The sequence below is a fragment of the Solibacillus ferritrahens genome (genome assembly GCF_037027585.1).
Lineage (GTDB): Bacteria > Bacillota > Bacilli > Bacillales_A > Planococcaceae > Solibacillus > Solibacillus ferritrahens.
The window spans coordinates 1-57,671 of the sequence record NZ_JAXCLE010000014.1 but is presented as its reverse complement, the minus strand read 5'-3'; the positions used below and the strand labels follow the sequence as shown (position 1 = coordinate 57,671).

General features: G+C 35.7%; 53 protein-coding genes and 2 pseudogenes. 47 read left to right on the top strand and 8 right to left on the bottom strand.

What is annotated here, in order from left to right; genetic code table 11:
- Nucleotides 1-11: 11 nt before the first annotated feature.
- A complete protein-coding gene (locus SNE38_RS13785; protein WP_191703677.1) occupies nt 12-500 on the top strand; it encodes a GNAT family N-acetyltransferase in 489 nt (162 codons plus the stop codon).
- A 466-nt stretch (nt 501-966) separates the two neighbouring features.
- Here SNE38_RS13785 and SNE38_RS13780 read toward each other — a convergent pair whose 3' ends face one another.
- The 4 genes from SNE38_RS13780 to SNE38_RS13765 form a co-directional block, all read right to left on the bottom strand.
- Nucleotides 967-2,199: an MFS transporter gene (locus SNE38_RS13780; RefSeq protein ID WP_191703676.1), complete on the bottom strand. Its 1,233-nt coding sequence runs from the start codon at nt 2,197-2,199 to the stop codon at nt 967-969.
- A 71-nt stretch (nt 2,200-2,270) separates the two neighbouring features.
- Entirely contained in the window at nt 2,271-2,834 is a 564-nt protein-coding gene (locus SNE38_RS13775; protein ID WP_191703675.1) for a TetR/AcrR family transcriptional regulator, read from the bottom strand.
- A gap of 578 nt (nt 2,835-3,412) precedes the next feature.
- Nucleotides 3,413-3,949 (bottom strand): PadR family transcriptional regulator, encoded by a 537-nt coding sequence (locus SNE38_RS13770; RefSeq protein WP_191703674.1) that lies wholly within the window; start codon nt 3,947-3,949, stop codon nt 3,413-3,415.
- A complete protein-coding gene (locus tag SNE38_RS13765; RefSeq protein ID WP_191703673.1) occupies nt 3,946-4,788 on the bottom strand; it encodes a sialate O-acetylesterase in 843 nt (280 codons plus the stop codon). Before SNE38_RS13765 ends, SNE38_RS13770 begins: the two co-directional genes overlap by 4 nt.
- A 487-nt stretch (nt 4,789-5,275) precedes the next feature.
- Here SNE38_RS13765 and SNE38_RS13760 point away from each other — a divergent pair, with 487 nt between their 5' ends.
- The 15 genes from SNE38_RS13760 (at nt 5,276) to SNE38_RS13690 (ending at nt 18,622) form a co-directional block, all read left to right on the top strand.
- The gene (locus SNE38_RS13760) at nt 5,276-5,845 is read left to right on the top strand and encodes a TetR/AcrR family transcriptional regulator (RefSeq protein WP_191703672.1); all 570 of its coding nucleotides are present in this window, start codon (nt 5,276-5,278) and stop codon (nt 5,843-5,845) included.
- 75 nt (nt 5,846-5,920) lie between these two features.
- A complete protein-coding gene (locus SNE38_RS13755; RefSeq protein ID WP_191703689.1) occupies nt 5,921-6,895 on the top strand; it encodes a quinone oxidoreductase family protein in 975 nt (324 codons plus the stop codon).
- 79 nt (nt 6,896-6,974) lie between these two features.
- Nucleotides 6,975-7,745 (top strand): SDR family oxidoreductase, encoded by a 771-nt coding sequence (locus tag SNE38_RS13750; RefSeq protein WP_191703671.1) that lies wholly within the window; start codon nt 6,975-6,977, stop codon nt 7,743-7,745.
- Nucleotides 7,742-9,361 carry a long-chain-fatty-acid--CoA ligase gene (locus SNE38_RS13745; protein ID WP_191703670.1) on the top strand — a complete coding sequence of 540 codons (1,620 nt, stop codon included), beginning with the start codon at nt 7,742-7,744 and terminating at the stop codon, nt 9,359-9,361. Before SNE38_RS13750 ends, SNE38_RS13745 begins: the two co-directional genes overlap by 4 nt.
- 32 nt (nt 9,362-9,393) lie before the next feature.
- Nucleotides 9,394-10,569: an acyl-CoA dehydrogenase family protein gene (locus SNE38_RS13740; RefSeq protein ID WP_191703669.1), complete on the top strand. Its 1,176-nt coding sequence runs from the start codon at nt 9,394-9,396 to the stop codon at nt 10,567-10,569.
- A 54-nt stretch (nt 10,570-10,623) separates the two neighbouring features.
- The gene (locus SNE38_RS13735; protein WP_191703668.1) at nt 10,624-11,388 is read left to right on the top strand and encodes an SDR family NAD(P)-dependent oxidoreductase; all 765 of its coding nucleotides are present in this window, start codon (nt 10,624-10,626) and stop codon (nt 11,386-11,388) included.
- Nucleotides 11,389-11,404: 16 nt separating this feature from the next.
- A complete protein-coding gene (locus tag SNE38_RS13730; RefSeq protein ID WP_191703667.1) occupies nt 11,405-11,854 on the top strand; it encodes a MaoC family dehydratase N-terminal domain-containing protein in 450 nt (149 codons plus the stop codon).
- Entirely contained in the window at nt 11,851-12,297 is a 447-nt protein-coding gene (locus tag SNE38_RS13725) for a MaoC/PaaZ C-terminal domain-containing protein (protein WP_191703666.1), read from the top strand. Before SNE38_RS13730 ends, SNE38_RS13725 begins: the two co-directional genes overlap by 4 nt.
- Nucleotides 12,294-13,463 carry a thiolase family protein gene (locus SNE38_RS13720; RefSeq protein ID WP_191703665.1) on the top strand — a complete coding sequence of 390 codons (1,170 nt, stop codon included), beginning with the start codon at nt 12,294-12,296 and terminating at the stop codon, nt 13,461-13,463. Before SNE38_RS13725 ends, SNE38_RS13720 begins: the two co-directional genes overlap by 4 nt.
- A gap of 48 nt (nt 13,464-13,511) precedes the next feature.
- The gene (locus tag SNE38_RS13715; RefSeq protein ID WP_191703664.1) at nt 13,512-13,928 is read left to right on the top strand and encodes an acyl-CoA thioesterase; all 417 of its coding nucleotides are present in this window, start codon (nt 13,512-13,514) and stop codon (nt 13,926-13,928) included.
- Nucleotides 13,929-13,969: 41 nt separating this feature from the next.
- Entirely contained in the window at nt 13,970-14,833 is an 864-nt protein-coding gene (locus SNE38_RS13710; RefSeq protein WP_191701523.1) for a branched-chain amino acid ABC transporter permease, read from the top strand.
- Entirely contained in the window at nt 14,833-15,852 is a 1,020-nt protein-coding gene (locus SNE38_RS13705; protein ID WP_336046699.1) for a branched-chain amino acid ABC transporter permease, read from the top strand. The genes SNE38_RS13710 and SNE38_RS13705 overlap by 1 nt, the downstream gene beginning before the upstream one ends.
- A 2-nt stretch (nt 15,853-15,854) precedes the next feature.
- Nucleotides 15,855-16,631: an ABC transporter ATP-binding protein gene (locus SNE38_RS13700; protein WP_336046698.1), complete on the top strand. Its 777-nt coding sequence runs from the start codon at nt 15,855-15,857 to the stop codon at nt 16,629-16,631.
- Nucleotides 16,615-17,322, top strand: coding sequence for an ABC transporter ATP-binding protein (locus tag SNE38_RS13695; RefSeq protein ID WP_336046731.1), 708 nt, complete (start codon nt 16,615-16,617; stop codon nt 17,320-17,322). Before SNE38_RS13700 ends, SNE38_RS13695 begins: the two co-directional genes overlap by 17 nt.
- 82 nt (nt 17,323-17,404) lie before the next feature.
- Complete coding sequence (locus SNE38_RS13690; RefSeq protein ID WP_191703661.1) at nt 17,405-18,622, top strand: ABC transporter substrate-binding protein; 1,218 nt, start codon at nt 17,405-17,407, stop codon at nt 18,620-18,622.
- A gap of 528 nt (nt 18,623-19,150) precedes the next feature.
- Here SNE38_RS13690 and SNE38_RS13685 read toward each other — a convergent pair.
- Complete coding sequence (locus SNE38_RS13685; protein ID WP_191703660.1) at nt 19,151-19,909, bottom strand: TerC family protein; 759 nt, start codon at nt 19,907-19,909, stop codon at nt 19,151-19,153.
- 179 nt (nt 19,910-20,088) lie between these two features.
- Here SNE38_RS13685 and SNE38_RS13680 point away from each other — a divergent pair, with 179 nt between their 5' ends.
- The 7 genes from SNE38_RS13680 (at nt 20,089) to SNE38_RS13650 (ending at nt 26,468) form a co-directional block, all read left to right on the top strand.
- On the top strand, nt 20,089-20,676 hold the full coding sequence (locus tag SNE38_RS13680) for a YitT family protein (protein WP_191703659.1): 588 nt from the start codon (nt 20,089-20,091) through the stop codon (nt 20,674-20,676).
- A gap of 1,030 nt (nt 20,677-21,706) precedes the next feature.
- Nucleotides 21,707-22,852 carry an MFS transporter gene (locus tag SNE38_RS13675; RefSeq protein WP_225223743.1) on the top strand — a complete coding sequence of 382 codons (1,146 nt, stop codon included), beginning with the start codon at nt 21,707-21,709 and terminating at the stop codon, nt 22,850-22,852.
- 203 nt (nt 22,853-23,055) lie between these two features.
- Nucleotides 23,056-23,301, top strand: a complete 246-nt coding sequence (locus tag SNE38_RS13670; RefSeq protein ID WP_191703657.1) for a cold-shock protein — start codon at nt 23,056-23,058, stop codon at nt 23,299-23,301.
- 158 nt (nt 23,302-23,459) lie between these two features.
- Nucleotides 23,460-24,254 (top strand): alpha/beta fold hydrolase, encoded by a 795-nt coding sequence (locus SNE38_RS13665; protein ID WP_191703656.1) that lies wholly within the window; start codon nt 23,460-23,462, stop codon nt 24,252-24,254.
- A 63-nt stretch (nt 24,255-24,317) separates the two neighbouring features.
- A complete protein-coding gene (locus SNE38_RS13660; protein ID WP_318247687.1) occupies nt 24,318-24,791 on the top strand; it encodes a GNAT family N-acetyltransferase in 474 nt (157 codons plus the stop codon).
- A 47-nt stretch (nt 24,792-24,838) separates the two neighbouring features.
- Complete coding sequence (locus tag SNE38_RS13655; protein ID WP_191703655.1) at nt 24,839-25,273, top strand: NUDIX hydrolase; 435 nt, start codon at nt 24,839-24,841, stop codon at nt 25,271-25,273.
- Between the two features lie 256 nt (nt 25,274-25,529).
- Entirely contained in the window at nt 25,530-26,468 is a 939-nt protein-coding gene (locus tag SNE38_RS13650; RefSeq protein WP_191703654.1) for a DNA/RNA non-specific endonuclease, read from the top strand.
- Nucleotides 26,469-27,205: 737 nt separating this feature from the next.
- Here SNE38_RS13650 and SNE38_RS13645 read toward each other — a convergent pair.
- Entirely contained in the window at nt 27,206-31,732 is a 4,527-nt protein-coding gene (locus SNE38_RS13645) for a S8 family serine peptidase (RefSeq protein WP_336046730.1), read from the bottom strand.
- 812 nt (nt 31,733-32,544) lie between these two features.
- Here SNE38_RS13645 and SNE38_RS13640 point away from each other — a divergent pair.
- Complete coding sequence (locus tag SNE38_RS13640; protein WP_191703653.1) at nt 32,545-33,258, top strand: hypothetical protein; 714 nt, start codon at nt 32,545-32,547, stop codon at nt 33,256-33,258.
- A 92-nt stretch (nt 33,259-33,350) separates the two neighbouring features.
- Here the strand turns inward: SNE38_RS13640 and SNE38_RS19305 are convergent, their stop codons facing one another.
- Complete coding sequence (locus SNE38_RS19305) at nt 33,351-33,629, bottom strand: DUF5658 family protein (protein WP_408022384.1); 279 nt, start codon at nt 33,627-33,629, stop codon at nt 33,351-33,353.
- Nucleotides 33,630-34,048: 419 nt separating this feature from the next.
- On the opposite strand from SNE38_RS19305, the gene SNE38_RS13635 reads away from it, so the two are divergent.
- The 18 genes and pseudogenes from SNE38_RS13635 (at nt 34,049) to SNE38_RS13550 (ending at nt 52,115) form a co-directional block, all read left to right on the top strand.
- The gene (locus SNE38_RS13635) at nt 34,049-35,599 is read left to right on the top strand and encodes a class I adenylate-forming enzyme family protein (protein WP_191703651.1); all 1,551 of its coding nucleotides are present in this window, start codon (nt 34,049-34,051) and stop codon (nt 35,597-35,599) included.
- Between the two features lie 59 nt (nt 35,600-35,658).
- A complete protein-coding gene (locus SNE38_RS13630) occupies nt 35,659-36,858 on the top strand; it encodes a CaiB/BaiF CoA transferase family protein (RefSeq protein WP_336046697.1) in 1,200 nt (399 codons plus the stop codon).
- A gap of 60 nt (nt 36,859-36,918) precedes the next feature.
- Nucleotides 36,919-37,701 carry an enoyl-CoA hydratase/isomerase family protein gene (locus SNE38_RS13625; RefSeq protein WP_336046696.1) on the top strand — a complete coding sequence of 261 codons (783 nt, stop codon included), beginning with the start codon at nt 36,919-36,921 and terminating at the stop codon, nt 37,699-37,701.
- Nucleotides 37,702-37,753: 52 nt separating this feature from the next.
- Nucleotides 37,754-38,722: an NAD(P)H-dependent flavin oxidoreductase gene (locus SNE38_RS13620; RefSeq protein ID WP_191703649.1), complete on the top strand. Its 969-nt coding sequence runs from the start codon at nt 37,754-37,756 to the stop codon at nt 38,720-38,722.
- A gap of 254 nt (nt 38,723-38,976) precedes the next feature.
- Nucleotides 38,977-40,908: a sigma-70 family RNA polymerase sigma factor gene (locus tag SNE38_RS13615; protein WP_336046695.1), complete on the top strand. Its 1,932-nt coding sequence runs from the start codon at nt 38,977-38,979 to the stop codon at nt 40,906-40,908.
- A 491-nt stretch (nt 40,909-41,399) separates the two neighbouring features.
- Nucleotides 41,400-42,194 carry an alpha/beta fold hydrolase gene (locus tag SNE38_RS13610; protein ID WP_336046694.1) on the top strand — a complete coding sequence of 265 codons (795 nt, stop codon included), beginning with the start codon at nt 41,400-41,402 and terminating at the stop codon, nt 42,192-42,194.
- Nucleotides 42,195-42,621: 427 nt separating this feature from the next.
- On the top strand, nt 42,622-44,148 hold the full coding sequence (locus SNE38_RS13605) for an SMI1/KNR4 family protein (protein WP_336046693.1): 1,527 nt from the start codon (nt 42,622-42,624) through the stop codon (nt 44,146-44,148).
- Between the two features lie 108 nt (nt 44,149-44,256).
- Nucleotides 44,257-44,837: pseudogene (locus SNE38_RS13600) on the top strand (SMI1/KNR4 family protein).
- Between the two features lie 83 nt (nt 44,838-44,920).
- A pseudogene (locus SNE38_RS13595) lies at nt 44,921-45,061 on the top strand (SMI1/KNR4 family protein); the annotation flags it as partial.
- 87 nt (nt 45,062-45,148) lie between these two features.
- On the top strand, nt 45,149-45,886 hold the full coding sequence (locus SNE38_RS13590) for a YwqG family protein (RefSeq protein WP_336046692.1): 738 nt from the start codon (nt 45,149-45,151) through the stop codon (nt 45,884-45,886).
- A gap of 72 nt (nt 45,887-45,958) precedes the next feature.
- Nucleotides 45,959-46,633 (top strand): hypothetical protein, encoded by a 675-nt coding sequence (locus tag SNE38_RS13585; protein WP_336046691.1) that lies wholly within the window; start codon nt 45,959-45,961, stop codon nt 46,631-46,633.
- A gap of 42 nt (nt 46,634-46,675) precedes the next feature.
- Nucleotides 46,676-47,947, top strand: a complete 1,272-nt coding sequence (locus tag SNE38_RS13580; protein ID WP_336046690.1) for a DUF1963 domain-containing protein — start codon at nt 46,676-46,678, stop codon at nt 47,945-47,947.
- A gap of 71 nt (nt 47,948-48,018) precedes the next feature.
- Nucleotides 48,019-48,702: a DUF4274 domain-containing protein gene (locus tag SNE38_RS13575; protein ID WP_336046729.1), complete on the top strand. Its 684-nt coding sequence runs from the start codon at nt 48,019-48,021 to the stop codon at nt 48,700-48,702.
- Nucleotides 48,703-49,076: 374 nt separating this feature from the next.
- Complete coding sequence (locus SNE38_RS13570; protein WP_336046689.1) at nt 49,077-49,508, top strand: hypothetical protein; 432 nt, start codon at nt 49,077-49,079, stop codon at nt 49,506-49,508.
- A gap of 304 nt (nt 49,509-49,812) precedes the next feature.
- Nucleotides 49,813-50,199 (top strand): molecular chaperone, encoded by a 387-nt coding sequence (locus SNE38_RS13565; protein ID WP_336046688.1) that lies wholly within the window; start codon nt 49,813-49,815, stop codon nt 50,197-50,199.
- Nucleotides 50,200-50,270: 71 nt separating this feature from the next.
- Complete coding sequence (locus SNE38_RS13560; protein ID WP_336046687.1) at nt 50,271-50,444, top strand: hypothetical protein; 174 nt, start codon at nt 50,271-50,273, stop codon at nt 50,442-50,444.
- Between the two features lie 351 nt (nt 50,445-50,795).
- Nucleotides 50,796-51,284 carry a GNAT family N-acetyltransferase gene (locus SNE38_RS13555; RefSeq protein ID WP_191703638.1) on the top strand — a complete coding sequence of 163 codons (489 nt, stop codon included), beginning with the start codon at nt 50,796-50,798 and terminating at the stop codon, nt 51,282-51,284.
- A 177-nt stretch (nt 51,285-51,461) separates the two neighbouring features.
- Nucleotides 51,462-52,115: an MBL fold metallo-hydrolase gene (locus SNE38_RS13550; RefSeq protein WP_336046686.1), complete on the top strand. Its 654-nt coding sequence runs from the start codon at nt 51,462-51,464 to the stop codon at nt 52,113-52,115.
- A 399-nt stretch (nt 52,116-52,514) separates the two neighbouring features.
- On the opposite strand, the gene SNE38_RS13545 is transcribed toward SNE38_RS13550, so the two are convergent.
- Nucleotides 52,515-53,063, bottom strand: coding sequence for a helix-turn-helix domain-containing protein (locus tag SNE38_RS13545; protein WP_318247686.1), 549 nt, complete (start codon nt 53,061-53,063; stop codon nt 52,515-52,517).
- A 185-nt stretch (nt 53,064-53,248) separates the two neighbouring features.
- On the opposite strand from SNE38_RS13545, the gene SNE38_RS13540 reads away from it, so the two are divergent.
- From SNE38_RS13540 to SNE38_RS13520, 5 genes are read left to right on the top strand one after another with little or no spacing between them, the layout of a single operon-like run.
- Nucleotides 53,249-53,500: a PLD nuclease N-terminal domain-containing protein gene (locus SNE38_RS13540; protein WP_191703636.1), complete on the top strand. Its 252-nt coding sequence runs from the start codon at nt 53,249-53,251 to the stop codon at nt 53,498-53,500.
- Nucleotides 53,484-54,392, top strand: coding sequence for an ABC transporter ATP-binding protein (locus SNE38_RS13535; RefSeq protein ID WP_191703635.1), 909 nt, complete (start codon nt 53,484-53,486; stop codon nt 54,390-54,392). Before SNE38_RS13540 ends, SNE38_RS13535 begins: the two co-directional genes overlap by 17 nt.
- Nucleotides 54,389-55,177, top strand: coding sequence for an ABC transporter permease (locus SNE38_RS13530; protein WP_191703634.1), 789 nt, complete (start codon nt 54,389-54,391; stop codon nt 55,175-55,177). Before SNE38_RS13535 ends, SNE38_RS13530 begins: the two co-directional genes overlap by 4 nt.
- 23 nt (nt 55,178-55,200) lie before the next feature.
- Entirely contained in the window at nt 55,201-55,896 is a 696-nt protein-coding gene (locus SNE38_RS13525) for an ABC transporter ATP-binding protein (protein ID WP_336046685.1), read from the top strand.
- A complete protein-coding gene (locus SNE38_RS13520) occupies nt 55,889-57,496 on the top strand; it encodes a hypothetical protein (RefSeq protein ID WP_336046684.1) in 1,608 nt (535 codons plus the stop codon). The genes SNE38_RS13525 and SNE38_RS13520 overlap by 8 nt, the downstream gene beginning before the upstream one ends.
- The last annotated feature ends 175 nt before the right edge of the window (nt 57,497-57,671 follow it).

Here is a 57,671-nt window from a genome sequence, read left to right as displayed (position 1 = left end):
GGGTAACTATTATGAGCGTAAAAGAAATAAATGAAGAAAATAGAGAAAAGGTTGTTTCTTTTTTTAGGGAGCATTGGGGAAGTTCTGAAATGGTCATTTCCTCTGGTGTTTATCAGTGCGACAAATTGGCTGGTTTCATTTTTGAAGAAAATAACCAGATTATTGGTTTAGTTACATATGTTATTAAAAATTATGAAAATGAAATAGAAATTATATCACTCGATAGCCTTTCAGAAGGGAAGGGTATTGGTTCTGCATTAATCCAAAAAGTTGAAAGCATAGCAAAACAAAAACGAATAGAGATTGTAAGTTTAGTAACTACAAATGATAATTTAAATGCCTTGAAATTTTACCAAAAAAGAGGTTACAGAATTATTTCAATTATCTCTGATGCTGTAAACAATGCACGAAAAATAAAACCTTCTATTCCTTTAATCGGTAATGAGGGCATCCCATTAAAGGATGAATTAATACTAAAGAAAATAGTTTCAGAAAATTAGCTATTAAATGAGCTCATAACGAACAGAAGGTATTAATGGTAGTGGTTCAATTCTACCGAGAGTAACACTAGAACGTTTAGAAGGAAATCTAGAACTTCTGAATGAAACCGTACAAAACGAAGATGTGTTATTTACACGTGCCATGAATCGATTTGCGATTTAGATGAGATGACGACATTTTGGAGAGAGTTAAGAGTAGCGAGTGACGCGGTTAAATCAACTTTAATAGAAAATGCAATAGAGTCCTTCAAGCTAGAAAATAACAGAAATACCAATGATGGTGAGATATTTTTCATAAAAGCATTTGTAAATAACCATATATTACAATCACAATAACAATCTATTACTACCAAAAGTCACTTCATTGAATGAGGTGACTTTGGTTATTTTTATTATAAATGGTTTCAACAAAATGTTTTAGTAGCCAATGTAATAACCTTGTTTAACTTTTAGGGGTTACGTTACTTCATTCATTGTTGGCATTTGCATTAAATGTAGCTCTAGATTTGTCATTTAAAGGGGGAAGAATGGTTATGCAGACAAGTCCAACAATTAATAAATATGCCGATATAATAAAGCCTAAGGATAACGCACCTACCATGTCTATTAGATAACCGAATAATAAATAACCTGGAATACCTCCCCCAACACAAATGATATTATATACGCTAAATACTCTAGCGAGGTGTGTACTTTCCACATGTGTTTGTAAATAGCTAACTACAAAAATATTTAAAATCCCCTGTGAAACTCCGCCTATAACTAAAAGACATTGTAGTAATGGGAGGGGCAAATGCAAAGCAAAACATAAAATTGCAAAGCTGAAGGCAAATAGAGACAATAGAACACCGTATTTTCTATTTATTTTTTTGTACAAGATGGGGCTTATTAGTGAGCCGATGATAATACCAACGAATGTCGGTGTTGTAAATAGGAATAGGCTTTCAGCACCTTTATTTAGCACTAATTTCAAATAATTGATTAAATATAGATCAATTGATGAGCCGACCAGCCAGCCTAAGAAAAATACAATAAACAGTCTATAAATAACTTTATCATTTTTAATATAGGATAGACCTTCTTTAATCGAATCAATTAATAAGGGATTTTTAATAGATGGATGTATATTACGAAAAGATGGTCGAATAAACATAATTGCAAAAAAAGAAGCACAATAAAAACTAATGACAATTACTACGCTTGTATTTGTACCTAGATTCAAATTAAAGAGTAGAGCAGCAAACGAATACGATAGTAGTTTTGCTGTCATAGTGATAATTCGGAAGAAACTATTAGCTGTCGGTATATGTGATTGTTCGACAATATGAGGCATTAAAGTATTACTAGCAGTTGTAAAAAAGATGTTACTAATTGTTACTAAAAATATTAGTAGAAAAACGGTGAGTAAAGACTCGCTATAAAGAAAATTGAATAAAGAGAAAAGAAGCAATAATAGAATCTTGATAATATCAGAAAAAACCATCACTTTTTGTAATGATTTATTTTCTACAAATGCACCTATATGTAAACCGAATAATAATACAGGAAGAGCAGAAAATATGAAATATAATGAAGTACTTACTCCATTCCCGCCCAGTGATTGCAATATGCTTAATAGAATGACAAATAAGGTTGCATCTCCAAAGGCACTAAAAAAAGTAGCTGAAAACAATAAAAGAAATTTTCTGTTTTTAAACATTATTCACCTCATAGTGTATTTATAAAAACCCATTTAATTAACCAGTGGTCAATTCTTCTTTAAAAAAAACTCTAGATAACTAGAGCTTTTAAAAGAAAGTCAGCATGTGCATTCGCTGCTATTTTTGCGTCATCATAGCGTTCAATTCTACCTTTGTAATAAAGAACAAAGCCATGTAAAGAAATAAATGTAGAGTGAATATTATCTTCCTTTAATCTATTTTGATGAAGCTCCTGAATAGTATCGATAAATTTTTTGAGACTTTTTCTTGGAGCAGGCTGCTGAAGAGGATCTTCTAATCCGTGGTGTTGTACAAACATAAAATCGTATTGACTTTGATTATTTAAACCAAATTGCATATAGTTGATAAATATTTGTTTTGTACCTTCAATAGCATCAAGATTTAAACTGTTTTCAAGCATTTGATTAAGCATAGTAAAATATTTTTCGATTACGGCATTAAAAAGTTCTTCTTTATTTTGGAAGTGGTAATAGATGGAACCATGAGTACAACCTAAAGCACTCGCAATAGAGCGCATAGATACTTTATTGAAATCTAATTCTAAAAACTGACGATCTGCTTCTTCTACAATCAATTCTTTTGATAATGTATCTTTGATTTGCTTCCGTCCCATAAAAGACCTCCTATTAAATTGACCGGTGGTTAATTTAATATTAAAGGAGGATTTTAATTAATGCAAGATAAATTTCGTAAGAACTAAAAAAACCTCAGTCTTAGTATTGCCTGCTGTTTTTGAATGATGGGATAAAGGGGAAAGGGAACATCATCATTTGGAAAGATGAGAATGACATCATTCAAAATGATGCTTATTATATTGGGTCTCTATTTTAATAAACATGGGCAAAGGATATTCAACCCCCTGGAAGATACTTGCGAAAGAGGAACTCTATAAAGAGAGGGGGCATCTGAGAAATGTGAAGTATCGCCAATTTATTATAGGTTTGGTGGTATATTGAAAAAAGACATGTTAAGCGACCAAAATAGACGGAGAAATTACCCTTATTTTAAAAATGAAGTAAAAATTCACTAAAATAAGGGTAGTAATTCCCTCTATTGATTAAAAATCCATAAAAATTAACGATTTAAACGTAAATAAGGGGAAATTCTTCCCTTATTTTCATCGAAATGAGCAAAGTTCTGCAAATAACGGTAAATCCTCCGCTTATTGCTTGGTCTGGAGTATATTTTTAATCATCCAGTACCTTCTTCTAAATCTGCCTTCAAATCTTTAAACCATTTTAAGTTCACTAAATGGTGAGAACGGGAATTTTCGTTCATGCGGCGAAAATAATCAATATTACCTGGTGATTCTTTAATAGCTAAGTATTCATCAAGAAGAGCAATTCTGGCCTCAGTTTGATCAATTTGTGATTGGATTAATTCTAATAATTTATTTTTATCGAATTCATTTGCAAAGAGTAGTGCCCCATAGAATTGTAAGTTTACATACTCAGATTTAGTCCCATATTTGACCATTAATTTATCGAATTCTTCTTTGCCTAAAGATGTGATTTTAAAGCTGTGAACTTCACGACCATTGTTTGGACGTATTTGATGTGTTTGTTCAATTAATCCTTTTTCTTCAAGCTGTTGCAAATTGTAATAGAAGGATCCTTTAGTAAAGTTCACGATATATTTATAATGTCGTTTTTCCATTAGACTTAAAAGTTCGTATCCATGAGCGCCAGGCTTTTGAATAAGTAAGCCAAGGATAAGTAAGGGGATCAAGGTTGCATCACCTTCGCCATTTGTACTTCATATTCAGCGTATGTGATTTTACCAAGAGCTAAATTCATACTATGAATATATATTTGTTCAGTTTTAGAATGGTGAGTATTTACTTTTATTGATTGATTTTCATCCGAAAGAGGCTCTAGGATATGACACTTTTCCGAAAATGCTTTGAAGTACCGATAACCAAATTTCCGTTGGGAAACGGCATTTAAATGAATACCATCCGGATTGGCAGTTAGACCTTCTGCCGTTACAAAATAACAATTTTGCTGCTCATGAGTGAATCGGCGTAATTGTTCGTTGATTTCCTGAAACTCTGATGAGTATTTTCCGAAACCTGTTTTTCCTAAAAAATCACCAAGCTCACCAATGATTAATGGGATTTCTTGGAGGTTTAATTCTTTACGTAAAGTATCAATGATAAGAGATAGCTTTTCATAGTACGTTTCATGTAGAGAATTTTGGCTATCACTTTCACCTTGATGCCAAAGTATGCCACAAATTTCACTAGTTTCAAGAGCAAATTGAGCTTCGGACAAAGCATGTTTAAAAAGAGTACCTTGAGGATGCCAATCGTTTAAGGAACTTCCACCTTCCGCACATGGAATCAAACCAATTTCTTCATCCGGGTTGGCTTTCGACCATGCTTCTGCAAAAGAGGCTGCTAGGCTTATACCAGCAACAGGGCGGTCATAATTAATCGGCTCTGTCATCATTTGCCATTGACCATTGCGAAGCATTTTTATTTTTTCATTATAAATGGGTTCAACCTCATGTAAGAAACCACGCCCTGCCATATTTGATTGCCCCAACATTAAAAAAGATTTTATCATTTAATTTTCATTCCTTTACTTAATAGTCTAATTAGACTTCAATATTATAGAGTCTAATTAGACTATCGTCAATTCTATATTGCTAGTAAATTCCACAATTTTTGAATCAACAACCCCCTTGTCAAATGTATTAGGCTTTCTCAACCGATTTCAACTCACTTTAATCTGAGATTCAGGAAAAATTAATTTATTAAATAAAATCTCTTTAATAAGCATAACTAATCTTGATCTTCTCTAAAATGCTATCAAACGTACTCTTAAATACCACATAAAAGTCACCGCAAAGTATATTACCTGATGCAAATAATTGTGATGGTTCTAAAGTTTATCTTTAATAGTAAAAATTAAAATTAATATTTACCACTTTTAAATCATATAACTAATTATCTGGATAATACTGAGCGGTCAGTATTTGAAGAATTGGGTGAGGGAAGAGAGTACTTTGTTGCTTAAGTAACGTAAGTAGAGAGAAAGGATTTGTTACTTGATGAAAGAAAAAATCACAGAACAGAGCGTTAAACTTTTTCAGGAAAAAGGATTTAAGGAAACTTCAATACAAGACATTGTGGATTTACTAGGCGTTACGAAAGGTACTTTTTACTATTATTTTACGAGTAAAGAGATTCTACTGATGGAAATTCACCTAAGATACATTGATGACTTATTGATCAGACAAAAAGTCATCATGGATAGTACGAAAAATTGCCGCGAAAAGATTATTGGAATCGTATCACTTGTTATTCTAGATATTAAGAAGCAAAGAGCAAATGGTCGTGTTTATTTTCGAGAAATGCGGAATTTAACACCAGAGAATGCAAAAAAGGTTAAGAAAAAAAGAGAAGAATTTCGGGTCAATATTGTAGATGTACTAAGTGAAGGGATTAAATCTGGAGAGTTTCGAGAAAATTTAGATCCGAAATTGATCGCCTTGGCCATTTTAGGTGTTACCAATTGGAGCTATAACTGGTTTAATCCTGATGGAGAGGTGTCTGTTGAAGAGTTAGCGGAGAAGTATGTGGACTTTGTTTTATACGGAATAAGTCAAAAAGGGGAATGAAGTATCTTCTGTAATTTTATTTAAATATCAATCTATAAAAGGGGGCATTATATGACGACAGTTCCAACCAAAACAATGAAAGCCATTCAATTCACAGAATATGGGGGCCCAGATGTTTTAAATTTGATAGACATTGAAAGACCTGAAATTGGTGACCAAGAGGTATTAATCGAAGTAAAGGCTATCGGAGTAAACTATGCAGATACTGCTAGAAGAGAAGGGAAGTACGTTGTTCCGACAAAACTGCCGTTTATACCGGGTGCAGAGGTAGCAGGTGAAGTAGTTGCGATTGGGAAAGATGTAAAAAGATTAAAGCCTGGTATGCGCGTTGTGTCACTTATAGAGTCAGGGGCTTACGCACAATTTGTTAGCGTGCATGAAATGGCGCTTACAGAAATACCAAATGGTGTTGAATATTCGGATGCTGTAGCGCTGCCTTTACAAGGACAAACGGCGTACCACATTTTAAAGACAATGGGACGTCTAGAAAAAGGTGAAACTGTTCTTGTCCATGCAGCTGCGGGTGGTGTCGGGGCACTTGCGGTACAATTAGCAAAATTATTTGGAGCGGGCAAAGTTATTGCAACAGCTAGTAATGAGGAAAAACTTTTACATGCAAAGAGTTTAGGTGCAGATTACCTTGTGAATTATACGGAACCAGGATGGGAAGAAAAAGTACGAGAATTTACTGGAGGAAAAGGTGTCGATATAGCACTTGAAATGGTTGGTGGAGATATTTTTGAAAAGACATTTAAATGCCTAGCACCATTCGGGCGTTTGGTGATATTTGGTAGAGCGAGTGGTGAAATGTCAACACTTGATGCTAGTCAGCTTATGCGCCGTAACCATTCCGTTATCGGATTCTTTTTACCACTAATAATGAGTCAGCCTGAATTATACCGACGGAGCTTTACTGAATTACTGAATTTTGTGGATAGCGGAGAGCTTAAATTAACAATCGGAGGTATTTATCGATTAGAAGATGCGCCCCTAGTTCACCAATTACTCCAAGGGAGAAAAACAATTGGAAAGTTAATTCTTACACCCTGAAAAAGTTTAAAAATTATCTTTATTTACGCACGACATACTGACCGATTAGTATTTATTTTTATGAGATAGGAGCGAATATATGGATCAATCTTTATTTGACTTAAGTGGACGTACAGCTCTTATTACAGGTGGAGGAAGAGGATTAGGAAGGGATATTGCAGAAGCATTTGCAGAGCATGGTGCCAATATTGCGATTTGTTCCCGTAAATTAAGCAATTGCCAAGAAACAGTCGACTATATTCAGAATAAGTTTTCAGTGCAAGCAAGAGCTTATATTTGTGATGTAGGCAATGAGGAAAATGTGGTCAATACAGTAAATGAAGTTATATCGGATTTTGGTCAAATTGATATTTTAGTAAATAATAGCGGGGCTACTTGGGGAGAAAAGGCTGAGAAGATGCCCCTTGAAGCATGGCAAAAGGTGATGAACGTCAATGTTACCGGCACCTTCCTTATGTCGAAAGCAGTCGGCAATCACATGATTGAAAAGGGATACGGGAAAATCATTAATATTGGCTCTGTCGCAGGTATAAAAGCAGAGCCTGCTGAAGTTTTAAATGCCATTGGTTACAGCACGAGTAAAGCTGCAATACACCATTTCACAAAGGATTTGGCACGTAAATGGGCGGAGTATGGTTTGACTGTTAATGCTATTGCTCCAGGATTTTTCGAAACTACGATGACAAAACATATTCTTGAAAAAAGCGGTGATCGTATTAGGCAAAAAAATCCAATGAATAAACTTGGTGATACGAATTCGTTAAAGGCTGCAGCATTACTGTTTGCTGGAAAGGCAAGTGATTATATTACAGGGCAAGTATTAGCTATTGATGGGGGTGGATCATTATGACGCAAAGCAAAACAAATGTGGAAAGACCTTGGTTAAAGCATGTTGTACCCGGAAATCCGAAAGAAGTTGAAATACCGGAAATTTCGCTTCCGCAGCTGATAGATGAGTCTATAGCAACATATCCAAATCACACGGCTATAACGTTTTATGGGAAAACTTTCTCTTATAAGGAACTGAGCAATAACATTAAAAAGGCTACGAAAGGTCTATCAAAAATTGGTGTTGGCAAAGGTGATCGGGTTGCAATTATGCTTCCGAATTGTCCTCAATACCCTGTGAGTTTTTACAGCATACTAGCATGTGGTGGAATTGTAGTTCAAGTAAATCCAATGTATCAGGCTTCAGAATTAATCCATATTTTAAATGATTCTGGGGCGAAGGCAATCATTGTAATGGATCAATTACTTCCTTTAATTGAGGCGATTAGAGCGCAAACACCGATTCAGGAGGTTTTCCCGGTTTCTGTAGAAAGCGCTTACTTGCCAGATGAATTATTAATAGAGGATGAGGGCGAACTGCAAAGGGTAGATATAAATCCAGTTGAAGATGTAGCAGTTTTGCAATATACAGGAGGAACAACCGGAACACCAAAAGGGGCAATGTTAACCCACTTTAATATAGTTGCTAACACCCTTCAAAGTGAAGCGACTTCCACTGTTAAGGTAAAAAAAGGGGAAGAGCGTGTTTTAACTATTTCGCCATTGTTTCATGTATATGGAATGACGAGTGCTATGTCTGTCACGTTCTATCTCGGTGGAAATTTGATTTTGGTACCTAAATTTGATGTGGAGCAAGTCATTGACATAATTGAAAAAACAAAGCCAACCTCATTTCCGGGCGTTCCAACGATGTATATTGCACTCGTAAATTATTACAATGTCAGAAAGTTTGATCTGAGCTGTTTTAATATATGTTCGAGTGGATCGGCACCCTTACCAATAGAGATTATTAATCAATTCAACGAGATAAGTGGTACTTCGGTTGCTGAAGGATATGGGCTATCAGAAGCTTCACCTGTGACGCATCGGAATCCTGTTGATGGATTGCAGAAAAAGGGGAGTATTGGTATTCCAATTCCAAATACAGATGCGAGAATAGTAGATATTGCAACTGGAGAGCAAAGCCTTGCTGTTGGTGAAGTTGGAGAATTGGTTATTAAAGGGCCTCAGGTGATGAAAGGTTATTGGAACAGACCTGAAGAAACAAATATCGCTATACGGAATGGTTGGCTGTATACAGGAGATTTAGCAAAAATGGATGAGGACGGCTTCTTCTTTATTGTTGGACGTAAAAAAGAAATGATTATCGCAAGCGGATATAACGTTTATCCTATCGAGGTTGAAAACATTCTTTATAAACATCCAGCTGTACTTGAAGTCGCGGTAATTGGTATTCCACATGAGTATCGCGGCGAGACAATTAAAGCAATTGTAGTACTGAAGGATGGGCAGGATGTGACGTCTGACCAACTTATTGATTTCTGTCGTACCCAATTGTCTGCATATAAGGTTCCTAGAGAAATTCAATTCGTCAAAGAGTTACCTAAAACGGCTGTTGGTAAAATACTGAAAAGAAATTTAATAACGCAATTCAATGCTCAAAGTGATCAAGTTTAATATAAATCTAATGGAAACGGAAGTGTGTCTAGATGTATTTACGTTTAACTGATGAACAAAAAATGGTGCAGGAAACAATCCGCAAATTTGTGAAAGAGGAATTAATTCCTCTTGAAAATGAAGTGCTGAAAAACGAGCGTGAAGGGAAACCGGGTATCTCAAATGAAAAATTAAAAGAGCTACGCTTAAAGGCGAAAGAATTTGGATTTTGGGGTATTAACACGCCAGAAGAGTATGGTGGTGCTGACCTTGGCCAAATGATGATGGCGCTCGTTTTAATGGAGATTTCGAAAACATTTGTACCTTTTAGTTTTGGCGGTTCAGCAGACAATATTCTTTATTATGGAAACGACTACCAAAAGGAAAAGTACTTAATTCCTACGATAAATGGTGACAAAAAATCGTGCTTTGCTATGACAGAGCCGGATGCAGGGTCCGACACAAGAAACATTAAAATGACTGCAGTGAAAGATGGCAGTGAGTGGATATTAAATGGAGAGAAAACTTTTATTACAGGTGGCAATGAAGCGGATTTTGTAATGGTCATTGCGATAACTGATAGAGAGCTCCATAAAAAAACTGGTAGAGATGGGGTAACTTGCTTCATCGTAGACCGTGATATGGGCTGGAAATCAGAGTATATCGACACTATGGGTGAATGGGGACCGGCTGGTTTAGTCTTTGATAATGTGCGTGTTCCAGAAGAAAATATTTTAGGTGAGATTAACGGTGGTTATAAATTGGGATTAGAATGGATTGGCTTTGCACGATGGGTTGTAGGTGCTCGTGCAGTTGGAATGGCGGAACGACTACTGCAAATGGCCATCGATTACTCGAAGGAGCGCAAAACATTTGGAAAACCAATTGCAGATAATCAAGCGATCCAGTGGCCGATTGCAGATTCAGCAGTTGAAATTGAAGCAGCAAGATGGCTTGTGCTTAATGCAGCCTTTACCCTCGATCAAGGAGAAGATAATCGCCATTTAGCATCAATGGCTAAATTATATGGTGCCAATATGGGCAATAGAGTAGTAGACCGAGTACTCCAAATTCATGGTGGGATGGGCTATACAAGAGAGTTACCGATTGAACGATGGTATCGTGAAGCAAGACTTTGGAGAATTTATGATGGTACTGACGAAATACAACGTATGATCATTTCAAGAAATCTCTTAAAAGGTAACGTTAAGATTGGGCAATATGTTTAACTCTATTAATGAGCGATGAAATCAAAAAATTTTTTAGAGAAAGAAGGAATAGTGGTGGGACAAAGATTTGAAGGAAAAACAGCATTTGTAACAGGTGGCAGCAGAGGAATTGGTAGAGCGATCGTAGAGCAATTCGCACAAGAAGGGGCTAATGTCGCAATTATTGATGTTAATGAAGAAGCGTTAGAAGATGCAGCTAGTGAATTAAGAGAAGCGGGTTATTCAGTTTATACAAAAGTCGGAAGTGTAGCTAATCGTGAAGACATTGAATTGGCGATGAAAGAAGTCTATGAAATGTTCGGTTCGATTGATATTTTAGTAAACAATGCGGGAGTTATTCGAGATAATTTAGTATTTAAAATGACGGATGAAGATTGGTTAACCGTTATGAATGTTCATTTAACAGGTGCATTCTACGCCTCTCGAGCTGCTCAAGCTTATATGACGAAGCAAAATTACGGCCGAATTATTAACTTGTCATCCACTTCTGCTTTAGGTAATCGCGGACAGGCGAATTATTCGACGGCGAAAGCAGGATTACAAGGATTAACTAAAACGCTAGCAATTGAGCTAGGTCGATATGGTGTAACCGTAAATGCTGTTGCGCCAGGCTTTATTGAAACAGATATGACAAAAGCAACTGCTGAAAGAATGGGCGTTCCTTTTGATCAGTTTGTTGAATTCACTACTAAGGCAATTCCGGTTGGACGAAGCGGAAAACCAGAAGATATTGCAAATGCAGTCTTATTTTTTGCAGATGAAAAATCATCTTTTGTAAGTGGGCAAATTATTTATGTTGCTGGAGGACCTAGAACTTAAAGAAAAGAGGGATTAAGTGTTTAAAGAAGCAATTGGAACACGCTCAACTGTAATTAAAAATACAGTTGAGCGAGGTGCTGTTAAAAAATTTGCAGTGGCCATTAATGATCTTGCTCCGATTTATTATGACGAAGAAGCAGGGAAAAATTCAAGATATCAACGAAATATTGCGCCACCTACCTTTCCAGTTACACTTGATTTTGGTACGATTCCAAATTTAAATCTACCGGCAAAGGGACTCATTCATGGAGAGCAAATCTTTCATTATGAACGGCCAATTTTTGTTGGAGAAGAAGTATATTGCTATACAGAAGTGAAAGATTACTATGAGAAAACTGGGAGTAATGGAAGAATGGGCTTTTTAGTCATTCGTCGTGAGGGCTTAGATATAGATCAAAACCTAATTTTCAGCGAAGATCGTATTCTCATCATTAATGAAGCAGTGAGAAAGGGGATGGGCTTTTGACATATATTGCTGATTTGCAGCCAGGCGATTCATTATCCACTATTGAATTGCAACCGGTAAGTAGAATTGACCTGATTAAATACGCAGGAGCATCTGGTGACTTCAATCCCATTCATACAATTGATGATGAGGCGAAGAAAGCAGGTTTACCAGGCATTATAGCGCATGGAATGTGGACGATGGGTAATTTAGCAAAGTTATTTACACCTTATGTTGAGGAAGGTTTTATTCAAGATTTCGCCATCCGCTTTAAAGGCATGGTATTTATAGATGACCGCATTACACTAAAGGCAACTTTACTGGACCATAATTCAAGTGAAATGATGTTTGAAGTTGCAGCAATCAATCAACACCAAAAGGAAGTTATGAATGGATCAGTAAAATTTTTACGTCATAAGATTTCTGAATTTTCAGATGAATCAATAGGGAGGATGAATGTGTGAGAGAGGCTGTAATTGTTTCCGCAGTAAGAACAGCAATCGGTCGACAGGGTGGCGCACTTGCATCTATTCCAGCTCATGTTTTTGGAGCAGAGGTGATGAAAGAGGCACTAAAGCGTGCAAATGTTACGGCTGATATGGTTGATGACGTTATTTTAGGCAATGTACTAAGTGGTGGTGGGAATATTGCTAGATTAACAGCTTTGCAAACAGGTTTATTCCTAGGAATCCCTGGTTTAACTGTAGATCGTCAATGTGGTTCTGGTATAAATGCAATTAATCTAGCAGCACAGGCAATCTGGGCAGGCGACGGTGATATTTTTGTAGCAGGTGGAGTAGAGAGTATGAGCCGTGCTCCTTATTTACTGGACCGTCCAGAAAAAGCTTATAGTCCAACGCCCCCTCGCTTCCGTAAGTCTCAATTAGCTCCAAAAGAAATAGGCGATCCACCTATGGGGATTACAGCGGAAAACTTAGTTGAGAAATATAACATTAGTAGGGAAGAACAGGATGCATTTTCTCTACAAAGCCAACAAAAGATGGCTAGAGCTATGGAAGAAGGCCGTTTTGAAGAGCAAATTGTACCGATTTATATACCTACTCGAAAAGGTGAACCAATTGAGTTTAAAGTGGATGAACATCCTCGTCCAGAAACGACCAAAGAAGGATTAGAAAAATTACCGGCAGTATTTTTGAATGGTGGTACTGTTACTGCAGGTAGTAGTTCAGGTTTAAATGATGCTGCTTCAGTCGTTGTTATAATGTCTCGTGAAAAAGCAAATCAGTTAGGAATAACTCCTTTAGCAGTCGTTCGAGCACAGGCAGTTGCCGGGGTTGACCCAAATATTATGGGAATCGGACCAGTACCTGCAACAAAAAAAGTATTAGAGAAGGCTGGCTTAGCTTTAGAGGATATGGATTTAATAGAAATAAACGAAGCGTTTGCTTCACAAGTTCTTGCTTGTGATAAGGAACTAAACATGGACGCGCAAAAAGTAAATGTTAACGGTGGGGCAATTGCACATGGACATCCTCTAGGTGCCACGGGTGCTATTTTAATGACAAAAGCAATTTACGAATTAAAGCGGTCAGGCGGAAGATATGCACTCATTACTGCATGTATCGGTGGCGGGCAAGGAATTGCGACGATCATTGAACGAGAGGGGTAGTCAATTTTTCCCCAAAATTAAGGTCATATATGAAGGAGAAGAAAATATATGAAAACTATCCCGGAAGTTGATATTTATGTACGGTATTGTGAGACGGATGCTGGAGGTCATGTAAGTAATACGAGTTATTTTCTCTATTATGAAGAAGCACGTACTAAATTTTTTGAAGCGATTAATTTTAGCGGGAAGGATCGAAAGAGTTTTAATTTTATCGTTGCGCGTCTTGAAAGTAACTTCATTAAGCAATCATATGCAAGTCAAATACTGAGAGTATCAACAGGCGTATCAAATATCGGAACAAAAAGCTATACACTTGAACATGAAATTAAAGATGCACATACTGGTGCTCTTATAGCAAATGGAAGTTCAGTTATTGTTTGTTATAACTTTCAAGATCAGCATTCAATTGAAATACCAATGGAATTAAGGAAGGCCCTTGAAGAATATTTAATTACCACACGTTAGAGTAAGCCAAATTTCATCTTACAATACGAAGGGGGATAAATATGGAATTATTACTGCAGCAATTGTTTAATGGACTCACCCTTGGAAGCGTTTACATTCTTGTTGCGATTGGACTTACTCTCGTATTTGGTATTTTACATGTTCCAAATTTTGCCCATGGAGCGCTGTACTTAATTGGTGGGTATCTCACTTTAATGGCAATGAAAGGGCTAGGCGTCCATTATTTTGTAGCTATCATCATCTCTATGATTAGCGTTGCATTAATAGCGATTTTAATGGAACGATTGGTTTTTAATCCATTAAGGAATGCTCCTGCTATTCATGACAAAATAGCAGCCATTGGTATGGTATTGTTTTTCGATGCACTTGTTAGTCTTATATGGGGCAACGACTACCAAAGAATGATTACCCCATATGGTGACTCTGTTACAATTTTTGGCATAGCGACATCGTATCAAAGAATTTTGGTTATTGTAGTGGCGGTCGTTGTGGTGATTTTATTGCAGCTTTTTTTAAAGAAAACAATGATTGGAGCGTCGATTATTGCGATGGCGCAAAATCGTGAAGGAGCCTTTTTAGTAGGGATCAATGCGAATGCAGTTGCGATGATGACATTTGCTATCTCAGGAGCATTAGCTGCAATTGCGGCATCTATTTCTTCTCCGATTAATCTTGTATTCCCGGCCATGGGACATATTGTTATTTTGAAAGCATTTGTCGTCGTTATTATAGGAGGGATGGGTAGCGTTCCAGGCGCTATCATTGGTGGATTAATCCTTGGTATTACAGAGAGCTTGGGAGCTACGTATATTTCGAATGATTACAAGGATATGATAGCCTTTTTACTACTAATAATTATTATGACGGTGCGCCCTAAAGGTCTGTTTGCGAAGGGGGTTTATTAATGAGTAAAGTACTGAATAAACGAAATGGAATTATCGCAGTACTCATTTTATCCCTTCTTTTTCCTCTGGCCTTTTCAGATAATAAATATGTTTTATATATTATGACGCTCGCCTTTATTTATATTATCGCCATCTATGGAATGAACATTTTAGCTGGTTATACGGGGCAGCTCTCCTTGGCACACGCAGGTTTTTTTGCCATTGGAGCCTATTCTGTAGGGGTTTTAACTACTAAAGCGGGTCTTAATTTTTGGTTGGCATTATTATTAGCTGTTCTTATTACAATGGGAATTGGTTTTGCTTTAGGCATCATTGCTCTTCGAACGAAAGAGCACTTCTTTGCCATCTATACGTTAATAGCAGGTTATTTAATCTATTTATTAATTTATAAATGGGAAGGTTTAACGGGTGGCGTAAGGGGATTAATTGGCATACCAATCCCAAATGCAATTGGTCCCATTAAATTCGAATCACCGATCGCCATGTATTATTTAGTGTTATTGTTTCTTCTCCTTTCTATCTTTGTCACTGTAAGAATTGTTTATTCTTTAACTGGAAGAACGTATAATGCGATTCGTAATAGTGAGGAGCTAGCACAAACTCTAGGAATTAATACAAAAATAAATAAACTAGTATCTTTTGTCATTTCGGTATCTTTTGCAGGACTGGCAGGTGGATTATACGCTTCACTTGTTCGATTTATTGGACCTGAAATTGCAGGGACTACAATGGTATTTACATTTTTGATGTATTTAATCGTTGGTGGGATTGGGACACTTGCGGGACCGATTATAGGGACGCTGCTGTTTATATGGCTGGAGCAATATTTACAAAGTTTCCAAGAACATAAGATGTTAATTTTTGGACCAATATTAACATTAATCGTTATTTTCTACCCTAGAGGGATCGTAGGGGCTATTCAGTCCTTAAGGGGATATTTCCAGACTAGGAAAAAAGAGAGCAACAGGTCATATACAACGAATAGTGAAACAAAGGATATGAAAAGTAGGGAGGTTTAATGATGACATTTATTAAACTAGAAGGCCTCACGAAAAAATTTGGTGGTTTAACTGCAGTGGATGAAGTTGATTTTGAGATTGAAAAAGGAAAAATTACTGCAATTATCGGACCAAATGGAGCCGGTAAATCGACCTTTTTTAATTTGATTAGTGGCTTCCATCGACCAACATCCGGGTCAATTACGTTTGAAGGGAAGGATATTACTAAAACACCGCCACATATTGTAGCGAGATTAGGTATTGCCCGTACTTTCCAAACTACGCATCTATTTGATACGTCGTCAGTCATTGACAATATTATAGTAGGCTATCGCTTACGTACTAAATCGAAGCTGTTTGACGCTATTCTTCGGACGAAAAGAGAAAAGCGTGAGGAAAAGGAAGCATTTGAAAGAGCAATTGAAGTACTGGATTTCGTAGGCTTAGCAAATTTAGCTAATAGTCCTGTATCGACAATTTCACAGGAGTCAAAAAAACGTGTGGCCATTGCACTTGCGCTTGCAACGGGTCCAAAAGTTATTTTTCTTGATGAGCCTGCAGCAGGAATTAATCCTGGTGAAACAGAAGGCTTGGCAGAACTAATGAAGAAAATCGTTGATAGTGGCATTACTGTGTGTACGATTGAACATAAGATGCAGATGATTATGGGACTCGCAGATAATATTATGGTGTTAAACCATGGTGCGAAAATAGCACAAGGTACGCCAGAGGAAATTCAAAATAACCCAACTGTAATTGAAGCTTATTTAGGGGGTGAATCATCTGCTGAAGTTATCTGATGTAACGATAAAGTTTGGTGGTTTTGAAGCATTAAAAAACATTAATTTAGAAGTGCATGAGGGCGAGTTAGTTGTATTACTGGGCGCGAATGGGGCAGGGAAAAGCACGCTATTTAAAACAATTAGCGGCTTGAACAAAATGGCTTCAGGTGACATTCAGTTTAATGGAAACAGTATAAGCGGAGCTGCCCCTGATCGGATCGTAAAGACCGGTATTGTTCAATGTGCCGAAGGAAAAAAGCTGTTTTCTGAGATGTCTGTTCAGGAAAATTTAATGATGGGTGGCTTTGTCCATCGACGGAAAAAAGCACAATTAAAACAGTCTTTGGAAGAAACTTATGATTTATTCCCAATTTTAAAAGAGAAAAAAGATGATGCAGCTGGTTCCTTAAGTGGAGGACAGCAGCAAATGTTGGCGATTGGTAGAGCTTTAATGGCAAAGCCAAAACTAATTATGCTCGATGAACCTTCCATAGGGCTTGCTCCGTTAATAGTCGAGCAAATGTTTTCTGTCATACAGTCGATTAATAGAAATGGAACGACCGTGTTACTTGCTGAACAAAATGCCAACGCTGCACTGAAAATTGCTAACCGTGGCTACGTAATAGAGAACGGCATATTGGTTCTTCAAGGGAATAGTAAAGAACTATTTAATAATGATGATATTCGCAAAGCTTATATTGGTGCATAGCCATGGGAATGTAGTAAAGGTGAGGAAATGGAACAAAAAATGTATTGTCGCACTAAAAATATAAAAAACAAAGGAGATAAACATGAACACATTCAAGAGGGGATTATTTCTTAGTTTGCTTTTTATTTTGGCTATAGTACTAGTTGCTTGTTCTGAAGATGGGAAAGAAACAAAAAATGATGAAGAAAAAGCACCAGTCAGTACAGAGGGCAGTAAAGTAGAAGAGCTTACAATCGGCTATACCGGTCCTTTAAGTGGTCCAGCAGCATTTTATGGCGAAGAAACGTTAAAAGGATTAAGAATGGCTGCGGAAGAAATTAATGATAGTGGTGGATTTGAAGTGGATGGTCAGAAGTATACGATTAACTTATCGACTTTAGATGACAAATATTTACCGAATGAAGCCGCAGCGAATGCGAAAAGATTAGTACAGGAACAAGATACTAAGTTTATTTATACACCACATAGTGGCGGTGTATATGCAATGCAAGTGTTTAATGAAATGGAAGATTTTATTGTTATGGCTTATACGAGTGAGCCAGGTGTTACCGAAACAGGAAATAAAATGACTGTTCGTATTCCACCTCGCTATGACAGATATATTGAGCCATTTACAAAATACGAAATGGAGCGTTTCGGAAAGAAAATAGCATTCTTACCAACAGCAACTCAGTACGGTAAGGATTGGGCAGACTCATTACGCCCAGTGTGGGAAGCAAATGGTGGGGAAGTTGTCTTTGATGAGTCAATTGATTTTAGTAAGGATACGGACTTCCAAACAATTATGACCAATGCATTAGCGAAAAACCCAGATGTCTTATTCATCGGTGGCCCTTCACAACCGACTGCCCTTGTATTAAAGCAAGCACGTGATTTAGGTTTCGAAGGTGGATTTATTATTATGGACCAAGCAAAGCTGGATGAGATTGCAGCAGTTTTAGGCGGAAGTTATGATTTACTTGAAGGCGTAATTTCGACACCACCACTAGTTACATCGCGTTATGGTGGTACAGAAGCCTTCATTGAAAAATACCGTAGCGAAAATGATAAAGATCCAGGCTCTGAATCAGGATTCCATTATATTTCATTGTATATTCTAGTTGAGGCAATGAAAGCAGCTGGAACTGTGGATGATACTGAAAAAATTATGGCAGCAATGGATCAGGGAGCAAAAAACCTGCCAGAAGACAAAGAAGTTTATTACATTCAAGGTGTAGATGATGATGGTGGATTCCTTCCATTACTACGCATGGCTTACGTAGAAAATGGAGAAATTGTTCAGATGGGTGAAGAAAAGTAAATATTAGTGAAGGTATTTACAGATAGAAATAAACACCTTTTACGAATTATATCCCGTACTTAGTGCCAGGGAAAACATTTCAAAAGAGTAAACAGTTGATCTGTATTACTCTTTTTTTTGTTCAGTTCAAACTGTGTTCCGGTGAATTTTCTCATAAAAAGATTTCAAGTCGAATAAATTACATACTAGTGTGAAAAAAGGGGATTAAAATTGCGTGGGAAATTATTTGAAGAGTGCTGTTTTTGAACATCAGCTTTGGCTTCAAGTACTTGGTGATCATTCAAGATTTATTTACGATTCGCTATATCCTTCTCAAATAGAGGATATTTCTAACAGTACTATCTAATGAAATTAGCAGAGTCACCTAACATTTAAGCGAAAACCGCAGGGACTATAACCACTTTCATATATTTTGGTGGTTATATTCATCTGCGGTTTTTTAATTAGGAATAACACATATATTTTCCGTGAAATGAAGCCAATTCCGCAGATAAGGGGAAATCCTCCGGTTATTTTACTCTCAATTCATTATTCTTTAGAAGTATTATCTTTGGATAAAAACCAACCAGCTACTGCAATAGCAATTAATACGCTATAGAAAGTTAGTTTCCACTCAAAGGAATGGGCAAACGTATAAGAAATAATATTCACATCAGGATGGCTTAAAGTTAAAACAGCGAGTTTAACACCTACCCATCCAACGATTACAAATGCAGCAATTTCTAAGCCTGGTTTTGCTCCAAGAAGTTTTACAAAAAAGTTTGCTGCAAAACGCATGATGATTAACCCGATTAAACCACCTGTGAATATGACTAGGAACTTTCCTCCATCCATGCCACCAATTGTAGGTAAGTCTGTATTAGGAAGTGTCATTGCAAGAGCTACAGCTGCTAAAATGGAATCAACCGCAAATGCAATATCCGCCAATTCCACTTTAATAACCGTTCCCCAAAAACCAGATTTCTTCTTCTCATTCACTTTCACATGTACTTTGTTTTTAAAATATATCTTTCTAGCAATATGATTAATTGCAATAAATAGTAAATAGAGAGCTCCAATAGCCTGAACCTGCCATACATCTACTAGGAAGGAAATAATAAATAACGAAGCGAAACGGAATATGAAGGCACCTGCTAGACCATAAAAAAGAGCCCTCCGTCTTTCTTTTTCAGGTAAATGTTTAACCATGATAGCTAAAACGAGGGCATTATCTGCCGCAAGCAATCCTTCTAAGCCAATTAATAATAATAGTACCCAACCATACTCTAATAATAATGATATATCCAATTATATTCCTCCTAGCTACATTTAAGATTAATGGTAAGTAAGAATAATATTCCCATTTCCATTAACTATAATCATATAGCGAGGCATCACTAAAAATGCTTTTTAAGAATACATTTAATTTTCTTCGAGAACATATATTTATCAGTATTTAAAAAAGTTGATATTAAGAGGTGGCCTCCGTGTATTTTCTTAAAAAAAGTTTGGCGCTAATTTTAGGCAGTATTATTCTATCTTTAGGTATAAATCTGTTTTTAGTACCGCATAAAATTTTAGATGGAGGGACAGTTGGTATTGGATTAATAGCAAATTACTTATGGGGGTTTAATACAGGAATTATAATAATCATATTAAGTATTCCCATCTTTATATACGCATGGTTTCATTATAGAAACTATTTCTATAATAGTTTACATGGCATGATTCTATCTGCTTTTTTTATTGATTATCTTTCACCTCTTAGTAAGCTAATAAAAATTGAAGCGGTATACAGCTCTATTCTAGGTGGCATCTTGGTAGGCGTAGGAATCGGGATGATGTTATGTTTTCAAACAAGTACAGGAGGCACGGATTTTATTGCCCAGTTTTTGTGTGAGAAGACAGGTATTAATGTAGGGATTTTTATTTTGATGATTGATTCAATTGTTATAATTATTGGGGGGTTATTATTATCTCAAGAAACATTTTATCTCTCCATTTTAACGATAATATTTATTGGTATAACAACTAGTCTTATTACAAGTATGAGAGGGCATATAGTAGCTTATTAATGAGTTAGCGTATAATCATTCATTTGTACTGTGTCTTTTTGTAACCACGAACACTCTTTGAACACTATTGTCACAATTGTAAGGTTTGTTATACAAATGCAAAAGAGGCGCCATTGATTCCCTAATGATTTTAGGGTTACTTTCTAGCTTTTCCTGCTCTACAAGTTGCATCACCAAAAGTTGAGGATGACAAAATTAAAAAAATAAGATTTTCTAATGAATTCCGTTCTGCTGCGCTACGGGAAAACGCGTTGAAGCAAGTGTTTTGAAGCTCGCGTCCGTAGTACTCCATTCCGGGCGGTGTGGATTCAAAGCTTTTGTAGATTGAATTGCGTAATGAGGTAAATAGGGGAATGAATTTCCGTTATTTTTAAAATAACATAAAAAATAGAGAAAATAACGGAAGGTATTTCCGTTATTGACCTAAAAAATATGAAATTTAAGGATTTTATTCAAAATAACAGTAAAACGTTCCTTTATTTATCCTAAGAATGGGCTACATCATTCAAATAACGGTAAAATCTCCCCTTATTTTAAGAGGGCAATGAAAAACTTATTTTTTGATGGCTAATTAGTTATTTAAATAAAAATATTGGTGGACCTCGTAAACAGCAATAAAGGCAGTGATAAAGACACGTATCACATGGCTTTAGCGCTGTCTTGCCGTATCCCACCAATCAATTAAGAGAGATTTTATTAGAAAAGCAACCCCATATTATGGTGATGATAAATTTATCCATTACAAATGTTCAAATATTCCATTTAATTATATTGTAATTAAGTATAGGTGAAATAACTAGTGGAATTGGGAACGAAACTTCAATATAAATTTGCCTTTTTCAGAATAACTCTTTTATTGGTGGGGGTGCCCAAAAGGAAATCTGCCTTTTTTATCTTCAAAAGGTGCGCCGTGGAAACGAGTGGAAAGTCTGCTTGAACAAGAAGTCCATTTTTTACAACTTTGAATAATATACATTTAATATTAAATGTAAAAGAGGTTTTAATTTTGAAGGTGCATGGGAGAGTCAGTTTGATTGTTGGCTGGATTACTTTGTTTTTAATCGGCATTGACTTATTTGTAGTTTCTCCTTTAATGCCATTTATTTCTGAAGCGTATAATACAAGTTCGGCGATGACTGGCTGGATGATTACCGTTTTTGCAATCACCTATGCTATTTTCGCTCCTTTTTTTGGGTGGCTGTCAGATAAACATGGACGGGGAGCGTATATTACATTTGGGTTAGTGTTGTTCGTCATTTCTAACATACTAACCGCTTTCGCACCTACATTTTTTTGGTTAATTGTTAGTCGTATTTTAGTTGGTTTATCAGTTGCTTCAATTGCTCCGTTGCTTTATGCAATTATTGGCGATGTTGCACCTCCAAATCGGACAGGGACATGGCTTTCGATTCTTGCCTCAGGTCACTTAACAGCTCTTTGGGCAGGAGCTCCAATCGGTATTTTGTTAGAGCATTTTCTTGGTTGGCGTTCAGTATTTGTTGCACTGGCTCTTATGGGCACTATATTGGCAGTAGTAAATCATAAAACATGGAAAAATAATTCGAAAAGCCATTCAACGAGGAATCTACTTGGGGGAAATTTATTACGAATATTTGGTTCAGTAAGTGTGACTACTAGTTGGGCGATTTCAATGTATGCTTTATATGTTTATTTAGGCGCGGCCCTTTATTCCGAGAATAGTTTTTCATCATTAGAAATCGCTACAGCTATAACATTTTATGGTATTGGTGCTGTCATAGGTAGCCTTACGGGTGGACAGTTAACAGATCGATTTGGAGAAAAGAAAATTTCAAAACTTACACTCATTTTCTTAGTGCTAATACTCGTTTGTTTAGGCATATTCTTTACATCAAGTATTTGGATTTATTTCTGCTTATTCTTATGGGCTTTAATTGGATATGCAGGATTTACATCTTACACCGCTAGGTTAGCGGGGGAATATCCAAATGAACGAGGTAGTGTTATGGCGTGGAATATGACAGCTTTGTATGTGGGTATTACGTTAGGATCAATGCTTGGCGGTTACGTCATTTCTAATTGGGGCTACACTTTACTTCCATATGTTTGTAGCAGTGCAGCAATTTTAAGCTTTGCCCTTAGTTGCCAACAAGTTAAAGAAACCAATACTAAACCTGCTGAAACAGGGCGCGGTTAAAGGTGAATTAGAGACACAATTCTCAGAGGATTTGTGTCTCCTTTTTTATTACATAAATCCTAATTGGCTATACCTTATTTGAAGAGTAACTATGTTTTTACAGCAATTAGACCGTTTGACTGAGCAACGCTTATCAAGTAATTTAGTATTTATGTTAAAATTTATGCAATGTATTTATTGAACGAATGAAAGGATGAAAAGATATGAAAAGAGAGGGAATAGTTAAGTGGTATAAAGTTGAAAAGGGGTACGGTCGTATAATGCTTGATGGTGAAGATTCTAATCATGTTTTCGTTCACTTTAGTTCGATCTTACCTGATAACAAAAGATTTCCGGATGGATTTAGTTTTCTTAAAGAAGGTCAAGAAGTATCATTCGATTTAATTGAAAGCCCAAATTCTACAGATCAGAAACAAGTAGCTGAAAATTTAATTGTTATTTCTGATTAAAAAATACTTATTCAGTAATCTGGTGCATTTCTTTAATAAGAAATGTGCCTTTTTAAATTGAGCCAATTTGGAAATACCCTTTACAAAATAAATGGGTATTTATGTTAGAATAGTGTGGATATTACATTTAACTGAACGCAGTAAAAGGGGGAGAATACGTGTCGATTTACCATAAAGTAATTGGAGAAGGATATCCTATCGTTATGTTGCATGGTTGGACGCTTGACCATCAAGTAATGTTACATGCATTGGAACCGTTATTTGAGAAACGGAGCGGATGGAAAAGAATATACATAGATATGCCGGGAATGGGGCAATCCGAGCCACAACCATCTATTCATAATTCTGATGATATGTTAGAAGCAATATTACAACTTTTAGACCAGCTTATCCCTGGCGAAGAGTTTATTATTTGTGGTAATTCATATGGAGGGTACATTGCAAGAGGGATAGCCAGTTTACGACAGAATACAGTTCGTGGATTATTACTGATTGCGCCATTGACAGTACCTGAATTCAATGACAGGGAAGTACCAAAGCAGACCACTATAAAAAGAGATAGCAACTTCATATCTCTTTTGTCTCCAGAAGATGCTGAGGAATTTTGCTCCATGGGGGTAGTACAAGGTCAAACTGAATGGGAAAGGTTTAGAAATGAAATTTTACTTCCTTCTAAACAAACAAATGAGGAATTCCTGAACTATATCCGTCAAAACGGATATGGCTTTACTTTCGATATTTCGTCTAAAATGGAATATCCCACACTAATTATAACAGGTCGCCAAGATCATATAGTTGGATATCACGATGTCTGGCGACTTATAGAGGATTATCCAAGGGCAACTTTTTCAGTTCTTGATATGGCTGGTCACAACCTTCAAATCGAACAAACCGATGTATTTAATGCATTAGTTCATAACTGGTTAGACAGACTTGAATCAGAAAAATTTTGACTTGTGTAGCTGGTAAAAAGTAAGAATGACCTTACTCGAATCGAATTTAAAATAATTGAAAGGGTGATAAAAATAGAAATCGATTTTTTAAAAAAACATCCTGATAAAATAAATGAAGTTTCGAAAATGATTTTCAAGGAATTTGTTGAGAAAACTGGTAGTAGTAAGAAATTTGAAGATGTAGTGAATTATATTTCAAATGAAAAGGATACTACTTTTCCAATAACTCTCGTTGCTTTTGAGAACGGAGAATGTATAGGTACAGTTTCAATTTTTGAAAACGATCTAAAGATAAGGGAAAGGTACAAACCTTGGCTGGCATCTTTATATACGAAACCTGAATATCGAGGTAGAAGTGTTGGGAAAGCGTTAATAGACAAAACCATCGAAGTAGTTAAGGAATTAGGTTTCAATGAACTATATTTAAGAACAGAGGATGCATCTGAATATTACAGAAAAAGAGGGTGGATCTATGTTGAAACTGTTTCTGATGAAAAATACGAAAAGATTGATGTATTTAAGAAAGTGATTTATTGAAACGGCAAGATTTGATAGATAAAGTCAAAATTTCAGGGGGAAATTTTATGTTTGTAGTAAATGTAGAAGGAGCAATTCGTCGCAATGAGAAATGGCTATTAATCCATAGAAGTGAAAAGGAGGAGCATGCTGGTGGAGGCCTCTCCTTAGTAGGTGGAAAGTGTGAGATTGAAGGTAATTCATCTGATATTTTGGAAAGAACGTTAAAACGAGAAGTTTTTGAAGAAGTAGGTTGTGAAATTACAGGCATTAAATATGTAAATAGTTCCTCCTTCGTGACAGAATCAGGGATAAATGTGATAGATATCGTTTTTCTATGTCAGCATAAATCTGGGGAACCTTACGCTAAAAGTACGGATGAAGTGGATGATGTTGTTTGGATGACTACTTCAGAGATTCTTACTCATACAGAATTACCTATATTTTTAAAAGAAAACATTAAACTTGCAGAGAAACTACTACAGGATAATTTGCATGTGTAATATTAGTTTTAAGGCGCGATTCTATAATAAGAATTAGCGCCTTTTTTCTTTCTGCATATTACTAAATAAGAGTTTGGGAGGGCGGAATCTTGTTTAATATCATTTCATTTTACGAATAAATCTGATTCCAGTAAAAAATATCTCTGAATATTATCGCAATATATTTCTACTATTATCGAGAGGTTAACAATGTTAAACTATGTTAGCATTCTTTTTGAGTGAACAATATGTAATGATTATAGGAGAGTCCTAAAAAATGAAGAATAAAATGAACGTGTTATTCTTACTTTTAACAGCTATCTTTATGGTTGGTTGTACTGAAGTAGAAAATGCATCCATTACAGATGGAGAAACAGATACACAAGAAGTAACAACAGTTGATACAAATGAAAATAGTGAAGGTGAAGAAACTGCCACTACGGTTGTTGATGAACCTATAGTAGAGGAAACTCCAGCTCAATCAAATAAAGACCAGTTTTCAGGATATAAACTTATAGAAGTGGATGGCGGTAATTTATCTGGTCATCGTGAACCTAACGTGGTAGTTAACATTGGTTTCGGGGACCGTGATTATTGGGCATTTACAAATGAATACGGGCAATTAGTACGTGTCATTGCGGACAAAATTATACTACAAGATGACGATAACGAACCGGTATTATCGTCTGGTAGATACTACGCTGATGAAGCAAAGGTTCCTGGTGTCGAAAGTTCCGTTTTAGATGAAGGACATGTCATTGCTGATTCACTCGGAGGGGTATCGAACGCATACAATATTACCCCACAAAATAGTACGCTCAACCGACATGGTGATCAAGCTTATATGGAAGACGCAATCCGTAAAGCTGATGGTGCCACTATGTTTGAAGCCATTATCAAATATCCGAATACAAAAACGCAGATTCCTTCAAGTTATCAGTATACGTATACTTTAAAGGGTAAAAAGATCGTTGATACATTTGACAACGTGAACCCTGATGAAGTAAACGAATCACTCGGTTTAACTAATAGTGAACCTCCCAAATCGACTAATTCAAACACTAAAGGTGATATTTCTAGTGTTGATACAAATGGTAACGGACAGGTGACAATTAAAGAAGCCAAAGCAGCTGGGTTCAGTATGCCAATAACGAGTGATCATTGGTTATATCCTTATATGCACGATGCTGATAAGGATGGTTTGGTAGGGGAGTAGGAACACTTTCACTAATTTTGTATTCTCTCTAAAAGTAAAAGTAAATCTTCAAGAATCATTAAATGCATTATTAGATAAAATTTTAGAATTTGGTAACTACGAATTATACTTATCAATAAACGAAATTAAGCAAACGCATCTGATGAATGCAATGTTAGAGGGTTAAAACAAGACCTATTTCCATAACAGCAATAACCTCTAAAGGAGGGGACCTTAGGGTAAAGGTGAGTCCAAAATAGAGGAACAAATTTCCGTTATTTAAAAAATAAAGTGAATAATGGTCAAAATAAAGGAAGAAATTCCGGCTATTTATTAAAAAAACATAAAATTTAAAGCTTTTAACGTAAATAAGCGGAAATACTCCCCTTATTTTCATCAAAATGAGCACAATTCTGCAAATAAGGGTAAATCCTCCGCTTATTTTCCTCTCAGCTAATTGCTATTTTCACATCATGGGCTTAAAAGTTCTGGGTAGTTATGAGCTAAGTAACAAATTGAATCATTCTCGGTCCACGAAGCTTCAATTAAAGAGCTATCGGATCTCCATTGCACAGGACCATCAAGGTAATTCTTTAGGAATTGATTAAGATCAATATCACGTATTACATTGCAAAATGAATAACGGCAAATTTAAAACTGAGTCCGGTATAATACCGAACTCAGTTTTATTTTGCTAAATTGGGTGAACCCTATATCACTTAAAGGGGAAACTCAAAATTAGGTGCTAATTATGTTTATTACGGTGTTACTGTGAAATCATCACCATTAAAAGATTCTTCTTTAGATTCTTCTTTAGATTCTTCTTTTGGCTCTTCTTTAGTTGGTTCTACAGAAGGAGCAATGCTAGGAGCTGCAGTAGGTGCTGATACATTAATAAATAATTTACCGGCAGCTTTTTGACGAGTTTCGTTATTGAAGCCATCGATTGCGATTACTTCAATTACTGCACCGTTTGCAACAGTATCAGCAGGAACTGTCCAATAACCAACGTAATGACCATTTCCTTGTTCCATCATTGGTAATTCAGTTGCATTTTGAACTAAGTTTGTTAAAGGCATATGGATTACAAAAGTAGGCTTTAATCCTGGCTCACTATCAAACTCAATTTTAACTGTTCTACCAGTTGTGATTGTAATGTCTGTAGCTGGTTTTAAGTTTGAAATGATTGGTGCATCGAAATCTGCAGTAACAGTAACTGTTTTAGAAGTACTGTTGCCAGCTTTGTCTGTAGCTACTACAGTGATTTCATTCGTTCCATTATCAAGAATAACTCGGTGTGAATATTTTCCATCGCTAATCTTTGCGTTAAAGCCATTCACAGTTACTGTGTCAATGTTTTCATCAGTAATTAAACCTTCTACAGTTACTGTTTCGCGATTAATTTTTTCACCATTAGTTGGTTTGTCGATCGTTAGTTCAGGAGACATAGTGTCTAAAGTTACTAAAATAGGAGTCGATTCACCTGTTACTCGACCATCTAACTTCGAAAGAACAGAAAATTCATTAGCCCCTTCAACTAAGTTTGCTTCAATTGAAAATTTGCCATCGTTTCCAACTACTGCTGTAGTTACCACTTCACCATTTTGTTTTAACTCAATTGTTGTTGTTGGAGATGCTGTTCCAGTAATTGTTGTTACAGCTTCATTTGTAATTGAGTTTGTAGCTGGGGAAGTGATTACTGGACCGACTACCTCATAGCTAACGCGTGCGCGAATCATATAGTTTCCTTCAGCGGCAGGGGCTGTAGACCAAGCACCTGATACATGCTGATAGCTTCTTGCTGCATTTTTGCCATCTTCATCCGTTGCTAGACCTGGCGTATTCGGGTTTGCAACTGTTTGACGGTAAACCATATAGAAGTCACCATTTACAACGATATTGTGTTCTGTTAAATCTACGATTGTCCATTGACCATTTCGAAGAGCTGTTGCATTAACTGGGCCAGCTAATTGTTTACCTGGTGTACCGTCTGCTCCGGTAGCATCCCAAACTTCCACTGCAAATGCAGTTCCACCTGGGTTTGGCCATTCATTTGTCCAGAAGCGGAATACACCATCTGTTACAATTCCGTTTTCTTTTCCTTCAGGAAGAGACATTTTTACTGCCCATGCATTTCCGGCAGCATTGAATGCACGCGCATTTTCCGCAGTGCCATCATCATAGCCGATTTCTCCACCTGGATATGTGTAGAAAGGTTCAAGAGAAATGCTTAGAGGTGATAATTCACCTGTAAGAGATACAGGAATTTCCTTTCCATGGTATCCACGAGCAATTACTTTAAGTGTGTACGTTCCTACATATGCTGTAAGGGCAAAGTTACCGTTAGCATCTGTTTCAACAGGTGTGATATTTGCGTCTTCAACTAGAATAACTGTTGCACCTTCGATCGCTTCTCCTGTTGATTCATCAGTAATTGTACCGCTTATTGTATTTTGTTCAATTTCATCTAATGTGAAATTCGCAGTAGAAGTGCCATCCGCCTCAATAGTGACTGATTGTACTTCAGATGTGAAACCGTAAGCCTCTGCTTTTACATTAAATGTTCCCGTACCATGTGTCAGTTTGTATGATCCATCTGCTGGGCTTGAATAAACTGAACGTCCTGATTCTAGAACACTTACTTGAGCTCCTAATGGTAGAAGTGTTGGATTGTTGATTACTTCAATCTCAGGTGCCTCATCTTTTTTTAGTACTTCAGGTTTAATTGTCTTTGGATCTACAGCTTCTTTTAGTGCCTCTTTATCTTTTCCGTTTCCTTTATTCCCATTGTTTCCATTGTTCCCATTGTTATTTCCTTTATTTCCATTTTCATTTCCTTTACCGTTTCCATTATTATTGTTTTTACCTTTAGAGACTTTACCAGTTTGAGATACGCTAGCTAACGCCACATCATCAATATACCAGCCATCTCGTTGTACACTAGAATCTGAGAATGCATTGAAGCCGATATAGATACGTTGTCCAGCATAGTCTGATAAATCAACCTCTGCATCTACCCAACTATTTGATAGACCTTGAACCATTAATAATTGTGTCCAGTTTTCTTGGTCTGTTGAAACAAATACATGTCCATAATCATATGCTCTACCAGTACTAGCTTGTTCGAAGTTATGCCAATGTTTAAATTGTAGGTAAGAGTTTCCTTCAGGTAGATCAATTGGAGGTGCAACAAGTGTAGCATTCATACTGTTTGCATATGTGCCAGATAAGTTTGTTGCATAAACCTTTTCACCTGAGGCTGCATTTCCTGGGCCAGATGTTGGTACACCCCAATCCCAGCTATCATTAGTACCAAATGAGTACCAACCAATTGGTTGTGTTTCAAAGTTTTCGAAATAACCAACAGTGATGCCTGGTTTTACTTCTACAACGTACTCGTCACTGATTACTTCATTGTTACCAAAGTCATTAATTGTCCATTTATACGTAAATGAATTACCAGAGATTAATTCACCCGGAATAACTACAGCGAATTCACCAGCTTTATGATCTCCTGATTTACGACCAGCCGGGATTTGTTGCCATGCATTATTTGCATCTTTGTAGTTAAGTACAACTGATGAAACACTAATGTTATCATTAACTGAAACGGTTAATTTTAGATCCATTCCGGCATATGTTTCATGTGGTGCAGTATGATCGAAATTAGGTGCTTCATTATCCGTTCCTTCTTGTGTAACTTGGCCCTCTAGTGTACCAAGTCCAGTAATAATAGAGGAAACAGCTTCATAAGCATCCACTAATCCATAACCATAAGCTTGGTTAGGTGTAGTAGGGTATTGACTGTCAGTTAGTGGATTTGCAGTGTCTAGAAGAATCTGTTCCATTTCATCTACTGTTAAATTTGCATTTACTTGGCGAAGGAGAGCAGCTACGCCTGATACAGCAGGACCAGCCATCGATGTACCATTCCAACCACCTTCATAACCTCCTCCAGGGACAGATGAACGAATGTTCACACCTGGTGCAGAAATATCTGGTTTAATTTCAGAGTAAGGTGATGGGCCACGTAGAGAGAAATTTCCTACTAAGTTATTGATGTCTGTTGCGCCTGTTGCAAACGACTCCGGATAGTTTGCTGGTGCAGCAACAGATCCAGCACCCCCTGGGTTAGTGAAAGTTGTATTACCTGCAGAGAATTCAGGGAAGATTTCTGCTGCACGCCAGTTAATAACAACATCACGGTACCACTCGTCTAATCCAGGACCACCGCCCCAAGAGTTATTCACGACATCTGGTGCCATATCAACACGTGGGTTTCCGTTAGCATCTGTTGGTGCTAAAATCCACTGAGCTGCCTCTAATAGGTCCGCATCTGATCCGCCGCTAGCAGTGAATGCTTTTACTGCAATATACTTTGCTCCAGGTGCAACACCTATTTGATTTGAGCCATTTGGTTCACTACCAACCATAGTACCTGTAACGTGTGTTCCGTGGTCTTGGTCATCATATGGAGTAGCTCGTCCAGCAGAAGTTGAATCATACCAACTATAATCATGAGAAACTTCACCAGTTGCTGCGTTATAGCCACGGTATTTTTCTTTTAATGCTGGGTGATCCCATTGAACGCCCGTGTCGATACTTGCAACTACTGTACCTGAACCATCAATGCCCATGTCCCATACTTCTGGTGCATTAACGCGTTCGATATTCCATTCAACGTTTGCAACTTCCGCATTTGGTGTTACGGCATTTTCAGTTTTGGTTGTAAAGAGTTGACGTGTTTCATTTGGTAAAACTTTCTCTACTTCTTCGAATGTGGCGATTTTTTCCGCAACTTCTTGGGTTGCTGTGACAGCAATTGCATTTACGATATAAAAGGATGTAATATCTGTTGCATTGCCAAGTGCTGCTTCTTTATCAAGGAATTGCATTACAGATTCTTGAGATTCAATAGAAGTTGCCTTTAATTCAGAAACAACAGCAGAACGTTGCATCAACTTTGCGTTATGAGCGGATAAGTTTGAATCTTCCGCTTTTTGACGAGCAGCCGTAGCAACTTGAGCAGAATTCGCTTTCTCTTTAAATTTCACTAAAAATGTTACTTTGTTATCTTCTTTGAAATTTTCCAGTAAGCGCGCGTTCAATTTTTCGCGTGCAGAACTAAAAGTACTAATAGAATTGGAATCTCTAAAAGATTCATAGAGTTGACTGGAAGTTGTTTGTGCGCTAGCAACACTTGGTGTCAATAAAGAAAACGTCATCGCTGCAGTTGCGAAGATACTAAGTGCTTTTCTAGAATTTTTTTTCTTCTTCAATTTCATTCCTCCCTCGATTTTTAATTCACTTTGTACTTTTAAATGTAGAGTTGAAGCATGTAGGTTGTGCTTAAAGATCAACCTTTCCTCCTTCCTTCGATTTTTTGGGTGGAAATTACTAAATTGTGAATTTAAATTCTCTAGATGTAAGTACTATGTTAGATTATGGAAAATTATTTGTTTGTCATGTTATGTCGAATATATTATATGAAAAACACATTTGGAATTAATTAACTATTTTTTTGAGGGTAAAGAGAGTAATGAGACATAGTGCGTCAATGGTGGAATTCAGTAATACTAGGGTTTAGCTGATATTTTAGATATCACAAATATATTGAACTTATCATCCAAGTCAAAAAAAGAATAATTTAACCTATAAAAAGAGCAATAGGTCTAAAGGTCAATTTATTTTTTGAGGTTGTAAGTGAGTCTTTTTATTCACCTTTGTAATATGTAATTATTATTCTCAATATAGAAAAATGGTAAGTGCCCTTGGGACATAATTAGTCGGTAAATTTAGTAATTACAGCGAGTTAGAGAGTTAGTGTTTTTTGCAAATAAACATTAAAGTATTCATAATGTTATTTTCAACTAAATCTATCAATAAATTAGAGGGGTAAAAAGGCATGTAAAATTACTGTGTATATTTAACTAGTTCACAATTTTTTATTTAACTTTCGTTCTTTCTTAATAATGTTCTTTTTTAAAAATGTCGAAATTTCGCTTAGATCTAGGTGGTGTAAAATTTGAAGAAAATGAAAAAAATATATTTTTCCTAAAATTATTGTGCCATAATGAAGGGGATAGGAGGACTCAGTATGAAGAACGAATTAATATTGATACTTACATATGTAGTTACAATTACTTTAGTGACGTTGACACCATTTAATCCAGAAGAATACATAATTCAGGATGCCTATATGGCGGCTTTAACGGGTCTTATTTATATTGTCTTTACAATTGCATGGGTAAGACTTGTGCAGCAAACAAAATTTAACGCATTTCATAAATGGCTTTTTGTTTTAATTACTTGGTATACCTTATTAACGATTGGAGATATTCTATTTCTTCAGAAAACGCCAAGTGTATTGATTATGCTTGGGATGCTACTTTTTATACTTGGATGCCTTTATGTTTATCGAGCAAATGGCACGATAGTAGATGTTTTAACAGCCGCTATACTTTTGTTGATACTATACATTGCGATGCGAATTGAACATACTATTATTCCAGGAGGGGTACTTGGTGGCATCTTCATTTCAATGCCATTTTTAATAATTGCGGCAAAGAAATCCCTTCGTGCAACACAAATTGTAGCGCGCCTTGTATTTTTCTTAATGGCTTTTACCGTTTTATTTTTATCTCCTGGAATGCCTATTTTCGCAGAGGGCGGCTATTTGTTGTATTTAGTAATCATTATCATTGTTGTAGCTTTTGTCATTAGACGTAAAATTGAGCTGCTATTACCACAGGAAGCTATGCCTGTATTATTAATAGTTACTTTGGTTATGTATGGTGTAAAATTTATTTAATATGTTATAAAAAAGAGGGCTGACGAGAAAATAATACTTTCTCGTCAGCCTATATTTTTGTGTTTTAGTTGAGAAACCTATGAACTGCTTTTTTACAACATTGTAATCCATGTCATGTGTAGAAAGAATACCCCCGTATATAAGAACACGACGAAAGAAAGAACCACACGCCAAACATTCGTTAACCTTGTAGGGAAATCTGATTTCCATAAAAACCAAACTAGACCAGATAAGATAAATTTTATTCCGAGGATCATTAAAGGTGAAAGCGAGCTCAACAGGGGGTTCGCTTCTTCAATCCATTCGTTGCTGAGTCCCCAGGCCGTAAAAATGCCATCAATAAGGTTTAACACCAAAATGACCAACAACATCCGTTTAATATCAAACAAACGTCTCATAATATATCACTCTTCGCTGAATCGCAATCTCTCCTTTTATAATTTTTCCATAGATATATTTTTTCTGCTTTTTGATTTTTTTCAATCTCTTCATCTTTAGATAAGCGTTTACCAAAGTGTACTTATTTTATACTGCCTATATAACCGAAATTAAAGTAGAAATTGATTTAATTATCTTGAACTGTCGGCTGTCGGGCCCTTAGTACATAGAATGGGAAAAAGAGACAAAAGAATTTACTGGAAAATGGTTGAAAGAGCATGAATCAGATTCAAAATATAAAGAAGTTTTTTCTGCATATTAAGAGAAGCTAGATGAATATAATTTAAATGAGATGCTAAAACGATAGTAACATTTAAGATCATTATTATTTTTTAATAGAAAGGTGATGGGTATGGTTCAGAAAGTATTATCGATGTCCCAACAGCTGCTAATTGGGGAAGCACTTAAATATGCTGCACATAATGTTCCTGATCGGGAAGCATTTATTGATGGAAATCATCGAATAACGTATCGGGAACTTTTGACGCGTTCACTACATTTAGCGGGATGGCTACAGGCTCAAGGGGTTGGGATAGATGACAAGGTAGGCTGCTTGTTGAAGAATGGCCTGCCTTTTGTCGAGTTATATTTTGGGGTTTCTTTAAGTGGTGGTGTTTTTGTTCCTGTCAATTTCCGTTTAGCTTCAAAGGAAATGGAATATATCCTGAACCAATCTGATGTAAAGATATTATTTGTTGAAGAAGAATTTATAGATAGCGTTCGTTCTATTAACCTATCACAAGTTAAAATCATCGTGCCAATTAAAGCCGAGAATTTAGAATTTGAGACAAACACAATCCCATATGAAGCATTATTTAGTACAACTAATGAATACAAGCCTGTAAACCTCACTGACGATGATGCACATGCCATTATATATACATCAGGTACAACAGGAAAACCAAAAGGGGCAGTCTTAACCCATAAAAATTTTTATATGAATGCAATGAATAAACTTTATCACTCTCAACCTAGAAAGGGCTCTAGGCAATTGATTATTTCTCCACTTTTCCATGTTGCTGCTCTGTCCTCTCTTTTACAGAATTGTCTAATAGAAGGGACGATTATTATCCACCGTGAATTCCAACCAGATGTCGTTCTGAAGACAGTTCAAGATGAGAAAATTGAAACAATGTTTATGGTTCCGGCTATGTGGAACTTTCTATTCCAAGTGCCGAATATATCTGATTATGATTTAAGTTCAATGACGAATTGTTCTTTAGGGGGAGCAATCTGTCCTATTGAAATTAAAAAAAGAATTTTAGAAGTGTTTAAAAATGCAACTATATTAGAAGCTTTTGGGCAAACAGAAATGAGTCCCTCCACAACGTATTTAGCCGGTGAAGATGCACTTAGGAAGACTGAATCTGTTGGAAAACCTTCTATTAATGTAAGGGTACGAATTGTGGATAATGAAATGAATGATGTGCCTGTTGGAGAAGTGGGGGAAATTGTCTATCAGGGACCAACTACAATGAAGGAATATTATAAAAATGAGGCGGCAACAGAAGAAGCATTCAAAGGGGGCTGGTTTCATAGTGGCGATCTAGTACGAATGGATGAAGAGGGCTATATTTATGTGGTAGACCGAAAAAAGGACATGATTATTAGTGGCGGTGAAAATATTTTCCCAAAAGAATTGGAAGATGTTTTATATTCTCATCCCGATATTTTAGAAGCTGCAGTAGTGGGAATTCCGGATCCTAAATGGGGTGAGACTGTGAAAGCTTATATTGTCTTAAAGTCAGGTAGACAGATGACGGAAGAACAGGTAATACAATTTTGTCAAAGTAGTATTGCTTCATATAAAAAACCGCGGACTATTGAATTTATGGAGTCGTTGCCTAGAAATGCTGCGGGAAAGGTACTTAAAATGGTTTTGCGTACGGGAGCTTACCATTGAGTCCAGCAACATGCTATCGAATATCACGTCTACTAGAATAAGAGAGAGGAGCATGAGGCATGGGAGTACTTAAAGGGGTTAAGGTTTTGGATTTATCAAGGTTACTGCCCGGTCCATATTGTACATTAATGATGGCAGATTATGGAGCAGAAGTCATTAAAATTGAGGAACCAGGACAAGGAGATTACATCCGATGGAGAAAGCCGGCAATTGAAGGTATTGGAGCAAGACATTTAACAATTAACCGCAATAAAAAGAGTATCGAAATAAATCTAAAAACCGATGAAGGTAAAGAAATATTTAAAAAAATGGCTGCTGATGCCGATGTGATTTTGGAAAGTTTTCGTCCGGGTGTAATGAATCGCTTAGGGTTAGGTTATGAAGAAATCTCGAAGATTAATGAAGGAATTGTCTACTGCTCATTGACTGGGTATGGACAAACAGGACCATACCGATACTTGCCTGGGCATGATATTAATTACATAGGGTACAGTGGTATCCTTGGCCTTATAGGTGAAAAAGATGGAAAACCTATTGTACCGGGCGTGCAAATAGCTGATATTGGCGGAGGAGCACTAATGGCGTTATCTGGTATTTGTATGGCTCTTTTCCATAAAGAACGCACAGGAAAGGGGCAGTATATTGATGTTTCTATGATGGATGGTGCGGTGACATGGCTATATGCGGCGGCATCTGATTATTTTGCCTCAGGTAAAGTTCCTGAAAGAGGCAGTAATCGTTTGGATGGTCAATTTGCATTTTATAACGTATACAAAACTAAGGATAAGAAATATCTTACAGTCGGAGCGTCCGAATTCAAATTTTGGAAAAGGATTTGCGAACTAATTGAAAAACCTGAGTGGATATCATTACATGAGGGATCAGAGGAAGTTCAAGAGAAATTAAAACAGAAATTAACACAATTATTCAAGCAAGAAAATCAAGCATATTGGATAGAATTATTAGCTTCTGAAGAAACATGTGTAAGTCCTGTTAATGATATTGACCAAATATTTAAAGATCCTCAAGTCATAGAGCGTGAATTGTTTAAAGAAATGAACCATCCACTTGCTGGTACCATTAAGCAAATTGGTTTCCCGATTAAATTTTCTGAAACACAAGGGGAAATTTACTCTCATGCTCCTATTCTCGGGGAACATACGGAAGAAATTCTTTCCAAATTAAATTATTCAAATGACCATATTGAACAATTTAGAAAAAATGGAGTTATTGGTCAAAAATTGTCTTTAAATATCTAAAAATTTAAAATAGTCAATATTATGAAATTGTAATCCGAAAAGAAGGGAAGATCATACGTAATGACCTACCAAAGTATACAAGTGACATTAGCAGAAAATGGTGTTTGTACCGTCAAATTAAATCGCCCTCAGGTGAGAAATGCACTTGGCCTTCAAATGCGCGAGGAATTAAAAGATTTCTTTACTGAAGTTCAAAACAATGATGACGTAAAAGTGATTGTGTTGACAGGTGAAGGAAATGCGTTTTCTGCAGGCGGTGATTTAAGTGCTTTAAAAGATGTAGAAGCGGCTTCGGGTCGCAAGAGATTGCAATCGGGACATGAAATGATTTCTTCCATTGTAGATCTTGAGAAACCGGTTATTGCGGCTGTTAATGGAGCTGCAGCCGGAGCAGGATTTAGCCTAGCATTAGCTTGCGACATAATTATTGCGAATCAATCTGCCGTATTCATTCAAAGTTTTTCAAAAGTTGGGTTAATTCCTGATTTAGGCTCCATATATTTTTTACCAAGACTTATAGGAAGGCATCGTGCACTAGAAATGATGTTCTTGGGAGAAAAAATTTCTAGCGAGCAGGCTCATGAACTTGGAATTGTTAATCGAGTATTTGAAGATGATTTGTTTACAGACGAAGTGTATAAACTAGCAAATCAGCTTACAGAAGGTCCGCAAATGGCTTTGGGGTTAATGAAGAAACTAGTAAATAGAAGCATTCTTGATGATCTGTCCCAGTCTTTGGAATTAGAAGGGTTTGCACAAGCAATGTGTTTTGAATCAACAAACTTTAAAGAAGGTGTCGAAGCCTTTTTTGAAAAGCGAAAACCTGTTTTCAACCAATTATAGTCGACTGAATATATGTATGTTGAATTTTTATAAAAGTGGAAAGGTGGATTTTATGGAGCATTTACCAAATAGTTTAGAAAATTTAAGACTACCAGTTATCGGTTCCCCATTGTTTATTATTAGTAATCCGAAACTTGTGATTGAGCAATGTAAAGCAGGGATTGTAGGATCTATTCCAGCTCTGAATGCACGACAAACTAGTTTGCTTGATGAATGGTTAGCAGAAATAACTGAGGAATTAAATACGTATAACAAAAATAACCCTGAAAAACCTGCTGCCCCGTTCGCAATTAATCAAATTGTGCATAAAACTAATACTAGATTAGAGCAAGACATGGAGCTTTGTATGAAATATAAAGTGCCAATTATTATTTCTTCGCTAGGAGCACGTGAAGAGATATTCGAAATGGCTCATAGCTATGGAGGTATAGTTTTTCATGATGTAATAACAAATAATTTTGCTAAGAAGGCGATTAGTAAAGGGGCAGATGGATTAGTTGCCGTTGCTGCTGGTGCGGGTGGACATGCTGGAAGACAAAGTCCATTTGCTCTTATACAGGAAATTCGGGAATGGTTTCATGGACCATTAGCCTTGTCAGGTTCGATTGCAAATGGTAGAGCTATTTTAGCGGCACAGGCGATGGGTGCTGACTTCGCCTATATTGGATCACCATTTATTGCAACAACGGAAGCAAATGCTAGTGAAGAATACAAGCAAATGATTGTAGACAGTACGGCAGACGATATTATTTATAGTAATTTATTTACAGGTGTGCATGGTAATTATTTGAAAGGTTCTATTAAAAATGTAGGGCTTGATCCAGATAACCTAGAGCAAGGTGACCTTTCAACTATGAATTTTAAAGAGGGAGATAAAAAAGCTTGGAAGGATGTCTGGGGAAGTGGACAAGGTATTGGTGCAATTAAAGAAGTAGTGCCAACGAGAGAGCTAATTAATCGGTTTGAGGAAGAGTATAAAGAAGCGCATATGAAAATGGTAATGCAAAAGCTCCCTGTATAGGATGGGTACGATGAATTTAGGGTTAGGGTGCAAATATGATTTGTTAGATCAAAGCCCCTCCATGCTTTATAAATATGTGAATTATATTTTTAACAGACTTCTCTCTATAGGGAAGTCTTTTTTTTGAGCCGATAAAGCACGTAATATTATAAACTTAGATAAACAAACTATGTTTTGTGATGAGTTTTAAAAATGTTTTACAAAATGAAACCTTTAAACTAAATCCGTACTCTAAGTTAGTAGGAGGGAATAAGATGGATCAGTACTTACAACAAGCACTTGCTGGGGATGAAAATGCAATCCGGCATATAACATCGATGCATAAGCCTAGATTACTAGTTAAAGCATATACATATATGAAAAATAAGCAGGATGCGGAAGATATTGTGCAAGAAACGTTCATAAAAGCGTTCGGTGCACTGGCTCAGCTAAAGGAGCCGAAATATTTTGCGACATGGCTATACAAAATATTGATTCGTGAAAGCTTTTTTGCATTGAAAAAGAAGAAGCGTACGGAGCTGTTAGAGCTAGAAATTATGGAACAGCTTCAGTTACTAGACCAGGAAAACAGCGAGGATTACAGCGAGTTGCATAACGCAATTGAAAGCCTTAAAAAAGACTATCAAATAGCGATTGTAATGCATTATTTTTATGATTTTAAAGTGTTTGAAATTGCAGAAATGTTAGGGAAGCCAAACAACACGATTAAAATGCATCTACACCGCGGCAGAAAAGCAATACGTCAAAAGCTAGAGGAGACAATGCACAAGCCATTACAACAAAAGGAGATAAAGCGCATGTTAAAAGAACAATTATTAAATTTAGCACAGCAATATGCAAATGTGCCTGCACATTATGAGCTAGAACTTGAAGATTATCATGAGGAAGGAATTGCTTCGTTCATGTGGAAAGGGCAAAGTAAAGATGAAGGAGTTTTTATTCGATTAGATGATAAAGGCCGACTTGATGATTTTGCGAAAACCCCTACAAAAGAAGGTACACCGATTACTGAAGAGATGAAGCTTGAAATAGCCGAGCGACTGCTACGTGAACAATACCCTGAAGCACTTTCGTATTATAAACTAATAGAACAAAATAAAAAGGAATCGAGTACAAGCTTTAAGTATGGACAAGTTGTTGGCGGGTTTCCATTAGACGGTTTTTATTGTCTTATAGAAGTAACCGATCCAGGTGAAGTCATTCATTTCACCTATACAGGTTATATGGAAAATCCTCCTGAAATGCCAAAGGAGCTTTACCCTACGGAACGTATCATAAATGCATTGTATGAAGGTGACTGGTCAATTTGTGCTGAAAGCTTTAATGAACAATATGATTCCGTTCCAGAGTCAGGTATATATACGATCTATGAATCAAAGCTTTTAAGGCAGGCTTATGATGCGGTAACAGGCAAACCGTTATTTGATTCTAGTGATGAGAGAAAGCAAAGTTATGTTCCGTTTCCAAACGTAGAAGCGTTGCCTAAAAAGGACAAAATTGAAGAAATCGTTGGCATCAATGAGGAATGGGAGCAATATGAAGAAGAAAGCATGGATGATGCGTATGAAGAGCTCCACTGGCGTCCTAAAGTCTGGAGAGATTCTGATGGGAAATCATATGATCATTACATGCAGCGTACGTTTGAGAATAGGGTAAAGGCAAAAGTGGACAAACATACAAAGCGCTTGAATCGTTTCATATGGTTCGTTGAAATCGAAGGTGAGGCGAAGCTTTCTGAAGAGGAATGTTTACATATTGCCGCACAGTTTATTCAAACGTACTATCCGGAGTATACACCATATTTACGTGTTGAAATGAAGGATGCAGAGGACATAGAGGAAAACCGCGCATTCTTCCGATTTGTAGTGCACAAGGATGGTTATTATATTGAAAATGAATTTTTCCATATGAATATTAGTAAAAAAACGGGTGGCATTTTGATGTTTTTAACACCGAATATATCGGTTGAAGATATTGAAAAGTTTGAACGAAAAGAGATTAAGACGATTAAAGAATTATTGCCACTAAAAGACTTAAAATTACAACTGGAGTGGGACAGGGTGTACGGGAAAACAGAGCAGGATGCGGACGAAATGCGTTTAATTTACCGTATTCGGATGACGGACGGTGCTTTTATAAGAGGAGTTAATGCGGAAAGTGGAGATGTAATTTATAGTTTAATTTAATGAAAAGCCTGTGCGGAACAACTAGCGAGGTCTACCAATATTCTTAAACTAATTCGCCATCAGTGCCCATCTAAAATAAGGGGAGATTTTACCGTTATTTGAATGATGTAGTTCATTTTTAGGATAAATAAGGGAACGTTTTACCGTTATTTTAAATAAAATCATGAAAATTCATGTTTTTTTGGTCAATAACGGAAATTTCTTCCCTTATTTTCAACATTTTTTAAGTTATTTTAAAAATAACGGAAATTCCTTCCTCTATTTATCTCGTTACTTAATTCAATTTACAAATATTGGTGAGGGACCAAAAATTACATTAAAACATAGAAATTGTTAAATAAATATGAGCATTTTGTGAATTAGTATGCAATAATTGACGTGCTTAAACCGTCACGTTATAGTCAGATTACAACTAAATATTATTTTTCTTGGAATAATATTTTTTCGATTGGATTACTGATAACGTAAAAATATCCTAATAGGAGTCCGATATGCTACATTACACAAAACTATTTTCATGTCATCAAAAGGAATGGCTCGTGCTGCTACATGGTCTAGGAGGCAAGAGCACCCTTTTTTATAAACAAGCTGATTATTTATCGCAACATTATAATTTACTATTAATCGATTTACCGGGTCATGGCGATTCGAATGGGTTAGATGTAAATTATTATGTCGCAGCAGATGTAGTACCGAAGATTACGGAGGTGCTCGAGAAATTAAAGATTAAACACGCACACTTTTTAACATTTTCGGTTGGGACAATTATCGGCAATGAGCTTATGTATCGTGCGAAGCAGTACATTAAAACGATGACTCTAGCTGGTCCGGTGCTCAAGTTTAATAGATGGTCGTCACTGTTAATTCAGAGCGCATGGATATTCCGCCATTTCGCACCATATATGCTCTTTTATAAAACATTTGCATACTTAATTATGCCGAAAAAATCGCATGCTAAATCACGTTTTTATTTTGTGCAGGAGGCAGCGAAGTTAGGGCGTAAAGAGTTTGTGAAATGGACGTATTTATTGAAAAATGCGAAGAAGCCCTATGAGCAGCTAAAGCAAAGTGAGTGTACAATTCCGAAGTTTTATCTAATTGGCAAGGAAGATCATTTATTCATAGATGAAGCGAAGCGTGCAGTAGAGAATAATCCATACGCATCATTACAAATCCTCGATGACTGCGGGCATGTATGCGTCATTGAAAAAAGCGCGGAGTCAAATGAAGCGATTCACCAGTTTATATCGTCCAATCAGGTGTATGCAAAAGCTAGTTCACTCTGAGAAGAGGGGTGGCTTAATAGATAGCCTGCTGTAAATTCGTATCTCTGATTGCCTAGGGGGTTAGGTCACGCCAACCGATTTTTATGGTCATCTATTGCCGAATGCAGATAATGGCATTGCAGACATTTTTCACAACGCTATAAAGTAACACTAAATAATTGGTAAAACCCAAAATATGGGTATATGGTAGGGAACCTTATGGAAATGAAAAGCTCGTAAACGTTGGTATATAAACGTTTACGGGCTTTTCACTTTATAGTCACGACAAGTCACATTAAATATAAATTCTAATTTTTGGGAGTCACTTCAAAACAAGAAAAGCATTTTTTTTCATAGAGAGCTATTGAACCAAAACTAATAATTTGAAATAATTGGTATTATTAAATGAGTATATTTTAATTGAATAATTTTCTTTGGAGTTGATAATGTGATTCAGACAATTATTAATGAGATTCAGCAACAATTTAGTCAGCATTTCGAACCGTTTTTAAACCCTCCCGCTACTGTGCAAAAAATTGAAGAAGTCGAGCAAAAGATGGGAATTACGTTTCCAGACGATGTAAAAACACTTTATCTTACACATGATGGTGAAAATGATGAGGGACCAGGGCTTTTTTTTGGACTTTCGTTTCTGTCATTAGAAAGTATGCTTGCTGAATGGAAAAACTGTTTTGAGCTAAGTGACGACGAGGAGCTGCAACAGATTGAATCGTACTCCGTTCCCGAAGGCGCGATTAAAGAGCAGTATCTCAATCGCTATTGGATTCCCATTGCGCAAGATCATGGAGGTAACTTCTTAGGAATCGATTTAGAACCTGATTCAAATGGAATTTATGGACAGCTAATAAATTTTGGACGAGATGAAACGGTTAAACATGTAATTGCGTACAACATCACAGATTTTATAACATTTATTGCACAAACACTTAAAAACGGAGCATATACGATCGATGAAGAAACTTTTTGGAGCTACGGGTATAGGGAGGAAGCTCATTTTTTTGATGAACTAAAGAATATGGAATTGCCTGTTTTTCAAGTAGAGGCTTCTAACCAGCAACAGGTTATAGGAGAAGAATGGTTTGAACAGCTAAGTGATAAATGGAAAGAAATAATTCAAAGCTTATCAGAACATCCAAAACAGTTAGTGAAAAGTAAGATATTGTACCTTATGGGAAAACAGATTTTTGATATTACACCGCTTACTGTCTGTACGGATGTTAGAGAGCTAGTACTTAGTGGGAATCATATTATTGATATTAGGCCTTTACAATCATTATTAGCACTAAAAAAATTATATTTAGGCGGAAATCCGATTACGGACATCGTACCTTTATCTCGATTAAATAAACTTCAATATTTAAATTTAAGTAGAACTCAAGTGAAGGACATAAGAGCACTCGAATCTTTAATTAATTTAAAGGAACTTTCTATTGAGCACACACAAATCAATAACTATCGCCCTTTAAAGGATGTAAAGCTAAATAAATTATCTGTCTCCATTTTAAATTTTGAACAGCTTGTCTCAATTTCAGATATTAGCCATTTGAAGGAGCTGCACATTCATCTATTGGAGGGTGTATCAGAAGCCGACTTAATGTTACTCGCAAAATTGAAAAAGTTAGAAGCCTTAACGATTGAAAAATTTATTTTCAACGACTTAGATTTTCTAACCCAAAATCAAAAGCTGAAAAACTTAACATTCATAGATTCATCTATTCGAGATGCTTCCTCTATTAAGAAAATGACGGCACTCACTCATTTAGAATGTAATTACACACCTGTTGAAAATATTGAAGTAATTGCGGAGTCCACTTCATTGAAATCTTTTACAGGAAGTTTTAATCAATTTTATAAGTTAAAAAAACTGATGTCTCAAGATGTTGATTTTTCTGAAATTGTAGGTGAAATGACGACAGAAGAAGAAAACATTTGGTCTAGCAGCTTCAATGATTAAATCGGAAAACAGATTAAATAGATAAGAGAATAATAGATTTTGTAAGTGGAGGATTACTACTAACCACAAGTACACTCGCTTTTGCATTTTATATTTGGAGGGGAAATCATGGATTTAGTAAACAAATTTTTAAATGGCTTGAGATCAGCATTAACAACAGATGAACTTGAGGAATTAAATACTGCGTACGGTGCCACAAAAAAAGATATTGAAGTATTAAGGTCAGAATATCCAAATTGTCCAGCATCATTAATCTCTTTATTAGAAAATATTGATGGTACTTATTGGCGGAAATATGGAGAAAAAAAATTGCGGTTTGTATTCTTGGATCAGATATTGAAGAATACCCATATTATTTACTGTCTACCCAGCAGATGCTCGAAAGTTCAAAAGAAGAGGAAGACGTCTCTTATCTTTTAGAATACGAAGATGACGAGGATGCTGTTGACCCTAGGATTAATCCAGAGGGACTTTTTCCGGGGAAGTATCTTCATTTTTCAGACTGTATGAATAATGGTGGAACATCAAGACTTTTTATAGATTTTAATCCATCTGATGAAGGAGTATGCGGTCAAATTGTTCGCTTTTTGCACGACCCTGACCAATATGAAGTGATTGCAAATAGCTTTGACGAATATTTACAGAATCTTATTGACAATGGTTTTAATTTTCTAGATGAGGAAGAATAAACGCGATAGTTCTTAGAGAGTCTTTAAAGAATCGTTAAATCTCCAGTTGGGTGCAATAATGGAATCTTGAGGTAAATCCATTTGAATGGATACCAATTGCAAATAATGGTGGCGGTGAATACCTTTGCATTGATACTAATCTGTATGAAGCTGGGGCAGTAGGGCAAGTATTATACTTTTGGCATGATTGGGAAGATCGTTCTATTGAGAAAGAATATCTTTAAGATAGGTTGAAATCTATTTTTTAAATCAATTTTGGAAATTGGCTAGAATTCGGTTTGCAGAGTAATCCTAAAATAGGGGGGACATTGATGAAATACGAAATTCCTAAACTTTTGAAAGAACATGAAAACCTAATTAAAGGTACTTTTAGATATAGTAATGAGATAAGTTTTAAGCGTGAAGAAACAAAACCTTTTGATAGTAAATTAGGGGGATGCCCCTATTTGGAAAATAGTAAAGATTATCCGATAGGTGAAAATGGAAAACCTATGTTGTTTTTAGCACAAATCAATCTGGCAGACATTGAAAATATTGTTGAATTACCAGAAAAGGGATTACTGCAATTTTTTGTTACAAACGAAGACTTGTACGGTTTGGAAGACCCCATTCTAGTAAGATACATTGAAAGTTATGAAGAAAATGAAGAACGTTTAGTAAAGGAACATCCTTATGAAAATGAAGAATATAACATGAATCTTCCATTTTCACATAGTGGTAAAATGTATTTTAATTCAAGGGAAATGCCTATGTCTTCCTCATTAGATCTATTTCAAGAAACTTTTATGAATAAGTTATCAGAAGAAGAATATGAGAAACTGAGCGATGATTGCTATAGTAGCGAGAGCAGAATTGGCGGTTATCCTTATTTTGTTCAGAATGATTATATTGGATTTGGTGATGACGATTTTCTTTTATTGCAACTGGATATTGATGACGAATGCGGCATTATGTTTGGGGATTCTGGGAATTGTGTTTTCTCTATTCCAAAAGACGCTTTGAAAAATAGGGATTTTTCTAAAGTCGTGTATGAATGGCAATGTTGCTAGTGAGTTACCAAATCCGTCTAAAGCTTATAATAAAGCCGCCACTAATAAGCGAAAGAGAGGTTTAACGTTTATATGGATAAACAATCTTATGCAAGATATTTACTTCAATTGATGGATGAAGATATGAATTCCGGGGAAGCAGATATCGATGAAGCACGATTCTATGGTTACTTTCAAATGTTTATGCCAGATGGAAAAGGTGTAGAGGCTACTTTTGAACCTCTTGAAGATGGGCATGTTTATTTGGAGAGGATATTACAAATCTATGAAATGCTAAATCCTGTGGATTATACTGGTCCTACAGTGTCAGGCTATTTTATTAGTAAAGATAGTAATGTACCCAATGATATACTAGTAGATTATGGCAGGCAGTTTATTCAAGGCTTAAAGGATTTATTGCTGGGATCTTCAGGCAAGTTTGATACGAAAGATTCTGCCGAATACCTAGATGGAATTGAAGAGGTTAGAATTGTACCTCCTGGAACGATAGATGGAATTCGTCAGCAATATGATCCTGAAATATATGAGACGATTTTTGATATCATCAGCGAACAGATTGAATACGATGAACCGATTGAAATTTTGGACGAGGCATATTACTCGATTGCTTGTGATTACTGGATTTCATATTATCTTCAGTGGCCCCGTTATAGATTAAATGGTGACCCGTTCGCAGCTTATTTTGAGCTGTACAGACTTGGATACTCAGCAGTCTTCTCAGAAAATAAACTGTATATTGGTTTATAATTTTGGAGGTGAATGGAATTGACGGAACGAATACCATGCAGGATGGAAGGATGCAGTGCAACTATTCTACCGAGTACAGCAGCCAAAACAAACGGTATCTGTATGCCTTGTCATCAGGAGCAGGAACGAAAAAAACGGGTAGCTTATATTGAGAAAAACCGCAAAACGGTGAATCTCTATGAGGGATTAGCAGATCAAGTGGACATTCTCAAGGTCATGCATGCACTGAGAAAGTATGATCCGCTAATTCAATACGTTCCCTTTCCAATAAGAAAGGAGAAGCTTTACGTTTCTTTATCAAACCAAGATGCGCAGCGTATGCTGAAATATGCAATGGAATTACTCGCTGTTAATAAGGAAAGTGAAGCACAAGATATTCTATTAGCTTTGGTGTGCTACAGAGATGATAATATATCCGTTGCTTTACCTGAGCTTATACAGCGCGGATTGTTTCAGGATCCGATTCTTTTTAAAGATGCACCACAAGACATTCGAGATCAGCTAATAGAGCGGGTGTTATGGGATGAGGACAACCGAAATCAACTTCTCCTTGCACTCGGCTGGATTGGTGATGCTAAGGTCATAAACCAGTACCGCGAATGGCAAATGCATCAACCAAAATGGGCGGAACAGTTATATGTAACGCCTGAAACTTATGCTGTTGATGGAGGATGGGAGCTTACTTCGAATGGGGAAAGGCGTAATCTAGTAAATCCATTATGTTACGCTATTAGGCAAACTGACCAACAAGATGATGATGAAGTTGTACTTAAAGAAGATCCTGCCCATTTTCTTGAGACGAGCCATTCAACATGCCCATGGTGCAATAGGAAGTTAACGAAGTTGATGGTCGCAGCTACCTCTCATCCGGCTTTACAATATCTCGACCTGCAAATTGAGAACCTACAGGTGATAACCTGTGAATTATGTGGGAGCTTTAGCACGATATACATGGAGCTGGACAATGATGGCATGCCTGTCTGGAGCCGCTATAATCAAGAACCTGTTTATCTCTCGGATATGGATGACGTAAACAGCAGTATTGAAACCTCACCTAATTTAGTTCTTTCACAAGAGCCGCAATCACCGTATTATGCTGCAGTTTGGACCATGTCACAATTGAATTCTCAGATTGGCGGTCATCCAAGCTGGGTCCAGGATCCGGAGTATCCGGTTTGTCCTTGTTGTGAACGAAGAATGCGGTTTATAGGGCAGATCGATTATGCTGATTATGACGAATATGCTGAAGGCATATATTATATGTTTATTTGTCCTAAAGACTATATTACAGCAACGATCTATCAGCAAAGCTGAATGTCATTCATGTTTATAATAGTATTGTGTTAAAGGGGGGAGTACGCTTGAATTGAAAGGAAGTTAGCAAGATAGATGATCTTTCACTTGTACAGAAGGCAGTAACGGAACTGGATGTGAATGAACGGGACGAGCGAGGGAGAACACCGCTGATGCTTTTTTTGACCAATCGAATGCCAGTTCAGGCGATAGAAATATTAATCGAACATGGAGCAGACCTCGAGGCACAGGATAAACTTGGTGATACGCCACTAAAAAAAGCTGTAAAGTTCAACCAAATTGAAGCCCTGTTAAAGCTCATCGAAGCTGGGGCCAAACTGAACTCCCCATTGGGCATATTAGCTACAGCTTGGAATGAAGCACGTAAAGATAAAAAGATTGCTGACCTTCTGCTCGAAACTAAAGGAGCCGTTCGCCTTTCTCTAACACTGGAAGAGCAAAGGTTTGTTGATGAGGTTTTGTATGAGGAGTCTCAGTACAAGATGTGCGATAAGATTGAACGAATAAATTCGCCGGAACTATTACATGCGATAGTGAACGAATACAACTGGGATGATGGCCCGGAACCGATGTTGTCTGTTTTTCAAAATCCAGTCACTCTAAAAATTACACTTCTTGACATGTATGAATTGTTAGATGGAGATTATTGGCTGGATAGGGGGAATTCAAGGGATCCGCTGAGCACGGAAGAGGAGAAACGCTTTAAAGAACTTGCGGTTGCCCTCAATGAAAGATTGGAGCGGGCCCACAGCTAAAAAAAGGAAGAGTCTGCTTTGATGTGCTGCACCTAGAGTTAGAGTGAACAGCACCTTCGATTGTTAGACAGATCAAGGTTCAGTCTTTTAAGTTGATTTATACACCAGAAGAAAAATTACAAGCTGCTCCTCACCATCCATTGATGTGCAGGAATAATATAGTGAAAAAGTGAGCTAGGTGTTATCATCTAGCTCACTTTTTATTATTTATTATCAGTGCACTGGCTCAACTGAAGTAACCAAAATAAGACATGTCTATACAAAATTTGGAGGAATTTTTAAGGTATTGTAGAATATTTTATTAAAATATAAAAAGAAACGGTAGTTTAAGCTTTAATACACATTTGATTGAGGCTTTATAGGAGGAATTTGTGTTGCGTCATATACTATTTATTTTCTTATCACTTAGTACAATTGTATCTTTTTATTTTCTGCTAGATTTCCTTACTACAACATCCATTCTTAAGTTATTCTTGTTCACTTTAATTGGTGTATTGGGTTTTTTAATTCAAAAAAGAGTATACCATTTTTTTGTTTTAGAATTTAAGTTTATATATAAGGAAAGAGAAATTCAACTACCAAAAGCTTTAAAAATAGTAAGAGACACAGGTATGGACTTAGCTTTCATATTAATTTTAGCTGCGTTTGGTGTTAATCCAATTCTCGATATTATTGAAGCGAAAAAACCTTCGTTTTCCATCAATTTCTTCTATATTGAACTAGCAATGACTTCTGTTGTAAGTGTACTCTTGCCCTTGTTTCTTTATTGTTATTATTACATTTGGCAGCATATGCATGATAATTAAAAAGGGGAGTAGTTAAAAAAATAGTTGATATAAAAACATTTACTGGCTTTTTAAATAATGGGCCTAACCGGACTCTAACCAGCACCCCTACGTTGTCGAATATAACTTATCCGAATTGAGACAAGTAAGTTTATTTCATTTCAATAAAATAAGCAAAAAAAAATTCTGCGGACAAAAGAGTAAACAAGTGGTTTGTGTTACTCTTTTTTGTTTATCTGTACACAGGTTTAAAAACTTTACGACAACCATATTAGTAATTGCTAAAACAGGGTATATGTTAGATGTAATACTAGGGGGAGTAAAGATGAAACTTGAATTTTTAAAAGTAGAAAAAATCGTAGAAACAGATAAAGGTAAAGTTATATATATTCCAGCTGGTGGCATCCAGTTTGGATTTAAAAATAAGATCATTTCTCTAAAGGATCCATTACGAATTGGTATGACACATGGGGGCAGCTTCCTCAATGTTGTTCGCTACATCGATTTCGTGGTTTACGATGACCTATCAATATATACGACAGGTGAGATTAAGCGAGAGAGCTTATTTGGGATTGTATCGCATGATGAAGTGCTATTAGCTATTCATAAAGAGTTGGAAAAAAGTTGCAAGGATGTTCCGTCTTTCAGGGCATTGGATTTTAATGAAATGTTTATCCGTGAATTTGAAGATAATTATGAAAAATTGAGTTAAATTCAAGATTTAATTACTCCATAATATGAGCATACTAGGTAATAAAACATTTGCTTAGAGAGGTAAACGGAGTGAGTGAATTAGAAAAATATGAGAAGTTAAGATCATACATTGAACAACAGATAATGGAGGAACAAAATAATCTTAATTCGGTTGGATTGGCAGAAAAATTAGCTAAACAAATGCAACTTCATTTTTTATTTCAGATGAAAGATAAAATGAATCAGTTAGATGAAGAAGATTGATGGTTTTGGGAAATTTTGTTAAAAGAGTTATCGAGGAGCACGGAATGTCGGTGCTCCTTTTTCTATACTCAAATTTAGAGTAAGTATAGATGGATGAAGTGAAATTATTTGAGTGTTAAAAATATATATACGTGTGTATGTCCTTATAGGGAGCAAACAAGTCTACAATGGATTAGTGCTTTGTAATATTGACAGAGACTTAGTCTATTTTCGAAGGATAATGGGTATTTCTATCGAAATTATATAAGAGTCAAAATTAAGATGTATTGTATATTATTGGAGATGTATTTATTGGTTTACTTTCATACGTACAAAAATAATAAAATTAGTTGGGAAGGAGTTTATTGCAAAATGTCAATTACTCTAACGGCAGTTTTAGAATCAGAAAAATCTATTTTAAGAAACCTTTACTCTTTGTATCTGCACGACCTTTCAAAGTTCACTTCAATGATTGACCTTGGAGCAGACGGTTCTTTTTATTATGAAAGCCTGGATAAATTCTGGTGCATAGAGGGGCTTTCACCGTACTTTATTAAATTGGATGGTAGTATTATAGGTTTTATATTACTATTGGAACGGCCATTTTTGAAGGAGGAAAATGATTTAGGAATAAATGATTTTTTTATAATTAATAAGTACAAGGGTAAAGGTTTAGCAGCAAAAGCCGTAGTAAAATTATTTGAAGCGAAACAAGGGCAATATTTTGTGATACAAGTTATTGATAATAAACGTGCTGTTTCATTTTGGAGAAAGCTATATCTTGAATTAAATATTGAGTTTAATGAAAGACAAGAATTAATTGATGATGAGCAGTGTTTAATTCAAACATTTAAGATATGATTTCTAATCGTATTACTCAAGATTAACTTACTTGTCTAAACAGTGAATACGCGGAAGGAAAAGTTTAGCGATGTTTCTCCACTTGAATGGGCTATTATTGCCGTTTCTATAATAGAAGGAACAGGGAGCTATATTAATTATGTAAAAGAATCAAAAAAGAGAAAAGGGGGAAAGGGAATGAAAATCCTTAAGATATCGCCTCATATTCATAAAGTTGAAGCTTGGTTATTTATGAAAATAAGTGCATGGATTGTAACGGTCGATGATGGTGTATACATAATTGATACCGGTATGTCCTTTATGGGGAAAAGAATTTTAAATGAAGCAGAAAAGCTGGGTACATTAAAAGGAATTCTGTTAACACATGGCCATTCTGATCATGTGGGGGGATTGAAAAAAATTCTTGAAATAAAAAAAGTGCCCGTATTTGCCCATGAAGCTGATATTCCATACATGGAAGGTAAAGAGCCTTTTCCTGGTAGGAAAAAGGTAGAATTTCTTGTGAAGCCAGGTCTTGTACAGCCGTTAAAAATGACGAATGGAAATTTAGATAATATGGAAGCGTTAATACCTATTCACACACCGGGTCATTCCCCAGGTCATGTGGTGTACTATCATAAAGAGGACCGTGTGTTGATTGGTGGAGATTTATTTACCTCGAAAAATGGTCAACTGCAAAAACCTATGGCTATGTTTACATCTGATATGGAGGAGGCTATCAAAAGTGGCCGACGCGTTATTGAAGAAATGAAGCCAGATATTGTAAGCATTTGTCATGGAAATGACGTAAAAGAGCCTCATAAACAAATTGAAAACTATTTGGTGAATTAATCTACAATGTAATCAATCATATATTTATTTCTTCACGCAACTGTGAAAATAAATTGTTTTTAATTGTAATTTAATAAATAAAAAAACCGAAACCCTTATAAATAAAGGCTTTCGGAATTATAGTCCCGATTGTTCTCAAATCGGCTACCCACACCTTGTCAATCCGGATAAATAAACAGAGTTTAATTAAATTCGATTAAGTCGGTTATTGGGACATGCTAAATCAATCCTGTTAAATAAAATCAGAACAAAAAATAATTATAATTATGCGGACAAATAAATTGCAGACAAAAGAGTAATCAGGTGGTCTGTATTACTCTTTTTTGTTTTCCGTTATAACTGTAACCGCAAGCATCATTTACCCAAGATTTGATATTGGGTAAATTTAGAGGGGAAGATTCAGTGCTGAGAATTGCTATCAGGGATAATCGTCACAGCTATTGTACGAGTACGAGCACTACTACTATTATTATTTTTTTGGTAGTACTTATGCATTAGAGCATTTAAATCATGTTGAAAGCTTTCAAATTCTTCTTCATCAATGGTCAATTCTAAAAGTGAGAATGTCGCACGATCCTCTGAATCGCTCTTATTCTCTATTGAAGAAAGGTAACTTTGATATTGGGATAATAAGGATAATTGATAATAGGATATATAACTAAGCTTCTCGTCCATTTTTGTTGTTTTCCAATCGTTTGAATCAAGACGCGCAGCATCTTCATTAAGAGCATAGTATTTTTCCGTGACAGACCTTACCTTTTTTTCTTTAATAACTTTGATAACCCCTGCATCTAGCAAGATTTGAATATGCCGATAAAGAGTAGCCTGCGGAACATCTTGTATGATTTTTACCATTTCTAGAGGCGTTAGACCACTTTCATTGTGGCGCATAAGTGCTTGGCTAATTTTAATTCTTACCGGATGCATTAAAATTTCTGCTTTATTCACCGCATTATCTCCTTTTTTAAATAGTATTGTACCTTATTTAGATGCAAAGTACATTATTTATAATGATAATATTATCACAAAAATAAAAAGATTATTATCTTTATTAAAAAAACAAGTGCAATTCAAAAAAACGTATGTTATATTATCGTTATCGGTAATGATAATAAATGATGGGAGTGTTATAAATGAAACTTCACTATGGGTTAAATGATTTCAAGGATATTGATTGGTTAGCTGTATTACAGATTGCCGCGCCGTTTATCGTTGTTGGTCTCATTCTTATTCTTATTGCTTTGTTTGATTTGTATAGACATCGAAATGAGAGGTCAAATGTACTTTTATGGACAATAGTAATTCTATTTTTTAATACAATTGGTCCAATTCTGTATTTCACAATTGGAAGAAAAGGAGAAAAGCCTAATGAAGTTAGAAATTAAAAATGTTACAAAAAAATTTAAATCTAAGACAGCTGTCAATAATTTCTCTATGGTAGTTGAACATGGGCAATGTGTTGGGCTTATTGGACCAAATGGTGCTGGAAAATCTACATTAATAAAAATCATTTCAGACATTTTATATGCGGATAAAGGGGAAGTTCTTCTAGATGGGAAGAAAATTTCAAATATGAAAAGAGAGATTGGTTATCTCCCACAATACCCTGATTTCTTTCATTGGATGACTGCCAAAGAAACACTCTTTTTTATGGGCCAGCTATCAGGAATATCAAAAGAAAAGCTTATTGATGAAGTACCAGCCATTTTAACAAAAGTGGGACTAATTAATGAACAGAATGAAAAGGTGCAGACTTTTTCTGGAGGAATGAAGCAGAGATTAGGTATTGCTCAAACTCTTTTGCACAAGCCATCTTTTATCGTCATGGATGAACCGGTATCAGCGCTAGACCCAATAGGTAGGAGAGAAGTGTTAAATTTAATCCAAGAAATTAAACATGACACAACTATCCTATTATCTACTCATATTTTAGGCGATGCAGAAGAAATATGTGAACGATTTGTCATTATGAAACAAGGAAAAAAAATTGAAGATACAACAATTAATAAATTAATAACTAATAATCAAGAATCAGTAGTACATCTTGAAATTGCATCGAGTGATTTGAAATGGGTTGAATTAATTGAAAAGCTTCCATATGTAAAAAATGTTGAATTAATTGGAAAAAGAGCAAAAGTTAGACTAGATAATGTTCAGTTAAATAAAAATAGGCTACTCAGAGATGCCCTCGAAAGCAATATAGATATAGTTAAATTTGAAGTTGGAAGCAGTGATACGTTAGAAGAAATATTTTTAAAAATGGTGGTGAGTGTATGACTCCTTTATATATTTTAACTAAAAAGGAATATGTACAGATGTTCCGTGAGTTTAAAATTATTTGGTTACCTCTTGTTTTTATGTTTTTAGGAGCAACACAACCTGTTGTCACATATTACTTACCATCAATTTTAGCAGCACTTGGTGGAAATCAGGGGATTACAATTGATCCAAGTATGACACAACAGGATGGAGCACAAGTAATAGCTGCAACACTTGGGTCACAATTCGACCAGTTAGGTATTATGATTATTGTAATTTCGATGATGGGTATTATTCAGTCAGATAAAGCGAATGGTATGCTGGATTTTATTTTAACAAGACCCGTAAAAGTAGGGGCTTACATTGGTGGGAAACTACTATCTAACTTTTCATTTATTGCTATTAGTGTAATGTTGGGATATTTTGTATCTTACGTATATGTAAATTTCTTATTTAATAATATTCCATTTCTTGAAATGATTCTAGCAATTGTATTCTACTTAATATGGGTATTATTTATTCTTTGTTTTACTTTTATGATTAGTACGATATTTAATGGTCAGGGCGTTATAGCTTTAATCAGTATCGTGTGCTTGCTTATTTTTAAGATTTTTAGTGGTTTACATCCTATAATTGACTTATTAAATCCTGCAGGAATGAGTCAGCATGCAATGATGGTATTAATAACTGGTTCAATCGATTCGCATTTATACGGAAATATGTTTATTACACTTGTCTGGATCACTTTAACTGTAACTTTTTCGCATTATTGGATTTCTGAAAAGAAATATCATAAAAATTAATAAGTATGGACGGAGGGGGAAAGATGTTAAAAATAACTAATTTAAAAAAAGGTAATGGTAGTAAACAAATTTTAAACGGAGTAGAATTACACGTTAAAAAAGGTGAGATATTAGGGTTTGTGGGTTCAAATGGTGCAGGTAAAACTACAACTTTAAATAGTATTACTGGCATTTTAGAACCTGACGAAGGAACTATCACTATTAACGGTATTATCAAATCAGGATCAACTAAATATAAAAAGCAATTCTTTTTTATCCCAGATACTATCCATGTTTTTAAAAATATCTCTGGCTTTGATTGGATACGGTTTGTGATGAAACTATATGATAATGATCAAACTGAGCGAATGAAGCACTTTATTACGCAGTTTGATATGGAAGAGGCAATGTATAAACCAATGGGTACCTATTCTTATGGTATGTTACATAAAATGATGCTCATTGTTGGATTTACAATAAACCCGCCAATCATTATTATGGATGAGCCACTAAATGGTTTAGATCCTAAGTCCGTTCTAACATTTAAAAAAGCGATTAAGTTATATATTGAAGAAGGGGGTACAGTATTTTTTTCTACCCACCTACTAGATATAGCTGAAAAAATTTGTAACACGGTTGCGATTTTAAAAGATGGTAAAATCATTCTCCATGAAGAAATTGATAAGGTAGTTGGAGAAAATACATTAGAAACCATTTTTATGGAGAAACAAAATGTTTAATAATGGATTTCAATTAACAAAGTTTTTTATTTCATCTTTTTATTCAAAGCCTAAACAACCAATGCTAAAAGTGGTATTAATAATAGCCTTCTTCTATTTATTTTTGCAACTAATGACTATAAATATTGCCATTTTTTATTTGGGAGATACTAAAGAATTTATTTTTTACAATTACCTAATTTCAAATCTGTTAGTATATTTACTTGTAATTTATTTTTCCATTTCATTAGTTTTTCATTACTATGAATACGGTATTTTAACTCACTTACCAATTGCGCCGAGAAAAATTATTATATCAAAAATTTTGAGTATTATTTTTGTACTGACAGTAGTATCTGCAGTTATACAAATTCCATCGATATTGTTATTAGGTTTTAAGACTAAATTTACGGAATTAATAAAGTTAGTCCTATTAGTTCCAATATCAAACATATTAACAATACTACTTATATTATTTATCCTATCGCTGATAAATAGTTTTAGACATTATTTTGTTAATAAGACGGCGTACTTGGTGGTGAATATTACCATAACCTTTTTAATTACAGCAATGGTTTGTTATTCTGTTCTACACTATGTAGGGAAACATCTAACTTTCAATAATTTAAAATTAGATTTTACAACATTAATTACTTTAAAGAATTCATTAAGCAATGTGATTAATCAAATATATGAACTCGTACTGAAAACACCATTTATTGGTAATGTATTGACTACTTTTACTTCAGGAGACTTTTCGTACCTTTTTGTAATCGATTTACTTGGGATGATCGGGTTAAGCGCGCTATTATTCATTCTCATTGTGAAAATCAATTCCATTCATTACTTTAAAAATGGCACAATTGAAGTAAACCAATCAAGCAGCAAAAAAACTAAAGTCTACCATGTGGAAAGTGTATGGGCTAACTATTTTCAAAGAGAATTATGGGTAATTAATACTGAAGCATATTTCAAAATGCAACTCGTACTCGGAGCTGTTTTAAGTCCAATCCTTACCTTGATTTTGCTATTTAGTTTTCAAGCGGGGTGGATATCAGAGATTATTAATATTACAAAACCTGGATATTTTGAAATTTACTTTGCTTATGCTGTTTTAATAATGAGCTGTATTAATAACACAAGTGGTACGCCATTTTCAAGGGAAGGTAAATACTATTATCTAATCAACAGTCTGCCATTAAATAAAAAGAAAATTTATTTCTCTAAAGTTTTCTTGGCATCTATTCCAAGTGGCATTGCTGTTATAGTAAGCTTTATAATATTTATGTTGTTTGGTTATATGAATATGGGTGCATTCTTAATGATGATTATAATTCTAATGCTTGTTTACTGTTATAATCTACTTACTCCAGTTTTTGATATGTTAAATCCAAGCACAGAATGGGAAAACCCATCAGTAGCTGTAAAATCGAATCCAAATGTATTAGTTAGTTTGCTCTTTGGATTACCCATATTAGTTGTCGTGATATTAACGCATTTTATCTTATTATGGGCAGGTTTTTCGATAGGTGTGTCAACGATAACAATCTTTCTCATAACAGTTCTCATAACTTTTTGTGTATACACATGGTTTACTAAATTTTATTTCAGCATAAAATGACAATCGTTAAGCTAATAAAAAATTAAATAATAAAAAAGTCAGTTTATCATTTTTTGAACTGAACCCCGAATAGTGGACACTTTAAAAAAAAGTGACCTATTCGGGTTTTTTCTATTTTCATTACTAGAAATCCTCGTTATACTGACCATACGATTTAAGAACGGGAGAACATCAT

Excerpts from the sequence above, each read along its gene's own strand:
- SNE38_RS13780 (WP_191703676.1), bottom strand. The coding sequence starts at position 2,199 with ATGTTTAAAAACAGAAAATTTCTTTTATTGTTTTCAGCTACTTTTTTT.
- SNE38_RS13555 (WP_191703638.1), top strand. The coding sequence starts at position 50,796 with ATGTCAATTACTCTAACGGCAGTTTTAGAATCAGAAAAATCTATTTTA.
- SNE38_RS13540 (WP_191703636.1), top strand. The coding sequence starts at position 53,249 with ATGAAACTTCACTATGGGTTAAATGATTTCAAGGATATTGATTGGTTA.
- SNE38_RS13640 (WP_191703653.1), top strand. The coding sequence starts at position 32,545 with ATGAAGAACGAATTAATATTGATACTTACATATGTAGTTACAATTACT.
- SNE38_RS13765 (WP_191703673.1), bottom strand. The coding sequence starts at position 4,788 with ATGATAAAATCTTTTTTAATGTTGGGGCAATCAAATATGGCAGGGCGT.
- SNE38_RS13655 (WP_191703655.1), top strand. The coding sequence starts at position 24,839 with ATGTTTGTAGTAAATGTAGAAGGAGCAATTCGTCGCAATGAGAAATGG.
- SNE38_RS13715 (WP_191703664.1), top strand. The coding sequence starts at position 13,512 with ATGAAAACTATCCCGGAAGTTGATATTTATGTACGGTATTGTGAGACG.
- SNE38_RS13760 (WP_191703672.1), top strand. The coding sequence starts at position 5,276 with ATGAAAGAAAAAATCACAGAACAGAGCGTTAAACTTTTTCAGGAAAAA.
- SNE38_RS13620 (WP_191703649.1), top strand. The coding sequence starts at position 37,754 with ATGGAGCATTTACCAAATAGTTTAGAAAATTTAAGACTACCAGTTATC.
- SNE38_RS13785 (WP_191703677.1), top strand. The coding sequence starts at position 12 with ATGAGCGTAAAAGAAATAAATGAAGAAAATAGAGAAAAGGTTGTTTCT.
- SNE38_RS13745 (WP_191703670.1), top strand. The coding sequence starts at position 7,742 with ATGACGCAAAGCAAAACAAATGTGGAAAGACCTTGGTTAAAGCATGTT.
- SNE38_RS13645 (WP_336046730.1), bottom strand. The coding sequence starts at position 31,732 with ATGAAATTGAAGAAGAAAAAAAATTCTAGAAAAGCACTTAGTATCTTC.
- SNE38_RS13690 (WP_191703661.1), top strand. The coding sequence starts at position 17,405 with ATGAACACATTCAAGAGGGGATTATTTCTTAGTTTGCTTTTTATTTTG.
- SNE38_RS13650 (WP_191703654.1), top strand. The coding sequence starts at position 25,530 with ATGAAGAATAAAATGAACGTGTTATTCTTACTTTTAACAGCTATCTTT.
- SNE38_RS13585 (WP_336046691.1), top strand. The coding sequence starts at position 45,959 with ATGGATAAACAATCTTATGCAAGATATTTACTTCAATTGATGGATGAA.
- SNE38_RS13535 (WP_191703635.1), top strand. The coding sequence starts at position 53,484 with ATGAAGTTAGAAATTAAAAATGTTACAAAAAAATTTAAATCTAAGACA.
- SNE38_RS13775 (WP_191703675.1), bottom strand. The coding sequence starts at position 2,834 with ATGGGACGGAAGCAAATCAAAGATACATTATCAAAAGAATTGATTGTA.
- SNE38_RS13755 (WP_191703689.1), top strand. The coding sequence starts at position 5,921 with ATGAAAGCCATTCAATTCACAGAATATGGGGGCCCAGATGTTTTAAAT.
- SNE38_RS13750 (WP_191703671.1), top strand. The coding sequence starts at position 6,975 with ATGGATCAATCTTTATTTGACTTAAGTGGACGTACAGCTCTTATTACA.
- SNE38_RS13580 (WP_336046690.1), top strand. The coding sequence starts at position 46,676 with ATGGAAGGATGCAGTGCAACTATTCTACCGAGTACAGCAGCCAAAACA.
- SNE38_RS13670 (WP_191703657.1), top strand. The coding sequence starts at position 23,056 with ATGAAAAGAGAGGGAATAGTTAAGTGGTATAAAGTTGAAAAGGGGTAC.
- SNE38_RS13615 (WP_336046695.1), top strand. The coding sequence starts at position 38,977 with ATGGATCAGTACTTACAACAAGCACTTGCTGGGGATGAAAATGCAATC.
- SNE38_RS19305 (WP_408022384.1), bottom strand. The coding sequence starts at position 33,629 with ATGTTGTTGGTCATTTTGGTGTTAAACCTTATTGATGGCATTTTTACG.
- SNE38_RS13525 (WP_336046685.1), top strand. The coding sequence starts at position 55,201 with ATGTTAAAAATAACTAATTTAAAAAAAGGTAATGGTAGTAAACAAATT.
- SNE38_RS13590 (WP_336046692.1), top strand. The coding sequence starts at position 45,149 with ATGAAATACGAAATTCCTAAACTTTTGAAAGAACATGAAAACCTAATT.
- SNE38_RS13630 (WP_336046697.1), top strand. The coding sequence starts at position 35,659 with ATGGGAGTACTTAAAGGGGTTAAGGTTTTGGATTTATCAAGGTTACTG.
- SNE38_RS13710 (WP_191701523.1), top strand. The coding sequence starts at position 13,970 with ATGGAATTATTACTGCAGCAATTGTTTAATGGACTCACCCTTGGAAGC.
- SNE38_RS13625 (WP_336046696.1), top strand. The coding sequence starts at position 36,919 with ATGACCTACCAAAGTATACAAGTGACATTAGCAGAAAATGGTGTTTGT.
- SNE38_RS13565 (WP_336046688.1), top strand. The coding sequence starts at position 49,813 with ATGAAACTTGAATTTTTAAAAGTAGAAAAAATCGTAGAAACAGATAAA.
- SNE38_RS13550 (WP_336046686.1), top strand. The coding sequence starts at position 51,462 with ATGAAAATCCTTAAGATATCGCCTCATATTCATAAAGTTGAAGCTTGG.
- SNE38_RS13705 (WP_336046699.1), top strand. The coding sequence starts at position 14,833 with ATGAGTAAAGTACTGAATAAACGAAATGGAATTATCGCAGTACTCATT.
- SNE38_RS13740 (WP_191703669.1), top strand. The coding sequence starts at position 9,394 with ATGTATTTACGTTTAACTGATGAACAAAAAATGGTGCAGGAAACAATC.
- SNE38_RS13530 (WP_191703634.1), top strand. The coding sequence starts at position 54,389 with ATGACTCCTTTATATATTTTAACTAAAAAGGAATATGTACAGATGTTC.
- SNE38_RS13700 (WP_336046698.1), top strand. The coding sequence starts at position 15,855 with ATGACATTTATTAAACTAGAAGGCCTCACGAAAAAATTTGGTGGTTTA.
- SNE38_RS13610 (WP_336046694.1), top strand. The coding sequence starts at position 41,400 with ATGCTACATTACACAAAACTATTTTCATGTCATCAAAAGGAATGGCTC.
- SNE38_RS13635 (WP_191703651.1), top strand. The coding sequence starts at position 34,049 with ATGGTTCAGAAAGTATTATCGATGTCCCAACAGCTGCTAATTGGGGAA.
- SNE38_RS13520 (WP_336046684.1), top strand. The coding sequence starts at position 55,889 with ATGTTTAATAATGGATTTCAATTAACAAAGTTTTTTATTTCATCTTTT.